Origin of the sequence: Paratractidigestivibacter sp. (genome assembly GCF_963660155.1) — a bacterium.
In the GTDB taxonomy this organism is placed as follows: domain Bacteria; phylum Actinomycetota; class Coriobacteriia; order Coriobacteriales; family Atopobiaceae; genus Paratractidigestivibacter.
The window spans coordinates 1-57,671 of sequence record NZ_CAVKWG010000006.1 but is presented as its reverse complement, the minus strand read 5'-3'; the positions used below and the strand labels follow the sequence as shown (position 1 = coordinate 57,671).

Here is a 57,671-nt window from a genome sequence, read left to right as displayed (position 1 = left end):
AGATGGGTATCCTGCACTGCGCCTCTGCCGCCCGCGCCGATCTTCCCGCCAAAATCGCCGACGCCTGCGCCCGCCTGTCCTAACGCTGCGCCGGCCCGCCCTATAAGGGTAGAATCGAAGCCGTGTAGCAAACCGACCTCCCGGCGCGCGCCGGGTGCGAACAAGGAGGAACCATGGACCGCTCCCAGATTCTGTCCAAGGTCATCGACATCGTCAACGACACTCTCGACATCGAGGACTCCGTGGAGCTCGACGAGAGCACCAACCTGAAGGACCTCGGCGCCGACTCCTTTGACCTCCTCGAGCTCGTGACCGCTCTCGAGGACGAGTTCGAGCTCACCATGGACGACGAGGCCGTCGAGAAGATTGCCACCATCGGCCAGGTCGTCGACGCCATCGAGAACGCCCAGTAGAGCTGAAGGGGACGTTTTTTGAAGATGAAGAGGCGCGTGGCCGCGGCCGAGGAGATCTGCGGCCACGTCTTTTCGGACAAGTCGCTCATGGAGCGAGCGCTCACCCACCCGTCCGCGGTGGAGGGCGCCCGCACCAAGCTTTCGTATGAGCGCCTGGAGTTCCTGGGCGACTCGGTCCTCGGCGCCATCGTAGCCACCGACGTCTACAACCGTTTCCCGTCCATGGACGAGGGGCAGCTCTCACAGCTCAAGATTGCGCTCGTCTCGGGTAACATGCTCTCGACCGTGGCGGACGGCCTCGGCTTCGCCGAGCTCATTGTGATGGGCGAATCCGAGAAGGGCACGGGCGCCCGCGGAATGCACTCGGCGCTCGAGAACGTCTACGAGGCTGTCGTCGGGGCCCTCTACCTCGACGCCGGCTACGACGCCACGCACGCCTTCGTCGAGCGCACACTGGGCCCGCACGCATCGGCCGACCTCGCCAAGAAGCCCATCAGCGCCAAGTCAAAACTTCAGGAGGTCACGCAGCGCGAGATGCACTGTGGGCCCACCTATAAGCTCGTGGGCGAGGAGGGCCCGGCCCATACGCCGACATTCACGTCCGTGGCTATGGTGGAGGGCCGCCGCATCGGTCGCGGTCAGGGTCCGTCTAAGAAAACCTCCGAGTCCGCCGCCGCCGCGGACGCTCTCGTCAACCTCGGGTACGCCGAAAAAGGCGAGTTCGAGGGTGAGGGCATGACCAACTAACGCCGACGCCCGCGCCGTCCCAACGCACACCCGAAAGGCACCCGCTTGTACCTGAAGTCGCTCACACTCAAGGGTTTCAAGTCCTTCGCGGACAAGACCCAGATGGCCTTCGATCCCGGCCTCAACGTGGTCGTGGGCCCGAACGGCTCCGGCAAGTCGAACGTGTCGGACGCTATTTTGTGGGTGCTCGGCGAGCAGAGCGCCAAGATGCTGCGCGGGCAGGCCATGGAAGACGTCATCTTCTCGGGCTCCTCGGCTCGCGGGGCCGTGGGTCTCGCAGAGGTCACGCTCGTGCTCGACAACTCCGACCACATGCTGCCCATCGATTTCTCCGAGGTCGCGGTCACGAGGCGCATGTATCGCTCCGGCGAGTCGGAGTACCTCATCAACAACTCGCCGTCGCGCCTGCGAGACGTCCAGGACATCCTGCACGACTCGGGACTCGGCAAGGACACGCATTCCATCATCAGCCAGGGCAAGCTCGACTCGGTTCTCTCCAGCCGCCCGGAGGAGCGCCGCAGCCTCATCGAGGAGGCGGCCGACATCTCCAAGCACCGCCGGCGCAAGGAGCGCTCCATACGCAAGCTCAAGAGCATGGACGAGAACCTCGCCCGCGCCAAGGTCGTCTCTCGCGAGATCGCGCGCCAACTGAAGCCGCTCGAGCGCCAGGTCGACAAGGCCAAGCGCGCCCATGACCTCTCTGAACGCCTGCAGGAGCTTACCGTGCAGCTCGCCGTCGACGACCTGCGGCGCCTTCAGGAGGAGTACAACCGCCTGGCCACCCGCGGGCACGAGGCCGAGGCGGCCGTCGAGCTCGCCCAGTACCGCCACGACGAGAAGTCCGCCGAGCTCGAGAAGCTCCAGAGCCTGCTCGAGCAGAAGGGCCTCTTCGTCGGCGACCTCGGCGAGCAGCGCCGCCGCATGCAGGACATCCTCGGCCGCATGGACTCCGACATGCGCCTTCTGGAGGAGAAGGGCAAGAACATGGTGTCGCGCCTCTCCGAGATGCGCACCCAGCTCTCCGCTATGGGCAAGCAGCGCGGCGAGGCCGCGGCCGAGCACGAGCGGCTGGCCGGCGAGCTCTCCGACCTGATGGTGCGAGAGCGCGACCTGAGGGCGAGCGTCGATGCGCTGCAGGAGAAGTCCCGCGAGGCCGCCCGCGCCCGCAAGGATTTGGAGGCCGAGGTCTCTCGCCTCGCGTCCCAGGAGCGCTCGGCCCGTGCCGAGGCCGACCGCGAGACGCTCGCCTACGCCAAGCTCGAGGACCAAATCGGCAACTCCGAGGTCGAGGACGAGATGTTCGCAGACCGCCTGGCGCAGCTCGCCGAGACCATCGCCAACTCCGAGGAGGCCATGACCGAGCGCGCCGAGCGCGAGGAGCGCCTGAAGGCGGAGCTCGAGGACGCGCGCGCCGAGGTGGCGAGCCTGGCCGAACAGATCAACTCCGGCAACAACGACCTGCAGGCCGCGCGTCGCGACGAGAAGGACGCCCGGGGCGTGCTCTCGTCGGCTGAGGCCACGCTGCAGGCCCTGCGCTCGGTCGACGCCGAGGTCGAGAAGGCGAGCCCTCTTGCCGCCAAGCTGGCCGAGGGCGCTTTCGCCAAGGACCGGGTCGAGTGCCGACTGGCCGACCTCATCGACGCCGACGCCGAGGTGGAGGGCCTGATCGAGCAGTTTTTGGGCGACGACCTCGCCGCGCTCGTCGTCGCGGACGCCGACGCCGCGGGGGCTGTCGCGGGTGAGGCCTGCGCGCTTGAGGGCGTCGGGGGGCGCGCGACCATCGTGGCGCGCGTCGCCAAACATGCCGCCAGCGACGGCCCCGACGCGCCCGGGGAGCCGCTGCTCGGCAGGCTGCGCGTGGTCGAGGAGGCCCGCGAGCTGCTCGAGGCCCTTCTCGGAGACGTGCGGCTGGTCGGCTCCGCCGGTGAGGCCGTGGCGGCGCACGAGAAGGCGCCGGCCTTCACCTACGTTACGCGGGGCGGCGTGGTCGTGATGCCCGACGGTCGCGTCCACGTCGGCAGTGCCCCCACGAACGAGTCCGGCGCCCTTGAGCGCAAGCGCCGAATCCGCGCGCTCGCCGAAGAGGCCCCGCGGCTCCGCGACGCGCTCACCGAGGCGGGGGAATCGGTGGCCGCCCTCGAGGCGACGCTCGCCGATGCCCGCGACAAGCACGCGCACGCAAAGGGCGAGGTCGCGCGCCTTCAGGGCGAGCTCACCTCCGTCGCCTCCGAGCGCGGGCGCTTGGAGAGCCAGCATGCCGGCGCCCTCTCGGAGCGCGCACAGGTCACGCACCGCCGCGAGGCCGCGCAGCAGAAGGCCGCCGATGCACGTCGCCACATCGAGCAGCACCGCGCGGCCGCCAAGCAGGCCAACGCCCTTGCCGACGAGGTCGCACGCGAGCTTAAGGAGAAAAACGACGCCCTCGAGCAGGCGCAGCGATCCTCCGGCAAGGCGAACCGCGAGCTCTCCGACGCCCGCCTGGAGCTCGCCATGGCCACCGAGCGCCGCGGAAACATCTCGTCGCGCGAGCGCGACTGCGCCCGCCACGTTGAGGACCTCGAGCGCCGCATCAAGGCCACCGAGGACTCGTCGCGCGCCCTCGGCATCGTTCGCCTGCGCGTGGACCCTCTCCACGACCGCTACGACGCCGTCCGCTCCCGTGCCCTCGGCTGGGCCGCGCGCCTGAAGGACCGCGCGAGCCTCGCCGAGGCGGACTCCGATTCCCTCAAGAAGACCATCGGCGAGGCCAAGGAGGCCGTGTCCGCGGCCGCGTCCGAGCTCGAGCGCGCCAAGGGCTCCGTCAACGAGGCCAAGATCGACATGGGCCGTCTCGAGGTGCAGGTGGAGGGCGCCATCAGCGCCATCACCGCCACGGGTGCCGTTCTCGACGAGGCGCTGCACGTTCCCGCTCCCGACGATCGCGACGCCGCCGAGCGCGAAGTCGCCGGCCTGAAGTCGCAGATCGAGGGCATCGGCCCCGTCAACGAGGTCGCCATGGACGAGTACCTGCGGCTCAAGGATCGCGCCGACTACATCGGCGAGCAGGTTGCCGACCTCGAGCGCGCGCGCTCCTCGCTCAAGAAGATCAACGCGGCCATCGACCGCAAGATGAAGAACCAGTTCCTCGTCGTCTTCGACAAGGTGAACCAGAACTTCTCCGAGATCTTCTCACTGCTCTTCCCGGGTGGCCAGGCGCACATCGAGATGACCGACCCCGAGAACCTCGCGGAGACCGGCATCGAGGTCGTCGCCCAGCCGCGCGGCAAGCGCCTCACCAAGATGATGCTCATGAGCGGCGGCGAGAAGTCGCTCACGGCGCTCGCCCTGCTCTTCGCGGTCTACAAGGTACGCACGGTGCCCTTCTACGTGTTCGACGAGGTCGAGGCTGCGCTCGACGACTCGAACCTCTCCAAGCTCCTCGACGCGATCGAGGCGCTCAAGGAGTCGACCCAGCTTATCGTCATCTCTCACCAGAGGCGCACGATGGAGCAGGCCGACGTCCTGTACGGCGTGAGCATGCAGGCCGACGGCGTGAGCCGCGTGGTCTCGCAGAGGCTCGACAAAACAACCGGAAAGGTGGTTGATGCATAATGGGATTTCTCGATAGCCTGAAGCGCGGCCTCGAGCGCTCGCGCGAGGCCTTGAATGAGGTCTTCTACATGGGCGGCGAGGTCGATGAGGACTTCTGGGAGGACCTCGAGGACTCGCTCGTCATGGCCGATATGGGCGGCGAGGTCGCCATGCGCGTGACCGACGACCTGCGCGACCTCGCGGCAAAGAAGAACCTCACGCGCGCGGGGCAGCTCAAGAGCGCCCTTGCAGAGCGCCTGGCCTCCGAGTTCGCCGCGACCGGTCGTGACCCTTTTACCGATTGCCCTTCCTGCGTGCTCTTCGTCGGCATCAACGGAGCCGGCAAGACGACCACGGTGGGCAAGCTCGCCGGCCGCGCCAAGGGCGAGGGCAGGCGCGTCGTCATCGGCGGCGCCGACACCTTCCGCGCAGCGGCCATCGAGCAGCTCCAGGTCTGGGGCGAGCGCGCGGGCGTCGACGTGATCACGCGTGAGCGCGGGGCCGACCCGGCGAGCGTCTGCTACGACGTCGTTGAGGAGGCTGAGCGCCGCGGCTGCGACCTCACCCTCATCGACACGGCCGGGCGCCTCCATACCTCAGCCGACCTCATGCGCGAGCTCGCCAAGGTGGTCAACGTTACCCGCAAGCGCTGCGAGGTGCCGGTGACGGTCGTGCTCGTGGTCGACGCCACGACGGGGCAAAACGGCCTCAACCAGGCCAAGGAGTTCAACGACGCCCTCGACCTTGACGGTTTGATCGTGACCAAGCTCGACGGCACCGCCAAGGGCGGCATCGCCCTGGCCATATCCAACCAGCTCCAGCTCCCCATCTACCGCATCGGTGTGGGCGAGTCCATCGACGACCTCCAATCCTTCGACGCGCTCGAGTTCTGTCGCGCGCTCGTGGGCGAAGGGATGTAGCACATGGCAGTGTTCAGCTCGCTTTCCGACCGTCTCCAGGACACCTTCGACAAGCTGCGCGGCAAGGGCCGGCTCACCGAGGACGACATCAACCTCGCCATGCGCGAGATCCGCATGGCGCTGCTCGAGGCCGACGTCAACTTCCGCGTGGTCAAGGGCTTCGTCGCCCGCTGCAAAGAGAAGTGCATGACGGCCGAGACCTTGGAGTCCCTGAATCCGTCGCAAAACGTCGTGCGCATCGTGCTCGACGAGCTCACCCAGCTGCTCGGCTCCACCGAAAGCAAGCTCGTCTTCGCGCAGAACCGCACGCCCAACGTGATCATGATGGTGGGCCTGCAGGGCTCCGGCAAGACGACTGCGTCGGCCAAGCTCGCCTACCTGCTCAAGTCCCAGGGCCACAGCCCGCTTCTGGCCGCCTGCGACACGCACCGACCGGCCGCCGCCGACCAGCTCGAGACCCTCGGCGCCGAGATCGGCGTGCGCGTCTACCGCGGCGACGGCAAGGATGCTGTGGCCGTGGCCACCGAGTCCGTCCGCGACGCCGTCGACCACCTGAACGACATCGTTATCGTGGACACCGCCGGCCGCCTGCAGATCGACGAGGAGATGATGCGGGAGGCCGTGGCCATCAAGCGGGCCGTGCGCCCCGACCAGATTCTTATGGTCGTCGACTCCATGACCGGCCAGGACATCGTCAACGTCGTCCAGACCTTCGCCGAGCGTGTGGACTTCGACGGCGTCATCATGTCCAAGCTCGACGGCGACGCCCGCGGCGGCGGCGCGCTCTCGGTCCGCGAGGTCACCGGCAAGCCGATCAAGTTCGTCTCGATGGGCGAGAAGCCCGACTCCCTCGAGGTCTTCCACCCCGACCGCATGGCCAAGCGAATTCTCGGCATGGGTGACGTGGTCGGCATCATCGAGCAGGCCCAGAAGCTCGCCGACGACCAGCAGGCCGCCGACGCCGAGCGCATGCTGCGCGAGGGCTTCACCATGGACGACCTGCTCTCGCAGATGCAGCAGATCCGCAAGATGGGCGGCCTGCAGAAGATCATCGGCATGATCCCCGGCATGGAGCGCGCCATGGCGCAGAACCCCGCCGCCAACGTCGACGACTCGCAGATGGCGCGCATCGAGGCCATCATCCGCTCCATGACCAAGGAAGAGCGCGCGAGGCCCAAGATCATCAACGGCCAGCGCAGAAAGCGCATCGCCGCTGGCTCCGGCCGCTCGGTGCAGGAGGTCAACCAGCTTATCAAGCAGTGGAGCGAGATGAACAAGATGATGTCCAAGATGCGCGGCATGACCGAGAACATGGGCGGCAAGGCCGGCAAGAAGAACCGCCGCGCCATGGCCAACATGATGCGCAACATGGGGCTCAAGTAAGCGGCGTTTTTGTCGAAGGTGAATTACGCCGAGGCAAAGCGGTTGGCATGCCAATTTAGCACCGGCGTTCCGACGATGCGGTAGCGCACCCGCTCATGCCGTGCCTGCCATTGGTGACAGGCACGGGCCGCCCGCAAATAAAACGGCCGGGAGAATACGCTTCTCCCGGCCGTTTCTTACTGCGCCTTTATGAGTTGGTGGGCTCGTTGGTGGCTGATGTCGAGCAGCTTGCCGATGTCGCGCAGCGTCAGGCCTTTGTCCCTGAGCGCCATGGCCGCCGCCTTTTGCTTTCCTTGGGCGAGTTGCTCGAGCTCCGCGGCCCTGCGCTTAAGCTCCACGGCTTCGGCGACCTCTGCCGGCAAGTCGTAGTCCACGTCGATCTCGATGCGCGGGTCCTGCGTCATTATCTCGATGAGGTCCTTCGCCATGGGCGCGATCTCCGCGATGGACCGCGCCTGGGTGGCCCGCTCGATCGACGGAACCTTGAGGCACCAGTATCCCTCGTCTGGGGTTGCTATGACCTTGTATCGGCTCACTTGGTCCACCAGTCCTTTCCCAATACACGCTCGTATTCTTTGCAAATCTCCTCGGCGGTTATCTCAAGGATCTCCGTGTGCCTTGGAATAGGGATAACCGTGTCGTCAAGGTGCCAGATGTCGTGGTTTGACCAGCTCCGGGCCTTTCTGAAGCTTACGCCTTGTTGTTTTGCCGCTTTGCGGATCTTCTTAGGGAGCTGTTTTGCCTTGGGCATCAGTGTACCAATCTGCCTGTCAATTTCAATAGACAAAGCTAGTCAATAGTGCTTGAATTCAATACCCGCTACTCGTCCTCCGCTCGCATGGAGCCGGCGTGGACGATGGCCAGGGCACAGAAGGCGAGAAGCCCGCCGAGGGCCGTGCAGACAAAGACCGGTAGCGCGGAGTCGCCCGTCTTGGGGACCGTGCCCGCGGGCGGGGTCTGAGCAGGGGGCTCCTCAGCCGGAGGAGTCTCGACAGGCGGGTTCTCCTTAAAGAAGAAGGCCTGGGCCGCATCGGCGATGTCGGCGTGGTCGGCGAGCTTCGCCTCGCCCGCATAGAGCTCCTCAAAAGCGACGACGGTCTTGCCGGCGAGCTTCGCGGCGTCGAGCTCGAAGGTCACCTTCGCCTCGCCGTCGGCGGACTCTGGCGTGAACTCGGCCTCTGCCTCGACCGCCTTGCCGTCGGTTGTCGTGAGGACGCCCGCGTCCGTGCCATCCGCCCCCTTTAGGTGGAGCGCTCCCTTGAGCTGGTAGGTCTTGCCCGGCAGGAGATTCCTAAAAGCCACGGTATCCGTGAGCGTGACGGGGCAAGGGTCGCCCGCGACCACCAGCTCCTTGGCGCCGGCGTAGTCGGTGAGGGTCGTCTCGATGACCGGGACGTGGATGCTCTGGGCTTCATCGTTGAGGTCGGCGTGTGAGCCGACGCGGGCGCCTGCCCGGTAAAGCTCCTCGAAGGCGACGAGGGTGCGTCCGGCGAGCTTGGTCGCGTCCACTGTGAACTCGAGCTCAACCTCGGTATCGGCGGCCTCGGCGGTAAACGAGAGGGACTTCTTTGCTACGACGCCCTCGTCGCTTCCGTCCTCACCGACCAGGTGCAGGCTTCCGCGGAGCTCATACTCGGCGCCTGCCTGGACATTCGTGATGGCCACGGTGTCGACGACCTTCTGGTCGGCAGCGGCGGCTATGTCGTGGTCGGCCGTCTGGGTGCCCGTTGCCGTGGTGGCGAGGGCCGGGAAGTCGACGGTCTGGGACTTATCCTCGATATCGGCGTGAACAGCATAGGTGACCTGCTCTTTTGAGACCTCCTCGAAAGCGACCACGTCGCGGCCGACAAGATGGGCGCCTGTGAACGTAAAGGTCAGCTCAACGGTGCCGCAGCCCTTCTCGGGCGTGAACTCGGACTCGGCGACGATCGGCTCGCCGGCGTCGTCGAGCGCGACGCCCTCGTCGGAGCCGTCCTCGCCCTTGAGGTGGAGGGTTCCTCGGACGGTGTAGGTTCGGCCGGGCTCCAGGTTCGTGTAGGTCACGGCATCTGTCAAGGTGATGGTCTCGGCGGTCGCGTCCGCCTCGTGGCCCGCGTTGCCAGAGAGCTCGGTCGAGATTTTGGGGATCCGGACGGTCTGCGCCTCGTCCGTCGCGTCGGCGTGCTCGCTCAGCAGGTCGTCGCCGTCGTAGACGCTCTCATAGGCGACGAGGCGGTGGCCGCCGAGCTTGCTCGCGTCGACCGTGAAGGTGACCTTTTGGTCCCCGACAGCGAGCTGAGGCGTGAACTCGATCTGCGCCTTGGCGACGACGCCTAGGTCGCGACCGTTCTCATCGAAGTCGTGGAGCTCGCCGACCAGGCGGTAAGCGTGGCCGCGCTCGAGTCCCTCGTAGCGCACGGTATCGGTGAGCTCGACCTCGGCCGCGGGGCAGACCTTCTCGCCGTCCGCGTAGGCCAAGGTGGTGGCGATGGCAGGCTCCTTGTCGTCGAACGTGCCGAGATGGTAGGTCTTCCCGTCGCGCGAGATGGTGAGCGTTGTGCTCACGAGGCGGTGCCCCTCGTTTGCCTTGCAGCGGAGCTCCTGGAGTTCGTAGGTGTCGTAGGGGAGGGCGCCGACCGAGTCGTTTGGCGCGCCGCCGCCGAACCAGGTGCCGCACACGACGAGTTTGGAGGAGTCGACGGTCTTGCCGTCGGATGACAAAGCCGCGTCGGCCGCATTGGTGTTGCTCGAATGGGCGGGCTCGGCGGAGTCGAAGCAGCCGTTCTCGTCGGTGACGAGCACGTGGCTCTCGCCGGTCGTCTTGGAGGTGAGCCTAAAGGCGACGTTCGCCATGCGGCGCTGGGTGTCCTCGTCGGCCTTGACGAACGAGAGGTTCGCGCGGATCACGCGGTTGCCCACCGTGGGCGCGTTGTAGGTCTCCACCTTCGCGGTCTCGCCGGCGGCCGTGATCTTGACGAGGCGTGGCGTCGGGTCGAGCACATAGCCCGTAGGCGCCTTGGTCTCTCGGATAACCACGCAGCCGAGCGGAAGCTCGCGGCCGAGCCTGCCCGTGCCGTCGTCGCCGGTCGTGACCGTATAAGTTTGGGACGGGTTCTCGGGAAGGTTGTCGAGCCCGTAGTCGCCGGCGTAGTAGTCGACGCGGAACTCGGCGTTGGCCAGGGTCGCCGCGCCCTTAGGCTCGGCCTTGCCGCTCTCGGCGTCCGTTTTTTTGACGGCCACCTCCACCGTGCAGGTCTGGGGCACGTCGCTCACGTCGACGGACTTTACTGTACCTGCGGGAACCTCCACGGGGCGCACCTCGGTGTCGCGGGCAAAGCCCGGTGCGGCCTTGTCCTCTCGCAGGAAATAGGAGCCGCGGATGATGCCCTCTGCCTTGGCGTTGCCGTTGCGGTCGCAACGCAGCGTGATCACGAGGTTCTTGCAGCCCTCATCCGAATACAGGCCGTATTCCGCGCCTTCGAGCGAATAACAGCCGTTGTTAGCGCTGACCTGCGCGTTCGAGGAGCTCTTGTGGAGCTCCAGGCCGCCCGTGAGCTCCTCGGACCAGAAATAGGCGAGCTGTTGGTCGCCGTTGGTTTTTGAATAAAGATACCCATACCCGATCTTCGAGGCGCTTTTTTCTCGCACGTAGGAAGCGATTTCAGCACACAGGTGGCGATAGTCCCTATGCACGTAATCGAGTTTCGATGCCATTCCATCGAGATTGAGGCCTGCGAGTTGGTATGCCCATACGTAACTTTGGGCCACTATGTAGGCGGCGTCTCCATTGAACCTTTCGTAGGCATAGTCATAAATCAACGCCGCCTCGGTTACTGCCTGCTGGCTCCAGGTGATCTCAAAAATTTCGCCGCCTTCGACACGTCGGGTTGTCTGGTTCAGGAGGTCCTTAACGTAAGCGGTTCCGTCGCCTCGGTCGATGCCCCGCTCAAGGCAAACGATCGGCCGGCTATTAGTTGAATCGACGTGGATATAGATGCTGCTGCCCAAGCTGCCTGAGGTTGTAACAACATCCACGACGTCGCCGATACTCGTCGCAAAGGCGGTTTGAGCCTCTGGCGCACATCCGGTCAGGATCCCCAACCATTGCGAGACTATGAGCAGTATGCACGACAGGACTGCTTCGGCCTTGAACCTTAAGGTTCCCATGGCCGTTGAACCGCAGCTGAATGGCTGCAGATTCCCCTTGTGTTTTTTCAGTTTCATAAGCGCTCCCTTCTGGATTGAGTGGCGCCTCTAGGGGCGCGGGGTCTCAAATCTACGGGGACACGGGGCTCATCGGCCCGCGTTTGGAGCGCGAGGTAAAATTGTCTTACGGAATTCTTACAGCAGTCTTCCCGGTTTTCAACAATGCACGGGTGAGCTCTTTGTGTAAGACGCCGGTTAGAATTCTTCGCGCGCGCGTCGGCCGCCGTTTGCGGCCGTAGACCCGCCGCCCAGGGAAAAAACTGCACGCAGCGTCCATATCCGAGGAATTCTTGCCGAGGGCGTGCGCATAAAGGTGCGCGCCCCTGCTGTTGAAAACTGAAAAGGCGCGCAATTGGCTATTTGAGCTGCGGTTTATTTAATTGTGAACAACCACGGTGTCGCCCACGCGACACAGATTCCAGAGTTCTGCAGCTTTATCGACCGGCAGGTTCACGCAGCCGTGGCTGCCGTTGCCGCAATAAATCGTGCCTCCGAAGCTCGAGCGCCAGCTGGCGTCGTGCAGGGCGTAGGAGTTGCCGATGAAAGGCATCCAGTAATCCACGTAGCTGATGTACTCGGGCTCGCCCGTGGAGGCGTCGATCTCTCCACGGAGCTCGACGTTGTCGCTCGCGCGGTTGGAGTTCATGGTGTAGACGCCGGTCGGGGTGGCGTGATCCTCGGTGGTATCGCCGGTGACGACGTCGCTCTCCCAGATGAGGCTGCCGGAATCGTCATACATGCGGGCGTGCTGCTCGCTGAGGTCGATGTCGATGTAGCGCTTACCCCAATCTTGGCCGCCGAGGACCCAGGTCTCGCCCTTGGACAGGGTGGGTATCTCGATGATCGTTTTCTGGCCGCCCTCGAGGGCCGAGATGATCTTATCGGCGGTGCTCGCGCCGTCGATGTTCCAGCCGTACTCCCCGCCTGCGACCGTGAAGGTCTGCCCATCGGCGCGCGTGTAGGTGCGGGAGGTGCCCACGGTGTCGCATGCCTTGGAGAGGTCCCCCTTGCACCATGCGGTCACCGCGGCGGAGTCGATCTCGATACCGAGGTCGTTGCCGACCTTGAGCCAAGAGGCAATCTGGTCGGCGCCGATCTCGGCCACGGTCGTGCCGGCGAGGGTGAGCGTTGGCGCGGCTGAGAGGCAGGAATTGGCCTTGACGACGAAGGAGGAGAAATCGTAGCCGGTGTTCATGCAGTCGTCGCCCAGTTCGACCGTGGTCTGCAGGGCATCAAGGGCGGAGCAGACCTTTGCCGCGGCCGCGTCGCCGTCGAGGCTGCTCGTGTCGCCGTCGATCTGGAGGACGAAGGCCTTGCTCGCAGAGTCATAGGTGACGGTGGCCTCCTTGGCGGTCTTCTCAGCGGTTGAGCGGCTCTGCTCCACGAAGGGGGCGAGCGCCGAGACGACCTTGTCGCTGTCGTACTTAATGGTCTTCTGCAACGTGTAGCTGCGGGAGCCTGAGATCTCGAGGGGCCATTGCCAGGCGCTCGTGCGCGACATGACGTTCGCTGCATAGGCTTCGCCGTCGTAGCCGAGGGAGAGGTCGGAGGCAGTGAGGTTGAGGTCCACGCCGTCGCCCGTCACCGAGATGACGTAGTCGGCGACCTGGGACTCGATGGAGGCGGCGACCTCTGACTTGGTCATGCCCGAGACGTCGGCCCCGTCGACCATGGTGTTGGGCAGGCAGTGCTCATTGAAGTAATAGACGCCGCCGCCGTAGGCCGCGGCGAGAAGGGCCACGAGCACGACGGGGATGAGCCAGAGCTTCCGGTAACGGCGCTTGGGCCGCCCCTTCGCCTCATACGCGCCCTCAGCGGGGACCGGCGCATCCTGCAAAGGCCCGTCCTCGGCGGGGGGCGTGGAGAACTCATCCGGGACGATCGAGGCGAACCTGTCGTCGGCGCCGATCGCGTCGATGGGGTCGGCGGTGGACGTGGAAGCCTCGGTCGCGGGATTTTCCTGCGGTTTCTCGTCGAGGCGCGCGATGCGCGCGGCCATGGAAAGGCGGGTCTTCTCCGCCTCGGTGTTCTGATTGTCGGGGTTCATTAACTCGGCCTCTGATTCGATGTAAGGTGTGGGGGGCCGGGGGTACCGGCGCAGCTTGCTCATGGTACCTCAGCGGCCGGACAACTATTATGCCGCTTGGCCGTTAAACAAGAAATGAGGGAAGTTCCATGCAGGCTGTAAGGCTCGACGACATCTCGGACCCGCGACTCGACGTCTTTGCGCGGCTGACCGAGCATCAGCTGAGGTGCGACCTCGACCCGGCGCGCGGCATCTTGATAGCGGAGTCCCCGCTGGTCGTTTGCGTGGCGCTCGACGCCGGGGTGGTCCCGCTGTCGTTTCTCGTCGACGAGCGGCACCTGGGTTCGTGCGCCGAGCTGCTCGAGCGGGCGGCGCAGGTCGCGGCCGAGGCCGGCGCGGATAAGCCCGAGGCGTTCGTCTTACCACACGACGTGGCCGAATGCCTCACGGGCTACAAAGTGACGCGCGGGTTTCTCTGCGCGATGAGGCGGCCGGCCGCGCGCGGCGTGGCGGAGGTGGTCGCCGGCGCCCGGCATGTGGCGGTCCTCGAGGACCTGGTCGACGTGTCCAACGTGGGCGCGCTCTTCCGCAGCGCCGCCGCTCTCGGGGCCGATGCCGTCGTGCTCTCCCCGCGATGCGCCGATCCCTTCTGCCGCCGCGCCGCGCGCGTATCGATGGGAACGGTGTTCCAGGTGCCGTGGGCGCGCGCCGAGGCGCCGTCTTGGCCGGGCGCGACCTTTGACCTTCTGCGCGAGAAGGGTTTCTCAGTGCTCGCGATGGCGCTCGCCGAAGATGCCGTTGCCATCGACGACCCGTCGCTTTCCCACGCGGACAAGCGGGCGCTGCTCTTCGGCAGCGAGGGCTACGGCCTTACGCGCGCGGCCCTCGACGCGGCCGATCGCAGCGTGATCATCCCGATGTCCAACGGCGTGGACTCGCTGAACGTGGCCGCCTCGAGCGCCGTGGCTTTCTGGCAGCTCTTCCGCTGAGCTCGCAAAGAAGAAGCCCCGTGCCGTCCGTCCGTACCGGGACTGCGCGGGGCTTTCTTGGTGTTTGTGACCTGCGGAGGGTTGCTACTGCTGGGAGGCCGGGGCGGGCATCGCGGGCGCGAAGCCGTCGTTGCGGGTGAGGATGTTCATGAACTCGTCGCCCGTGATGGTCTCCTTCTTCTGCAGGTAGTGCGCGATCTCGTGCAACTTGAAGCGGTTGGCCTGCAGGAGCTTGAGCGCCGTCTGGTGGCCCTCCTCGACGAGCTGGCGCACCTCGGCGTCGATTTCCTGCGCGGTGCCCTCCGAGCACGTGAGCTCGGAGCCGCCACCCAGGTAGCGGTTGCGCTGCTGGCCGAGGGCCACCATGCCGAACTTGTCGGACATGCCGTACTGGGTGACCATGGCGCGGGCGATGGCGGTGGCCTTCTCGATGTCGTTGGAGGCGCCGGTCGTCATCTCGCCGAAGATGAGCTCCTCGGCCGCGCGGCCGCCGCAGAGCACGGCGATCTTGTTCTTGGCCCCCTCGCGCGTGGTGAGGAAGTGCTCGTCCTCCTCGACCTGCATGGTGAAGCCGAGGGCGCCCGAGGTGCGTGGCACGATGGTGATCTTGGAGACGGGAGCCGAGCCCTTCTGCATGGCCGCCACGATGGCGTGGCCGGTCTCGTGGTAAGAGACGACGTCCTTCTCGTGCTCGGAGAGGACCGTGGACTTCTTCTTCTCGCCGGCGATGACCACGTCGACGGACTCGGCGAGGTCCTCCTGGGTCACGCGGCGACGGCCGAGGCGCACCGCTCGCAGGGCAGCCTCGTTGATGATGTTTGCGAGGTCCGCACCTGAGGCGCCGGGCGTCGATCGGGCGATGAAGTCGAGGTCGATACCGGGCTCCATCTTGACGTCGTTGGCGTGGATCTTGAGGATGGCCACGCGGCCGGCGAGGTCGGGGAGCTCGACGGGGATACGGCGGTCGAAGCGACCGGGACGAAGAAGGGCCTGGTCAAGGGACTCGGGGCGGTTCGTCGCGGCGAGGACCACGATGCCCTTCTGGTTGTCGAAGCCGTCCATCTCGGAGAGGAGCTGGTTCAAGGTCTGCTCGCGCTCATCGTTGGAGTTGAGCGAGCCGTCGCGCTTCTTGCCCACGGCATCGATCTCGTCGATGAAGACGATGCAGGGGGCCTTCTCCTTGGCCTGCTTGAAGAGGTCGCGAACCTTGGCGGCGCCGCGCCCGACGAACATCTCGACGAACTCGGAGCCGGCGATCTGGAAGAACGGCACGCCGGCCTCGCCGGCCACCGCCTTGGCTAGCAGCGTCTTGCCCGTGCCCGGAGGGCCGACGAGCAGTGCGCCGCGCGGGCAGCGGGCGCCGATCTCGTTGTACTTCTCGGGGCTCTTGAGGAAGCTGACGATCTCCTCGAGGGACTCCTTGGCCTCGTCCTGGCCCGCGACGTCGGTGAACTTGACGCCCGTCTCCTCGCCCTTGACCTCCTTGACGTTGGACTTGCCGAGGCCGCCCCCCATGCCGAAGCCGCCGCCGAAGTTCATCGAGGGGCCGTCGTCGCCCATGGCCTTCTTCATGCGGCGGTTGAGCAGCCAGCCGATGAGCAGGAAGAAGATGATGGGCAGGCCGTAGGAGAGCAGCAGGTAGAACCACATTTCGCTCGAGCTGTCGGCAATCTTGCCGACCATCTGAACCTTGTGCTCCTCGAGCTTCTCGTTGAGCCCGTCGCCCGACCCGAAGATGATCGTCGAGTAGGTCATCTGGTTGTCGCCTGAGCCTGTGGTGAAGTAGAGCGTGGCGTCGCCCTGGGTCTTCTGGACCTGGGTGACCTCGTCTTTGTCGACCATCGTGAGGAAGTCGCTGTAGCTGACCTCCTGGGTCTGCGAGCTCGAGAGCGCCGGGTACATCGTCTGGCTCACCACGAGGTAGACCACGATCGCGATGAGGATGTACAGCAGCATGTTCCGTCGCCGCTTGTTCTCGTCCATGTTCATGTAAGGGGACCTTTCATCGATCCGGTTTGCACACGAAGACAGTCTTACCCAAAAGCGGCTACTTCGTGCGCGCCTTCTCGGGAAGAACGCCGCTGCGGTATGCGTCGAGGAGCTGGCGCAGGTCGGCGATCTGCTCGCGGATCTGGTCGCCGGCGTCGGTGTCGCCCACCGTGAGGGCGCGCGGCCAGCGGCGGAAACGGTCGTCCTCGCTCATGATGTCGGCGTTGAGGTCGAGCACGTCCTTGATGCTCGCGAAGGGGCGATGCGCCTTGATGCGCATGCCGTGCGGGTCAGCGATCAGGGTGTAGCCGGCGATGCCCGTGGTCTTGTGATAGGCCTGGCAGAATCCGCCGTCGATGACGACGAGCATGCCGCCCGCCTTGACGGGGCTCTCGCCCTCGGATGCGTGGACCGGCGTGTGTCCGTTGATGATGGCGCCGCCCGCGTCGCAGCCGAACTCCTCGAGGATCATGCGGCAGGTCTCGGGGTCGTCGTTGTGGGAGTAGTAGGGGTCGCGAGGCTCGTCCCAGGTGGACTTGTCGGTCAGGTAGGTGCGTTCGAAGGTCTTCATGACGCGGCCCGAGAGCGGGGAGAGCCGCCCGCACCACAAGTACCACATCCAGTCGAGCGAGACCTGATCGTGCTCGTGCCACGCGCGGCGGGCGAGCTGGTCGGCGTAGTCGTAGTAGGCCTTGCCCTCGAGCATTTGGCCCTGGTGGTTAACGGGGCAGAACTCGCCCTCCTCGGTCATCGGGACGCAGGCGTGGAAGAGAACGTTGCCGTTGTGGACGAGGTAGGCGCTGCCGTGTTCGTAGAGGAAACCGACGTGGGCGCGCAGCTTCTCGGAGTGGCGGACGGCGCTCATGAGGTTGTCCATGACGCGCGCCTCGCCCTCGCTCAGCTCGTAGGGGTTCGCGGGGTCCAGGGTGGGGAAGTCGCGGGTGCGCATCTGGTGGGTCTGGCCGTCGATGACGACGGTGCCCTTGGCGGTGTCGACGTGCTCGAGCAACAAGCGGTCCTCCATCTGCCAGTTGGGGTGGCGACGGATCGTCTGGCCCTCGAGCTTGAAGAGGATGACCGAGATTGCCTTCTCAACGGGGTCCATGCCGTCCTGGGCGCGGTAGGTCTGCTCGGCGAATACCGTGAGCTCGCGCAGGCTCACGCCGTAGGCGCTTTCGAGGATCTTCAGGCTGTCGTAGTGGACGTTGTTGCGGATCACGGCGGCCAGGCACGCGGCCGAGCCGGACGCGGCGCCCATCCACACGATGTCGTGGTTGCCCCACTGGATATCGATGGAGTGGTAGGCCATGAGGCGGTCGAGGATGCGGTCGGCGCGCGGCCCGCGGTCGAAGATGTCGCCGACGAGGTGCAGATGATCGACGGCGAGCCGCTTGATGAGCGCGGCGAGCGAGCAGATGAAGTCGTCGGCGCTGCCCGTGCCGATGATCGAGGAGATGATGCCCTGGTGGTAGGCCAGGCGCGCCTCACGCTCGTCGGAGGAGGTGTGGAGCAGCTCGTCGATGATGTAGGAGAACTCGACTGGTATGGCCTTGCGGACCTTCGAGCGCGTGTAGGTGCCCGAGAGGTGGCGGGCCAGGCGCACGAGGCGCATGAGCGTGATGGCGTACCACTCCGACGTGACGCGGCCCTCCTCGCGAAGGCGGCGCAGCTTCAAGGTGGGGTAGTAGATGAGGGTGCAGAGGTCGGCCTGCTCCTCTCGCGTGAGCTGGAATTCGAAGGTCGACTGCACGCGCTCGCGGATGACGCCTGAGCAGTTGTTCAGGATGTGCTCGAAGGCCTGGTACTCGCCGTGCACGTCTGAGACGAAGTGCTCGGTGCCCTTGGGTAGGTTGAGGATGGCCTCGAGGTTGATGATCTCGGTGTAGGCCGACTGGGTGGTCGGGAACTTCTCGGAGAGGAGCTCGAGGTACTTGTCGCTCGCGGTGCGCGAGGTTTTCATGGTGTCCATTTGGTCCTTTCGACAGGGCGGGGCCGGTCGTACTCCTGCATTCGAGGGTTTTGCGTCGCCGCTTTGGGCCGGATGACGCATAACTCCCGAATCGAGGATGGTTTCATCCTGGAATCGGAGGTTTTGCGTGATGGCGGAAAAATCATGGGTGCAAAACCCTCAAAACGAGGAGATGCCAATGCGTATGAAGCACACCTTAGCCTCTCGGACGGCCTATTCCTGCGCGTTTTCGACCAGTGGGCGGCGCGAGCGGGCGCCCGCGCTACTTTGTGGTGAAGCTGAAGGTCGAGAAATCCATCGACATGAGCTCATAATGGAGGGCCTGTCGCCGTGCCCGGGATCTTCCGGCCTGTTCGCGGTCAAGATGCGCCCCGACCTCCCCGAGGTCGCGCCTGATCTTTTGGGCGAGGTCCTCCATGTACTCGAAGTTCGAGAGGAGCACGCTGTTCAGGCGATACTCCGCCATGCCGCAGGCCGCGAACTCGTTGTTCCTCCTGGCGTCTTGGGTTTGTCTTTTGGGAGTGAGGTGCAGCGCGCCGTCGTACTCGATGGCCGCGTGGCGCTCGCCGTCGCGCGACGCTAGCAAGATATCCGGCTTCCTCACGTGGCGAACACCGCTTTCGCCAAGGGCGTCGAGCTCCAGGGAACGGTTCATGGACTCGATCGTGAGGCCGTGCCCGCCGAGGCGCGGCGGCAGCGAGAGCATTAGGGCTATGCGCGTCTCCTGCGGCGAGGCGGAGCCTGCCGGGGCGAGGCGCAGGAGCCTGCGGACCTTCGTGCTCCCGCGCACCGACCCGAGCAGATCAAGGTGGTCCAGGGTGCGCCTGGGCGTCGTGGCCGGCATATTTCTTTGGGTAAGGGTCTTGCCTCGGTTGCTCAGGGCGTAGAGCGAGAAGAGCTCGCTGAGCAAGACGATGAGCCCAAGGTCGGTGAGCGACGGCGCCATCTGCACCGCAAGCTGCTCGGGAGAGGCGCAATAGAGCCCGGCTCCGAGTTTGATTACCGATCCATAGGGGTGCCTCGCGCTCCACGAATGGCAGGTGCAGAACGAGTTGTCCGTCCTTGCCGCGGCTCTGTCAACAAGGACGTGCGCGGGTTCGCGAAGGTCCGCTAGCTCGGGAAAGCGGCGCCGCGCCTCTTCGATGTCGCAACGCTCCGGCGCCCGCTCGGGCACGGCGTGGATGTCGCGCGAGCCGTGCTCAAGGGCTCCCCGCATCCCGGGCAGCCGCAGCACCTCAAGGGCCGTTGTATGTGAGAAGAGGATGTCCATGACAAAAAGCGTAGCGAAATTCACATAAAGGGTGCCGCTGAACTGCGAGATCTTGTCATTTCGTCTTACCGCGAGCTAACCGAATCCTTACCAGTTTTCATCAATGACGATGTCTCGCGGCTGCGTAAGGCATCGGTAGGAAACGTGCGCTGGGGAGGCTCGTGCCGTTCACCGGTATGTGGCGACCGTCCGGCCGGGCTTCTCCATGCTCCCGACACAAACCACGAGGGCACTTAGAGGGCGATATCGCGTGGCGTCGTCCTGGTTATGAGGGTTTTGCGCCGCCGATTTTGTGACCGCGACGCAAAACCCCGAATACCAGGGGTTTTGCGTCCTCGATTTGAGGATTTTGCGTCTTGGCTCCAAAAACGAGGGCGCAAAACCCTCAAATCGAGGGGAGGAGAGCGGCAACCGAGCCGCCAAGCGCCTCGGTTGTGGACATGTTCTGCACAACTGGTCTTTGATTTGCAATACCACCTTGACGCGCTACACTTAACAGGTATTCGAAATCAGATACCAGTTGCGTTCCAACGGCCCATTGGGCACCAGGGCGCATATAACGACGGAAGGAGCCAACCACATGTGCGGAATCATTGGCTTTACTGGTAGGAGCCAGGCTAAGGACATTCTCGTCGAGGGCCTGACCCGCATGGAGTACCGCGGCTACGACTCGGCGGGCGTCGCGCTCGAGGTCGCGGGCGCCGACGGCGAGGCCCGCCTCGACGTCATCCGCCGCGTCGGCAAGGTCGCAGGCCTCGCTTCGGAGCTCGAGGGCTACAAGGACGAGTCGACCTGCGGCATCGGCCACACCCGCTGGGCCACCCACGGCCGACCCTCCACCGCCAACGCCCACCCGCACACGAGCTGCGACGGCCGCATCGCCGTCGTCCACAACGGCATCGTCGAGAACTTCGCCGAGCTCCGCGAGGAGCTCCAGGACCGCGGCCACGAGTTCAAGAGCGACACCGATACCGAGGTCTTCGCCCATCTCATCGAGGAGGCTTACGGCTGCGAGGGCGATCTCATGGCCGCCGTCCGTGAGGCGGTCTCGCAGGTCGCGGGCGCCTATGGCCTCGCCGCCGTGTGCGCCGACGAGCCCGGGACCATCGCCGTGGCCCGCAAGGACTCGCCGATCATCATCGGCATGGGCGAGATGGGCGCCTACGTGGCCTCCGACGTCATCGCCCTCATCGACGCCACGCGCGACGTCGTCGTGCTCGCCGACGATCAGTTCGCCAAGCTCACGCCCGAGGGCATCGAGTACACCGATTCCGAGGGCCGCGCCATCCAGCCCGAGGTCACCCACGTCGACTGGGACCTCGACATGGCCGAGAAGGGCGGCTACCCCGACTTCATGCTCAAGGAGATTCACGAGCAGCCCCGCGTCGTGCGCGACACCCTCGTCGGTCGCATGAGCGCCAACGGCGAGCTTGACATCGACGAGCTGGGCCTCTCGCTGCAGGAGCTCAACGACATCGACCGCGTCTACGTCATCGCTTGCGGCACCTCTTACCACGCGGGCCTCGTGGCCAAGAACGTCATCGAGGGCTGGGCTCGCATCCCCTGCGAGGTCGAGGCCGCCAGCGAGTTCCGCTACCGCGACCCGATCATCACCCCCTCGACGCTCGTCGTCGCCGTGTCGCAGTCCGGCGAGACGGCCGATACCCTGGCCGCCATTCGCGATGCGCGCATCAAGGGCGCCAAGGTCTTCGGCATCACGAACGTCGTGGGCAGCCCCGTGGCCCGCGAGTCCGACGGCGTCATCTACACCAAGGCCAACAAAGAGATCGCCGTCGCCTCCACCAAGAGCTTCATCGGCCAGATTGTTTCGCTGATGCTGCTCGCCCTGCTGCTCGCCCAGGTCAAGTACCGCCTCTCCACCAAGACCGCTCGCATGTTCTTCCGCGAGCTGGGCGACACGGCCGAGCAGATCCAGCGCATCCTCGACGAGTCCAGCGACTCCATCCACGAGGCCGCAGAGGCCGTGGCGCCGGCCCACTCGGCCCTCTTCGTCGGCCGCGGCATGGGCGCTGCTATCGCCTACGAGGGTGCGCTCAAGCTCAAGGAGGTCAGTTACCTGCACGCCGAGGCCTACGCAGCCGGTGAGATGAAGCACGGCCCCATCGCGCTGATCGAGCCGGGTTTCCCGGTCATCGCCGTGGCCACCAAGAGCCCCACCTACGATAAGGTGGTGAGCAACCTCATGGAGTGCCGCGCCCGCGGCGCCGTCGTCGTCACCGTGGCCACCGAGGGCGACGAGGAAATCAAGAAGATTGCTGACCACGTCATCTATATCCCGCAGGTGCGCGACTGCTTCAGCCCTATCACCGCGTCCGTGCCCCTGCAGCTGCTCGCCCGCGAGGCCGCGCTACTGCGCGGCTGCGACGTCGACCAGCCCCGCAACCTCGCCAAGTCGGTAACTGTGGAGTAGGGGGCGAATTCCCTCTTTACGGCCAAGGCGCCCCTGCGCGATGACACTCACGCGGGGGCGCCGTCCCTTTTGCGGGAGTTTGAGCGCCGCCTGCCGTTTTGCCACACGTGTCCTCCACATAACCAATCAAACTGTAAGTGATTCAGACAATAAGTTTGGTTATCTTGGCGCAAAGACGCCGAGACCCCGCGCGCGGGTGGCGCGGGAGCGACGAAAGGAGAGCGCCCATGGCCGACGCAACGTCAACCACCATCGATGAGAGGAGCGCGGAGCTCACCAAGCTCGACGGCAACCCGTCGCTCGGCCTCGCATTCCCGCAGGCGCTGCAGCACGTGCTCGCCATGCTCGTCGGAAACATCACCCCGCCGATGCTCATCGCGGCGGCGCTCAACCTATCGGCGGCCGACCAGTCGATGCTCATGCAATCGGCCATGATCATCGGCGGCATCACCACCCTGCTGCAGCTCTACCCTGTCTTCGGCTTCGGCATGGGCCTGCCCTCCGTCATGGGCGTCGCCTTCGCCTACATGCCCATCCTCATGCTCATCGGCACCCAGTACGGCATTGCCGCCATCTTCGGATCGCAGCTCGTGGCCGGCTTCGTCTCCATCTTCATCGGCATGTTCATGGAGAAGATCCGCCGTTTCTTCCCGCCCATCGTGAGCGGTACCGTCGTCGTGTCCATCGGACTCTCGCTTTACGAGACGGCTATCAATTACATGGGCGGCGGCAGCGCCGCTAAGGCGGCCGGCACCTTCGGCTCGCCCGAGTTCTGGATCCTCGCCCTCGCCACGCTCGTCGTCACCCTGGCGTGCAGCCTCTTCGGCAAGGGCTACCTCAAGGTATCCGGCATGATCGTCGGCATCGCCGTCGGCTACGCCATCGCCCTGTTCATGGGCGGCATCGTGAGCTTCGACAACTTCGCCAACGCCGCTTGGTTCTCGGTGCCCATGCCCCTGCACTTCGGCCTCGAGTTCCATCCCGACGCCATAGTCCTCATGATCCTCATGTACGTTGTCCAGGCCGTCCAGACCATCGGCGACGTCTCGTCGACCGCCAAGGGCGGCTTCGGCCGCGAGGCCACCGACAAGGAGCTCGGCGGAGCCATCAAGGGCCAGAGCATCTGCGGCATGCTGGGCGCCCTCATCGGCGGCATGCCGACCGACCCCTATAGCCAAAACGTCGGCCTCATCTGCACCACCAAGGTCGTGGCCAAGCGCGTGTTCCGCATCGTCGCCATCGTCATGATCGTCGCCGGCATCTGCCCGAAGTTCTGCATGCTCATGGCCACCATCCCGCAGCCGGTCCTCGGCGGGGCCACGGTCACCGTGTTCGCCGCCATCACGCTGTCGGGCATCGAGCTCCTCTGCGAGCAGCCCTTCACGTATCGCAACAAGATGATCGTGGGCATCTCGCTGGCCCTGGGCATCGGCATCGGCGCCGTGCCCGAGATCTTGCAGTTCCTGCCCGAGATCGTTCAGAACATCTTCGGCAGCTCGCTCGTCGTCTCGTTCATCGTCGTGTTCCTGCTGAACATCATCGTTCCGGAGACCGAGGCCGACCGCGCACCCGAGGAGGACTAGCCCCTTCGGCGGCCGCACAGCCCCCCCACGAAGCCCCGCCAGTGAAAGGCTTATTTCGCTGGCGGGGCTTTTCTTGGTGAGCGGAGAGGCGCCGCCGAAGGACACCGCAGGCCGCTTTCTTGTGGCTGCTTGGTGTGCCCGGCGGCGCTCATCGGGCGATAATGGCCCGCTCAAGCTGCTCAGGGGTACCCATAGTTGCCGCTTTGTTTCATAATGTGCCGGAACTTAAACGGCGCCTCCGCGCCGCCTATGAAGAACCGAAAGGACACGTATATGAAGTCGATCATCCCCGCCGCCGGCCTCGGCACGCGTTTTCTCCCCGGCACCAAGGTCACGCCCAAGGAGATGTTGCCTGTCCTGGACAAGCCCGTCATCCAGTACGTTGTGGAGGAGGCCCTGGCGCCCGAGGAGGTCGACGAGTGCATTATCGTGAGCTCCCAGGCCAAGCCCCAGATCATGAGCTACTTCACGCGCGACCTCGCCCTTGAGGATGAGCTGCGCTCCCGCGACAAGCCCGCCTACGCCGAGGCCATCGCCGAGGCCGGCAGCCTACCCGTCGACTTCTGCTTCCAGAGCGAGCCGCGCGGCCTTGGCCACGCCATCCGCTGTGCCTCCTACGCCACCGGCGACGAGCCGTTCTTCGTGCTTCTCGGCGACTACATGGTCCCCGACAAGAAGATCCTGCCGCGCATGATGGAGGTCTCCAAGGCCCACGGCAGCTGCTCCGTGATCGCGGTCGCACCGTGCCCGGAGGACGAGGTCTCGCGTTACGGCATCATCGCCGGCAAGCAGGTGGGCTCCATCGCCGAGTTCCCCGAGGCCGGCGAGAACGACGAGGGCGCCGTCTGGAAGCTCACCGGCATGGTGGAGAAGCCCAAGGCCGCTCTTGCCCCCAGCCGCCTCTTTATCGTGGGCCGCTACTTGCTCTCCCCGCGCGTGATGGAGCTGCTCAAGGACCAGAAGCCCGGTGCCGGCAACGAGATCCAGCTGACCGACGCCATGGAGCGCTGCCTTGCCGAGGAGGAGTTCTACGCCCTGGTCATCGACCCCAAGGAGGGCTACGACACGGGCACCGTTGCCGGCTGGATCGCCACCAACGCCCGCATGGCCGCCGCCGACGAGCGCTTCGCCTCCGCCTTCAACGAGGCCATGGCCGACTAGGCTCGCCCAATCAACCAAAGAACGCGCCCGCCGACAACCGCCGACGGGCGCGTTTCTTTGCGGACGGGTGTTTTTGCCCCGCCTAGCCCCAGTAGCCCTTGTGGACCTCGCAGGCCTCCTCGACGAGCTCGGGGAAGGGGCCTGCGACCTCGATCTGCTTCTGGCTGGAGCCGAAAATCTCGCGGCACGGCGTGTCGAGCGTCGGGTTCTGCTCGGAGTCTCCGGTCTGCGCGAGGATGTCGCGCTCGCTCATGGCGTAGACGACGCGCCCGACGTTTGCCCAATAAATGGCGCCCGAGCACATCGCGCACGGCTCGCCTGTGGTGTAGATGGTGCATTGCCACAGGTAGTCGTGGTCGAAGCGGTGGCTTGCCTCCTCCATGAGCGACGCCTCGGCGTGGCCTGTGCAGATGTGCTCGGAGATTTCGCGGTTCTTCTGCTCGAGCACGACCTCCTTGTGCTCGTTCACCAGGATGGCGCCGAAGGGGGTGTTACCGTTCTCGCGGCTCCTCCTCGACACCTCGATGGCGCGGCGCAGAAACGCCACGTCCTCCTCGTGCGTAAACGTTGCCCTGCGCTTCTCGTCCCAGCTCGACATATGCTCTCCATTCGCTCGTGGCGGGCCAACTCGGCGAAAAAAAGCGCGAGGCTGGCAAGGGGCGGCTTGCTCGTCTCGCGCTTCTTGGCCGGCCGCGCCGCGCGTACCTCGTGCACGCGGCCCTGTGATGGATTGCGACCTGCTCTAATTCGCTTTTCTTGCCGACCTTACCACGTGCGGCCCTGTTCGTGCTACCATCTGAGGCCATAGGCGATGACGGGGAGAGTACCCGGGGGCGCGCGGTCAGAAGAGAGCGGGGATGGTGGGATCTCGCGGCCGCGTCCCGGAGAAGATCACCCCCGAGCCGCGGCCCCAAAGCGAAGGGAGCGAGGGCGGGCGCCCGAAGCTTCTTCGCAAGTAGGCGTCGCCGGAGTGGCCGCCGTCACAGGCCAGCCGAGTAAGGCGAAGTCATTCGCTCGCTGGGTGGTTGAAGCAAAGTGTGCATGTGAGCGCTTTGTCCCAGCAAGACGGGACGGGCGCTTTTTTGGTGCCCAGGAAGGAGTCACGAGAGTGGCGAACGAGTACAAGAAGACGACGAACCTCCCGCAGACGGGCTTCCCGATGCGCGCAAGCTTGGCGCAGAACGAGCCCAAGCGCCTGGCCTCGTGGGAGGACGAGGGCGTCTACGAGCAGATGCTCAAGAAGAACGAGGGCCACAAGAAGTTCGTCCTGCACGACGGCCCCCCGTACGCCAACGGCCCCATCCACCTCGGCCACGCGCAGAACAAGATCTCAAAGGACATCATCAACCGCTTCAAGTCCATGCAGGGCTACCAAACCCCTTACGTCCCCGGCTGGGACTGCCACGGCCAGCCCATCGAGCACAAGGTGGAGACCATCCTCGGCACCGAGAAGTTCAACGAGCTTCCCACCGAGAAGGTCCGCGAGCTCTGCCGCAAGATGGCCGTCGAGCAGGTCGACACCCAGCGCCAGGGCTTCAAGCGCCTGGGCGTTTTGGGCGAGTGGGACAACCCCTACCTCACCTACGTGAACGACTACGATGCCACCGACATCGAGATCTTCAAGGCTATCTTCGACCGCGGCGCAATCTATCGCGGCCGCAAGCCCGTTCACTGGTGCTCGCACTGCCACACGGCGCTCGCCGAGGCCGAGATCGAGTACGGCGACGAGGTCAGCCCCGCCATCTTCGTGCGCTTCGAGATGACCACGGTGCCGGCCGGCCTCGAGGCCTGGGAGGGCAAGCTCTGGGTCGACATCTGGACCACCACTCCCTGGACGCTTCCGGCCGACGACGCCGTCATCCTGCACCCCGAGGCCTCCTACGTGGCCGTCATCCACGACGGCCAGGCCGAGATCATGGCCGAGGCCCTCGTCGAGAAGGACTGCGCCAAGTTCGGCTATGAGGACGTGGAGCTCGTGCGCGGCGCCGACGGCGAGCCCTGGCGCATGACGGGCACCGAGCTTTGCCACAACAAGTACAAGCAGCCGATTTTCGGCGACCAGGGCGAGGAGGGCGAGTTCATCTACGCCGACTACGTCACCCTGGACGACGGCACCGGCATCGTCCACACCGCCCCCGGCCACGGCGTCGACGACTACTTGGCCGGCATGAAGTTCGGCATCCCCGTGGTCATGCCCGTCGACGACGACGGCCGCTTCTTCAAGGGCGACGTCATGGGCACCGGCGGCCCGTGGTCCGGCATGGAGGTCAACGAGGCCAACCCCAAAATCATCGAGTGGCTGCGCGAGCGTGGCACGCTGATCCTGCACGAGGACATCAACCACAGCTACCCGCACTGCTGGCGCTGCAAGGAGCCGGTCATCTTCCGCGCCACGAGCCAGTGGTTCGTCTCGATGGACAAGCCGCTCGCCGATGGCAAGTCGCTTCGCGAGGAGGCCACGGCCGAGCTCAACAAGGTCGCCTTCTACCCGGCCCACGCCATCAAGCGCATCGGCTCCATGGTCGAGGGCCGTCCCGACTGGTGTATCTCCCGCCAGCGCAACTGGGGCGTGCCGATTCCGGCCTACACCTGCCAAGACTGCGGCGAGGTCGTCATGAACGACGCCACGCTGGACGCCGTCATCGAGCTCTTCCGCACCAAGGGCTCCGACTGCTGGTTCACCGACGACCCGGCCTCCTACCTGGGCGACGCCTGCACCTGCGAGAAGTGCGGCGGCCACAACCTCAAGGCCAACAAGGACATCCTGGACGTCTGGTGGGACTCCGGCGTCTCCCACACCGCCGTCTGCCGTCACCGCGACAACCTTGCCTTCCCGGCCGACATGTACCTCGAGGGTTCCGACCAGCACCGTGGCTGGTTCATGAGCTCGCTCATGACCTCCGTGGGCGCCTACGGCGTTGCCCCCTACAAGTCCGTGGTCTCCCAGGGCTTCACCCTTGACGGCCAGGGCCGCAAGATGTCCAAGTCGCTCGGCAACGTCATCGACCCCAACAAGGTCTGCGACGAGCGCGGCGCCGACGTGCTTCGCCTGTGGCTCGCCTCCGTCGACACCTCCAACGACGTTCCCTGCGACGGCGACATCCTCGGCCACGTCGGCGAGGCCTACCGCAAGATCCGCAACACCCTGCGGTTCCTTTTGGGCGAGATCGAGGGCCAGTTTGACCCTGCGGCCGACGCCGTCGAGCTCTCCGAGCTCACCGCCTACGACCAGCTGGCGCTTGCCCGCATGTGCAAGGTCCACCAGACCGTGACCGACGCCTACAACGGCTACCGCTTCAACGTGGTCTACCGCAACCTCTACGACTACGTGACCGAGCTCTCCAACGGCTACCTCAACGCCACCAAGGACCGCGTCTACTGCGGCGAGAAGGACGGCGCCGAGCGCAGGAGCGCCCTTACCGTCTGGGCCCAGATCCTCACCATGCTCGTCCACGACCTGCAGCCGATTCTGGTCTTTACCTGCGACGAGATCATGGAGTTCCTGCCCGCCTCCATGCGCGACGGCCAGGAGCGCGCCGCCCTTCTCGACTGGTACCAGGCCCCCTGGACGGCCGACGGGTGCGCCGAGAAGCTCGCCGCCTACGAGCACATGACCGCCGCCCGCGACGCCTTCACCAAGGCGTTCGAGGAGGCCAAGGCAGCCGGCAGCGTCACCGAGAAGACAAGCCAGGGCGCTCGAGCCGAGCTCACCCTGACCGCCGAGGCGGCCGCCGCGCTTTCCGGCGTCGACCTCGCCGAGGTTTTCGTTTGCTCCGCGGTCGAGGTCTCCGAGGGCGCCGAGCTCTCCTGTGCCGTGGCCCCCGCCGACGGCGAGAAGTGCCCGCGCTGCTGGAACTTCCGCACCCTCGGCGCCGACGGCCTGTGCTGCCGCTGCCACGACGCCGTGGCCGCCCACCAGGAGTAACGTGGGCGCCTCGCTCAAAACAACGAACGTCGCCCGCCGCCTCGGCACCTTCGCCGGGGCGGCGGCCCTCGTGGTCTCGCTCGACCAGCTCGTCAAGGCCTGGGCGCGCGCCGCGCTTGCCGTGGGCGAGCCCGAGACCCTCATCCCGCACGTGATGGACTTGAGCCTCGTGTACAACACGGGCGCGGCCTTCTCGATGGGGGAGGGAAAAGGCCTTCTCTTTGTGGCCATCGCAGCCGTGATCACCGTTGGCTGCGCCGTGCTCTGCTGGCGAGAGGAAACAATTCCGGTGCCCCTGGCCGTCTCGCTGGGGTGCGTGGCGGGTGGTGGCATCGGCAACGCCATCGACCGCATCGTCGCAGGTAAAGTGACGGATTTTTTCGCCACGACCTTTATGGACTTCGCCGTTTTCAACGTAGCCGACATCTTCATCACCTGCGGCGTCGCGGTCGCGTTCATCCTCTGGACCCGCTGGGATCGCGCCCGCGAGGCCGCCGACGCCGCCGAGGCCTGACATGTCGGCGCGCATCGTGAACCTTTTGGTTGGCCCCGAGTCCGATGGGATGCGGCTCGACGCGTTTCTTGCCGCGGCCGAGGGCATGCCTTCGCGCTCTGCGTGCGCGAAGCTCGTGGAGTCGGGCGCCGTGCTCATCAACACCTGCCCCACCACCTCGAAGTCCGAGAAGGTCCTGCTCGGCGACCGCGTGAGCGCCGAGGTCGAGGACGCCTCCGACGACGCGTCCGGGCCGCTTGCGCCCAACCCCTACATCAATCTCGACATCCGCTTCGAGGACGACCACCTCATCGTGCTCTCCAAGCAGGCGGGACTCGTCTGCCACCCGAGCCCGGGCCACATCGACGACACCCTGGCCAACGCTCTCGTCGCCCATTGCGGCTACGCCCATCTCGGCATGCTGCAGGGAGAGGAGCGCCCCGGCATCGTGCACCGCCTCGATATGGACACCTCGGGCCTTATGGTGGCCGCCAAGGACGACGAGACCCAGAAGGCCCTGCAGGACCTCATCCGCATGCGCGTCCTCGACCGACGCTACGTCACCCTCGTGCGGGGCTACGTGGCCCGCGACGAGGACACCGTCATCACCGGCATCGCCCGCTCTACCCGCGACCGCCTGCGCATGGCCGTGACCGACGCGCCCGGCGCGCGCGAGGCCATCACCACCTATCGCGTGCTCGAGCGCTTCGAGTGCGGCCGGCGAGACGAGGGTTACAGCCTCCTCGAGTGCCACCTCTATACGGGTCGCACCCACCAGATCCGCGTGCACATGCGCCACATTGGCCACCAGCTCGTGGGCGACCAGCTCTACGGCCGCGGCGACGACCGTGTGAACCTCGGCCTGCGCCGCCAGTTCCTGCACTCCTGGAGTATCGGCTTCGACCACCCCGTCACTGGCGAGAGGATCGAGCGCTCAGACCACCTGCCCGACGACCTTCTCGCTATACTAGAAGGGCTTAAAGAACGCTCGATGGGGCGCACCGCGGCGGGCAAGGACATCTGCCCGCGGCTCGGCGCCTCGTACTAGACCGTACAAGCGGGGGAGAACCCTATGATGCAGTTCAACAGGCTCGGGCTCACGCCGATCGTCATCTTCAACATGATCATCTGGCTGTTCTTCACGCTGGCCTACTTCTACCAGATCGTCTATATCATTCGCGTGGCCATCAAGGGTATGGTGCGCCTGCCCGAGGCCAAGAAGAACCATCGCTACGCGTTCTTTATCGCGGCCCACAACGAGGAGCCGGTCATTGGCAACCTCGTGCGCTCCTGCCTTACGCAGGACTACCCGCGCGAGCTCGTCGATTGCTTCGTCATCTGCGACGCCTGCACCGACAACACCCATGCCGAGGCTGAGGCCGCCGGCGCCATCGTCTGGGACCGCAACGACCTCGCTCGCAAGGGCAAGAGCTGGGTCATGGACTACGGCTTCGACCGCATCCTCAACGAGTACGGCGACAAGTACGAAGCTTTCATCGTCATGGACGCCGACAACATCATCGCGCCCGACTACCTCAAGGTCATGAACCAGGCCTTCGACGCCGGCTACCTCGTGTGCACGAGCTACCGCAACTCCAAGAACTTCGACTCCAGCTGGGTGAGCTCGGCCTACGCCACGTGGTTTTTGCGCGAGGCCAAGTTCCTCAACAACGCCCGCATGATGTTGGGTACCTCTTGTGCCATCTCCGGTTCCGGCTGGATGGTTTCGGAGAGGATCGTTCGAGGCATGCATGGCTGGGACTTCCACACCTTGACCGAGGACATCCAGTTCTCCACCTTCTGCTGCGCGCACAACATCCAGATCGGCTTTGCGCCGGCGGAGTTCTTCGATGAGCAGCCCCTTACCTTCAAGGCGTCCTGGACGCAGCGCATGCGCTGGACCAAGGGCTTCTACCAGGTGTTCTTCTCATACGGGCGAGACCTCGTCAAGGGCATCGGCAAGCGGCAGTTCGCTTCTTACGACATGCTGATGACCATCGCGCCGGGCATGATCCTTACGCTGCTGTCGTTCTTTATCAACGCCGTTTACCTTATCGTGGGAACGCTCTCGCACGGCTTCATCGCCACCGACGCCGAGCTCTCGATGTGCGTAGGCTCGCTCATCATGACCTTCGCGTCAATGTACATCGTGTTCTTCATCCTGGCCGTCATCACGACCGTTTCTGAGCGCAAGCACATCCATGCAAAGAAGAAGTGGCGCATCTTCACGAACCTCTTCACGTTCCCGTTTTTCATGATGACCTACATCCCCATCACCGTCGCCGCCCTGTTTAAAAAGGTCGAGTGGGTGCCGACCAAGCACGACATCGCGGTGGACTTCAGCGACGTTGTCGCGGGTGGGTCTGAGTAACGAGCGGGTTGGCGAGAAGCGCCCCTGCCTTACCTCAGTGCTCAAACAGCTTCGGAAGGGCCCGCTTCGGCGGGCCCTTTCTGCAGAACTGTGCCTGAGGCAAGGGAGGGGCGCTTCTCGCTCACGTGCTTGTGGCGTGCCTACGGCTACGGGTCGCTGAAGGCTATCGCGACCTCGCGCTCGGAAGCTCGGCGGCAGGGCTGTTTGATCTGTGCTGTCTTGTGGTTAGGCACCCTCACCAAAATGCTGGTCAGTGGGCTATTTGTGACGTTGGCCGAATAGTTGTTGCGGATGATACAATATCGCGCAATGTCGCGAATCGGGACCTGCGCGCTGCAGGCGAAAGGGGATTGACCACATGGCAACGTTCTTCGAGGGCGAGTCGCACACCTTTTCTGAGTACCTGCTCGTACCCGGCTATTCCTCGGCGGAGAACATCCCCGCCAACGTGTCGCTCAAGACCCCGCTCGTCAAGTACAAGCGCGGCGAGGAGTGTGCCATTACCCTGAACGTGCCCATGGTCTCTGCCATCATGCAGTCCGTCTCTGGTCCCAAGCTCGCCATCGCGCTTGCTCAGGAGGGTGGCGTCTCCTTTATCTACGGTTCGCAGACCGCCGAGTCCGAGGCGGCCATGATCCGCGAGGTAAAGGCTTACAAAGCTGGCTTCGTCGTCTCTGACTCCACCCTCACCCCCGACATGACGCTGGCCGAGGTCCTTGAGCTTCTCGATAAGACCGGCCACTCCACCATGCCCGTGACCGAGGACGGCACCGCCCACGGCAAGTTTTGCGGCATCGTGACTTCTCGCGACTACCGCGTCTCCCGCGATTCGCGCGACCGCAAGGTCTCCGAGTTCATGACCCCGGCCGAGAGCGTCGTGACCGCCCCAGACGGCACCTCCCTCAAGGTGGCCAACGACATCATTTGGGAGCACAAGCTGAACGCGCTGCCCATCGTCGACGCCGACGGCAACCTCGTCTCGCTCGTCTTCCGCAAGGACTACGACTCCCACAAGTCCCGCCCGAACGAGCTCCTCGACAGCTCCAAACGCTACATCGTGGGCGCCGGCATCAACACTCGCGACTACGCCGAGCGCGTTCCGCTGCTGCTCGAGGCGGGCGCGGACGTGCTCTGCATCGACTCTTCCGAGGGCTTCTCCGAGTGGCAGAAGCTGACCATCGAGTGGATTCGCGCTCACTACGGCGACTCCGTTAAGGTGGGCGCAGGCAACGTGGTCGACGCCGACGGCTTCCGCTTTCTCGCCGATTGCGGCGCCGACTTCGTCAAGGTGGGCATCGGCGGCGGCTCCATCTGCATCACCCGCGAGACCAAGGGTATCGGCCGCGGCCAGGCTACGGCCCTCATCGACGTCTGCCGCGCCCGTGACGAGTACTTCGAGGAGACCGGCGTCTACGTGCCCGTCTGCTCCGACGGCGGCATTGTCTACGACTACCACATGACGCTCGCGCTTGCCATGGGCGCGGACTTCATGATGCTCGGCCGTTACTTCGCTCGCTTCGACGAGTCCCCGACCGAGCGCGTCAACGTCGGCGGCCAGTACATGAAGGAGTACTGGGGCGAGGGCTCAGCGCGCGCCCGCAACTGGCAGCGCTACGACCTCGGCGGCGCGGCCAAGCTCTCCTTCGTCGAGGGCGTCGACTCCTACGTTCCTTACGCCGGTACCCTGCACGACGGCGTCTCCGGTACGCTCTATAAGGTGAAGTCCACGATGTGCAACTGCGGCGCGAACTCAATATCTGAGCTGCAGGAGAAGGCGCGCCTCACGCTCGTGTCCTCCGTCTCCATCGTCGAGGGCGGCGCGCACGACGTCGTGGTCAAGGACCAGAACCACCAGTCCACGACCTACCGCTAGGGCGCATAGCGCGGGGTTCCGTGCTTTTGTCGCATAGGATGGCAAGAAGGCCGGCCTGCAATTCGGGGACGAGGACAGCACTTTGCGGACAGAGGGCTGTCCTCTGTCCGCAAATCGCTGGCGCGTTCTTGTGGGTGGGTGCTGGTTGTCCGACCTGCCACGGGCGACAGTCATCGGTGGCGGGCCTAGAGCTTGAACTGCCTGCCGGTCGTCCTGTACCACAGGCAAAGCTCGCCTGCGGGCATAGGCTTGGCGAAGTGGAAGCCCTGAAGGCGGTCCGCGCCGTAGTCGATGGCGGCCAGCGCTTGATCGCGGGACTCGATTCCCTCGGCCACGACCTTCTCGCCGACCTTGTGGAAGAAGGGGATGAGAGTGCTCACCATGAGGCTTGAGTTCTTGTCGCTGCAGATGCCGTCGATGAGGCTCTTATCGAGCTTGACGTAGGTGAAGGGCATCGAGACAGTGCTCGAGAGGTTGGAGTAGCCGGTGCCGAAGTCGTCCATCATGAACTCGAAGCCGCGCCCGCGCATCTCCTCCATGACGCTCGCGACCAGGGCTCCGTTCTCCGTCACGGTACGCTCGGTGATCTCCAGCTTGATTTGCGACGGATCGACGTCGTGCTCGTCAAGAAGCGCAGCGAGTCGCTCGGTTACCCCCGTCTGCAGCAGCTGGCGCGCCGTGAGGTTCACCGAGACGTAGCGAAGCTCCGGGATCGCGCCCGACTGAAGAAGATCGCATGCGCCGTGTATAACGATCCAAGTGAGGTCGTCGATGACGTCGCTCTGCTCGGCGAGGGGCACGAAGTCTCCCGGCGACACGAGCCTGCCCTTCTCGTCGCGCATGCGGATCAGCGCTTCGGCCGTCTCGAAGCGGCCGTTCTCGGCGCAATAGAGGGGTTGGAACCAAGTCTCGAAGCGGTTCTGCTGCATGGCGGTCTGCATGCTGAGCAGAATACGCTTCTGCTTGGCGTAGCGCTCGGCCATCTGGTCGTCGAAACGCAGCACCTCGGCGTTCTCGCGCTTGGCCACGCCGAGCGAGAACTCGAGGCGGTTCACCACGTTCTCCGGGCCCCATTGCTTGCCGAGGTGGCGCATCTCGACGATGACGGCGTTGAGTCTCACCGCGTGGTCTTTGTCGACGCTCCAAGGCTTACGCATCGCCGAGACGATTCTGTCGAGGCGCCTATCTTGCTCGGCCGCATCAGTGTGGGGAAGAAGCACAATGAATTCGTCTCCGTCGAATCGATAGGCGAAACCGCCGCGCGAGAGCTCCTCGAGCTTGCGGGCCACCTGGAAAAGCACGATGTCGCCGCCCGCGTGCCCGTAGACGCGGTTGATCTCCGAGAAGTTTCTGAGACCCACGAGCATGACCTGGTAGTCCTGCTTGGCTTCGATGCGCGCGGCGAGCTCGGCGGTGAAGCTTGAGCGGTTGCCGAGCTCGGTTAAGGAGTCGACCTCGATCCGCACGCTCTGGAAGTTCATGAAGATGATGAGGATGATCACGGCGGCGAAGGTGCCGTTGAGCAGCTGCTCGGGGTATATGCGCTGGAAGATGAGCAGCAGCGCGACGATTATGGGAACGCAGCGGACGATCTTTCTCATCGACAGGCTCACGCTCTTGCGGTGCAGCAGGTAGCAGGAGACGATCAGGATGATCTCGGCCACCGGCAGCGCGTAGACGATACGGTTGAGGGGCCCGCGGAGATAGTCTCCGGACGCGTCGAAATGGAAGAGCCATCCGGTCCAGGGGTTCGTGGCGATCAAGGCCGCGTAAATCGCGCCCAAGGCGGCGACGGTGTAGCCCGCCATTTTCGCGCCTTGCTTGTCGTGCACGAACTCGTACTCTCGCATGAGCAGGTAGACCGTGATGACCAAGGTCATGGCCACGCTCGAGACGAAGTAGAGCGTGTTGATCGCGACGTTGATGGGCAGCGGCACGTTCGCGTGCATATCGTCGACCCAGATCGTGAGTATGTTCAAGACGATAGAGGACGTGGTCAAGATGAGGCACGACCAGAACAGCCTTCTGCGGGGTGTGGTTATCTGGCGCTTGTCGTAGTAGAAGTAAATGACCACCGCGATGAAGATCAGCGCAAGATACTCGGATATGAGTGTCCAGTCGAACAAAAGGGTACCTTTCGAAAAATAAAACGGCTTAAGCTTAATTTTAAGGCCGTCCGCGGCATGCGAGGGCGCCGATTGCCGCGGGGCCAAGACTTAGGGCGGTCCGGACCTTGCGCACGAAGCCACGCTTCCCACGGATAAGTGTTCGAAATATATTAGCGCGATTTCGTGCGCGTTAACCGACGTGTGTCTTGTTTCGAAGGCGTATCTCCGGCGTTTTCTCTTCGTCTCAATGTACCGTTCGCCCCAAAAATCCCATCGCTCACAGAGTATTGTCCTCTCGTCGATTAAAGAGAGGACTGAACACATGGCAGACATGATCGAGATTCGCGACCTCAACAAGTACTTCGGCGACGTCCACGTGCTCAAGGACGTGAACCTCAGCGTCGCCGAGGGCGAGAAGGTCGTCATCATCGGGCCCTCCGGCTCCGGTAAGTCGACACTCATCCGCTGCGTCGATTACCTCGAGGAGCCCACGAGCGGCACCATCACCATCGACGGCATCGAGCTCAACAAGAAAAACCACCTGGAGATGGCCCGCAAGTACTCCTCTATGGTCTTCCAGCAGTTCAACCTGTACCCCAACATGACGGTGCTCGCAAACCTGACCCTGGCCCCCATCAAGCTCCAGAAGAAGAGCAAGGAAGAGGCCAACCAGATCGCCATGGCCGCGCTCAAGCGAGTCGGCATGGCCCACAAGGCCGGCGAGTACCCGCAGAACCTCTCCGGTGGCCAGCAGCAGCGCGTGGCCATCGCCCGCGCCCTCTGTACCAAGCAGCCGATCATCCTGTTCGACGAGCCCACCTCCGCCCTTGACCCCGAGATGGTCCAGGAGGTTCTCGACGTCATGATCGAGCTCGCGCAGGAGAACATCACGATGATCTGCGTCACCCACGAGATGGGCTTTGCCCGCCAGGTCGCCGACCGCGTCGTCTTCATGGAGGACGGCCGCATCCTTGAGGTCGGCACGCCCGAACACTTCTTCGAGAACCCCGAGAACGACCGTTGCCGCGACTTCCTCTCGAAGATCCTGCACTAGGCGGTGGGCGCATGAGAAACACGATTTCGAGCATCTCCCGCAGGGACTTCCTCGCGCTTCTCGGCGCGGGCGCGCTCGCCGCGGGCGCGGCATCCACGGCGGGCTGTGGCTCCTCCGCCGGCTCCGCATCCGCTGCCGGCGACTCCGGCTCCAAGCTCGCGGCCATCAAGGCTCGCGGCCACATGAATGCCGGCGTCAAGAAGGACGTCCCCGGCTACGGTTACCTCGACACCGCCACCGGCGAGTTCCAGGGCATGGAGATCGACCTGTGCCACCAGATTGCCGCTGAGGTCTTCGGCGTCTCTTACGAGGAGGCGAAGGCCGAAAAACTGGTCGAGTTTACCGACGTGACGCCTAAGACGCGCGGCCCCCTTATCGACAACGACCAGCTCGATATGGTCGTCGCGACCTACACCATCACCGAGACCCGCAAGAAGAGCTGGGACTTCTCCACGCCCTACCGCACCGACTACGTGGGCCTCATGGTCAAGAAGCGCTCCGGGTTCACCTCCATCAACGACCTTGACGGCAAGGTCATCGGGGTCTCGCAGGGCGCTACTACCCAAGGCCTCATCGAGCAGATGATCGCCGACGAGGGCTTTACCTGCACACCGGAGTTCCGCGCCTTCAGCGGCTACCCCATCATCAAGAGCTCGCTCGACGCCGGCAACATCGACGTCTTCGCCATGGACCGTTCCACGCTCGCGGGCTACATGAACGACACCGTCGAGCTCTTGCAGCCCGAGGTCAAGTTCGGCGAGCAGGGCTACGGCGTCGCCACAAAGAAGGGCTGCGACCTTTCCGCGGTGGTCGACAAGGTGGTCCAGGATCGGCTCGCCGACGGTTGGCTCGACGAAGAGGTCTCGACCTGGGGCCTCGTGTAGGCGCCCGCGGCCAGGAAAGGTAACAATATGCTCGAAGGATTGTTCGACGCCGAGCGTTGGTCGGCTACATTCAGCAACATGGGGCCCTTCTGGGAGGGCTTCGCGGTGACGCTCGAGGTCGTGGCGGCGGGTCTTCTGCTGTCGCTCGTGCTGGGCACACTGCTCGGCGTCTTTTCGACCACCCGCTCGCGTGCCCTGCGCGCCATTAGCCGCGTTTACGTCGAGTTCTACCAGAACACGCCGCTTCCCGTGCAGGTGCTCTTTATGTACATGGCGGGCCCGCAGTTCCTGCAGGCCGTGACCGGCGCCGATCAGCCCGTGCGCATCGCGCCGTTCGTGCTAGGCTTCCTCGGCGTGGGCCTGTACCACGCGGCCTACATCTCCGAGGTCATCCGCACGGGCATCGAGGCGGTGCCCAAGGGGCAGATGGAGGCGGCCCAGAGCCAGGGCTTCACTCGCGTGCAGTCCTACGCCTACGTCATCTTGCCGCAGACGTTCAAGATTATCTTGCCCCCGCTGTGCAACCAGGCGCTGAACCTCGTCAAGAATACCTCGGTGCTCGCGCTCGTGGCCGGCGGCGACCTGATGTATCGCTCCGACAACTTCGTGTCGCTCTACGGCTATCTGCAGGGTTACATCGTCTGCTGCCTCATGTACTTCATCATCTGCTTCCCGCTTGCCCTGCTCGTGCAGTGGTTCGAGAAGCGCTCCAAGGACCGTCCGCGCGCCAAAGACCTTCCCGAGGTCGAGCTGCTCGCCGCAGAGGAGGCTTAAGGCATGGAAATTTTCTCCGCAACTAACCTGCTCTACATCTGGGGCGGCTTCGTCAAGACCATCGAGATCTCGGCGCTCTCCATCTTCTTCTCGCTGATCTTCGGCACCATCCTCGCGCTGATCAAGGCCTATGTCTCCAGGCCTTTGCGTCTTATTGCCAGCGCCTACATCGAGCTTTTCCGCTGCACGCCCAACCTGCTGTGGATCCTCTTCATCTACTTCACCGTGCAGGGCCTGGACATCGTGATCTCAACCATCGCCTTCACGCTCTTTACCTCGGCGGTTATGGCCGAGATCGTGCGCGGCGGCCTGAACGCCGTGCCTAAGGGGCAGTTCGAGGCGGCGCGCAGCCAGGGCTTCGGCTTCTTCCAGACGATGGGCTACATCATCTTGCCGCAGACCTTCAAGAGCATCATCCCGGCGCTCTTCTCGCAGTGCACGACGGTGATCAAGGACTCGTCGTACCTCTCGGGCATCAACGTGGCCGAGCTCATGTACACCTCCAACGTCGTCATGGCGCACGCCCTCGAGCTCTCGCAGGTCCTCATGGTCTACGGGCTCATCTTCGCGATGTACTTCGCGCTTAACTTCGGGATCTCGATGCTCGTCCGAATGTACCAGCGCAGCGTCGTCGCCGCGTAGTAATCTAGGGGCGGGCGAGGGGATAGTCTCTTGCCCGGTCGTTCTCAACCAGTGGAGGTCGCCATGTCCATCGACACCGATTCCGTCTCGCCGGATACCGATACATACCCCGTCGTCATCACCATCGCCCGTGACTTCGGTGCAGAGGGCCACGAAATCGGCAAGATGCTCTCGCTGGAGCTTGGCATCCCGTTCTACGATAACGAGCTGCTGGTACGGGCATCGGAGCGCGCTGGTTCCTCCGTGTCAGATGCCGCCGCCTATGACGAGCAGTGCGCGGCCGAGCTCTTCGCGTTCTTGCCCGACGCGGTGGATGCGCGCTCCGCGGGCGACAAACTCTTTGCCCACGTGGTCGAGGTCGTCCAGGAGCTGGGGTGCAAATCCTGCATCATCGAGGGGCGCCTCTCCGACTACATCCTGCGCGACAACCCCAACCAGATATCCGTGCTGGTCACGGCCCCGCTCGAGGCCCGCATCGAGATCGTTCGCCGCAAGCGCGGTTGGGACGAGAAGCGTGCCAAGAAGCTTGTCAAGAAGATGCAGCGTGGCCGCGAGCTCTTCTATGAGCGCTACTCGAAGGGCAAGTGCGGCCTGCACGACCACAAGGACCTTATCGTGAACCGCGCCCGCTTCGGGCGCCAAGGGTGCGTGGACATCATCGCCGCAGCGTACCGCGCGAAGGTCGCGGCCGTCGAGCGCGCCGCCTCCGAGGGCGCGTCAGCGGCAGAGGCCGCCGAGTAGGGCACGTCGTCGCCACCGCTTCGACGGGCGTTCGGCTTGGCACAAAATCCGCTCCTTTCGGGGTCGTATTTGTGCGCGGCCGTACGCTCGGCGTTTATTGTCGGTGAGAAAGGCCCCTCGGGCTGTGGAGGGTTCCGGTTGCGGCGTTAGTTGCGGGCGCCGCAGGCTGCGCAGGCGGCGGGGGTCGCGGCGAGGCCGCCGCGCGCGGTTTCGCGAAGAGAGGCGGGCAGGGCGTGGCCCACCTCGCTCATGGCATGGACGACCTGGTCGAAGGGCACGAGGCTTCTCACGCCCGAAAGCGCGAGCTGTGCCGACGAGAAGGCCGCGGCGACGCCGATGGCGTTGCGGACCTGGCAGGGGACCTCGACGAGACCGCCCACGGGGTCGCAGACGAGGCCCAGCAGGTTCGATATGGTAAGCGAGCTCGCGGTGAGGGCCTGCTCGGGCGTGGCCCCCATGAGCTGCGCGCAGGCCGCGGCCGCCATGGCAGCGGCGCTTCCGACCTCGGCCTGGCAGCCTCCCTCGGCACCCGCGACGCAGGCGCCGGTCTGGATGTTGAGCCCGATGGCGGCCGCGCAATAGAGCGCCTCGGCCACGGCATCGTCGTCGGCGCCCAGGTGATCGGCCAGGGCGAGCACGCATCCGGGTACGACGCCCGCCGAGCCCGCCGTCGGCGCGGCAACGATGACGCCCATGGCGGCCGATCGCTCGAGCACGGCCATCGCGCGCGCAACGGCGTCGGTCTGCACGTCACCCATAAGCGCCGCCGCGAGCTGAGGCGCATTGGTCTTGACGGCGGTTGCCTCACCGCCGATGAAGCCTCCGAGCGAGCGCGTCGGGTGCTCGATGGGCGCTGTCGTCTCGTCGCGCATGGTCTCTATCACGCGCTTCATGACCGAGGCCGCGGCGTCCTTGCCGATGAGCATCTCCTCGCGCGTGCGCATGACGCCGCCGATGGAGAGGCCCAGTTCGGCGCAAGCGCCCAGCATCTGCTCGCCGTCGTCGAAGAGCTCCTCGGCCGATACGCCCGGCCCCACGACGGCGCCCGCTCCGGAAAGCGATATGAACGTCGCGAAGTCAACGTGCTCGAGGCCGCGGGCCATGTCGAGCACGCTCTCGGCGGGCGCGCCGTCCGTCTCGAACACAGTGTAGGCCTGTCCGCCCTCCTCGGTTCGGTAGGTGCGGCAAAAAGCGATGTTCACCTGCGCATATGCGAGCAGGTTTGCCAGCGCGGCGAGCACACCAGGCACGTCTCGGTGCGCGACGAAGAGCGTCGTGTAGCGCCCCGTCACGTCGACGCCCACACCGTTGATGCGGCTGATGCGGACCTTTCCGCCGCCGAGGCTCTCGCCGCGCACGGTGGTCACGGTGCCGGAGTCGCTCTTCATCTGGATGTCCACGGTGTTCGGGTGCATGGTGGCGTCGTCGCCGGCTGCGACGAACCCGTAGTCGAGCCCCGCCTCCGCAGCCAGCGCGAACGCGTCGCGGATGCGCTCGTCGTAGGTTGAAAGGCCGAGGATGCCCGCCACCAGCGCGCGGTCGGTTCCGTGGCCTTTGTGCGTGTGCGCGAAGCTGTTCCAGAGCGAGAAGCGCACGCTCGCGACGCGCCCGTCGACGAGCGACGCCGCGACCTGGGCGCAGCGCAGCGCGCCCGCGGTATGCGAGGACGATGGGCCCACCATGATGGGGCCCAGGACCTCGAATGCCGAGGTGGTTGCCAGTGTCTGGGGCTTAGAAGCCATCACGTGTCCTCTCTATCTAAACGGCAATTCGAGAATAGCGCAACGTCGTTGCGAGGACTCTGACTAGCCCTCTAAGCGTTCTTTATGTAGACTTCTTGAGTCTTGCAAACCCAAGTAGAGGAGGACCAAATGGATCTTATGGAGCTCCTCAAGCTCCTGGGCATCGTCATCGTCGTTGTTGGCTTTGCCCTCAAGCTTGACTCCATCCTCATCATCATGGCGGCGGCAATCGTCACCGCCGTGGTGTCCGGCATGGACCCGATGACCTTCTTGTCCACCATGGGCAAGAGCTTCGTCTCCAACCGTTCCATGCTCATCTTCGTGATGACGTTCGTGATCACGGGCACCCTGGAGCGCAACGGCCTTAAACAGGCCGCCGCGGCCCTGATGTCCAAGTTCAAGGGCGCCACCGCGGGAATCGTGCTTGCCGCCTATGGCGTCTTCCGCGTGATCTTCGCGGCCTTCAACGTGGGCTTCGGCGGCGTCGCCGGCTTCGTGCGCCCCGTTATCATGCCGATGGCCCAGGCTGCGGTAGAAGAGGACGGCCGGCCCATCGCCGACGAGCAGCTCGAGGCCATCAAGGGCATGGCCGCCGGCATGGAGAACGTCACCTGGTTCTTTGGCCAGGTGCTCTTCGTAGGTGGCTCTGGCGGCCTTCTCGTTCAGTCCACGCTGGCTGAGCTCGGCTACACCGTCGAGCTGATCGACATCGCCGCCGTTGAGGTGCCCGTCGCCATCATCTCCACGCTTGTCGCCATCGTGTACTACATCATCGTCGACAAGCGCCTGACCGCCAAGTACCACGCTCCCGTGGCCGCACAGAACGGGGGTGAGAAGTAATGGATGCCTTCATCACTTACTTCACCAGCGCCGACGTCACGCTTTCCAACAAGCTTCTGGAGGTCGTCTACATCATCATCGGCCTGGTCTGCATCTACACCGGCGCGATCAACGCCAAAGACAAGACAAACGAGAAGCGCCCCGGCACCGCCGCGTTCTGGTGCATCCTCGGCGCCCTTCTCGTTTTGGGCAAGTGGATTCCCGAGTGGGTCGCCGGCCTTCTGTTGGTTGCCATGTGCGTTGCCCCCATTATCAAGCAGGTCGGCAAGGGTAAGGGCGGCACCCCCACCGCCGAGGAGATGCAGGGCAACTTCGAGAAGATCGGCATGAAGATCTTCATCCCGTCACTGGCCATCGGCGGCTTTGCCCTGATCTTTGCCCTGTTCACAAAGATCAGCTCTCTTGTAGGCCTGACCTTCGGCGTCGTCGTGGGCGGCGTTCTGCTCATGGTGTTCAACAAGTCCAACAACCCCAAGGTGTTCCTCGGCGACTGCCGTCGCATGCTCGACACCGTGGGCCCGCTGTCCATGCTGCCGACCCTTCTCGCCGGCCTGGGCTCCGTCTTCACCGCCGCCGGCGTCGGAACCGTCATCTCCAACCTGGTGAGCGGCATCATCCCCGACGGCAACGCCGTCATCGGCATCATCGTCTACGCCATTGGCATGGCCATCTTCACCATGATCATGGGCAACGCCTACGGCGCCATCACCGTCATGACCGTGGGTATCGGCGCGCCGTTCGTCCTGGCCCTTGGCGCCAACCCGACCATCATCGGTTCGCTGGCGCTCACCTGCGGCTTCTGCGGCACCCTGATGACCCCGATGGCCGCAAACTTCAATATCGTGCCTGTGGCGATTCTCGACATGAAAGACGAGTACGGTGTCATCAAGAAGCAGGTCCCCATCGCCCTCATCATGCTCGTGGTGCAGATCTGCTACATGATCTTCTTCGGCCTGTAGGGCTTATCCTTACGCCAAACGTCGCGTACTTCTCGCCGCTGTGCGGATAGAATTGCACTGACGCAATTTGGGGGGCGTCTCGCCGGCCGGCGTGGCGCCCCTTTCCTTTTGAGAGGAGCTTCCCATGAAGATTCTTGTCACTGGCTTCCAGCCGTTTGGCGGCGAGTCCGTCAACCCCGCCTACGAGGCCGTCCGTCGCCTGCCTGCCCAGATCGCGGGCGCCGACATCGCCACCGTGGAGATCCCCGTGGTCTACAAGAAGGGCCCCGCCGCCGTGGAGGCCGCCATCGACGCCGAGAAGCCCGACATGGTGCTGTGCGTGGGCCAGGCCGGTGGCCGCGCCCAGATCACGCCTGAGTTCGTGGGCATCAACTACGCCAACTTCCGCATCCCCGACAACGAGGGCTTCCAGCCGCTGGCCACCAAGCTCGAGGACGACGGCCCGGACGCCTACTTTGCCACCATCCCGGTGCAGGCCATGGCCGACGCCGCCCAGCAGGCGGGCATTCCCGCCGCCGTCTCCTACACCGCGGGCACCTACTGCTGCAACGAGGTCCTCTACAGCCTGCTGTACGCCCTCGACCACCGTCACCCGGGCGTGCGCGGCGGCTTCGTGCACGTGCCGTACCTGGACTCCCAGGCCGCCAACCTCAAGGCCGGCACCCCGTCCATGAGCCTCGAGCGTATTACCGAGGGCCTGACCCTGATGATCGCCGCCATGGTCGAGCACGAGGGCGAGGACATCGTCTCCGCCTCCGCCGGCACCGAGGACTAGGTTCGGCGTGGCGGTCAAGCTTGACGTCACCGTGGCACCCCTTGAGCGCGACCGCGTGTTCAAGGGGTGCTCGCTTGTGACTTGTGACGAGAAGGTCTTCTCGGACGCCTCCACGCTGGCGCGCGAGTTCGCGGCGGTGAAGAACGACGTCGCGGGCCGCGTGATGCCCGTGGTGACGGCTGTCTGCGCGGGAAACGCCGGCGATGACGGCACGTATCGCTACTTCATGGGCGACGAGGTTGAGAAGCGCGGCGGTAACAAGGGCCTGGAGGAGCTTCTCGTGCCCGCGGGGACGCTTGTGGCCGTGGTGCCCGTGAAGTTCCACATGGAGGCCTCGGCGGCCCTCCGCGCGGCTCAGGTCCGCCAGGCGTTCTACGATGGCTGGCTGCCAGGCAGCTGCTACGAGTGCGCCTCTGATGAGCTCGGCTTCGCGGATGTTGAGCTTTATCACTACCGAAAGCGGCGGTTTCGCCGGGCCAAGAAGATGGTCCTGAACCTGATGTTCGTGCTGCGGGAGAAGACGGGGGCGTAATTAGCGGCGGCCTCAAGTGCCCTAGCCCAGGTGGTGCTCCGGGACGACGCAGAACATGATTGCGGGCTCGGAGTCGCTGAGGTTTCGCATGGCATGTGCGTGGCCCTCGGGGCAGTAGTGGCACTGGCCTGAGAGGCAGATTTCCTCCTCATCGTCGTAGGTCAGGGCGATAGCGCCCGAAATCACGTAGATGACCTCGGCGTTCCTCTCGTGGGTGTGCAGGCCGCTCGTGCAGCCGGGCTCCACCTTGCCCAAGATAATCTTGCACTTGCCGTCGTCGTGCATCTTGGCGTCGAAGTGTCCCTCTCCGCCTTTAAAGTTGAGGATGCTGACGTACTCCTCGGAATCGAAATCAAAGATCATGGCGCGTCCTTTCGCTTGCGTGGACAAAGGGACAGTCCCTTTGTCCAGAACTCTAGTGACTGGTGCAGGTGCGAATAAACCGCTCGTAGATGTCTACGAGCTCCTCGGAGAAGAACTCCGTGCCGCCGTGGTCGGCGCCCTCCACGAGGACGAGCTGCGAGGCGTGGCCGAGCTCGAGGAGCCTCTCGTGGAGCTCTGCCGAGAGCTCGCAGTTGACCATGCGGTCTTTGGTGCCGTGGACGATAAGCGCGGGCGGAAGCGGGGTCTCTTCGTCGATTTGCTCGGTAAACGAGCCAATGCGCCGCAGCTCAGGGTGTTTGCGGAGGTCGACGCCGCCCATGAGCTTGCCCTCGGGGCTCTCGGCGGTGAGGTTGTTCTCGGTTGTGGGGTAGCCGTCTTCGTGCATGAGGCTCACGGCGCCGTACCAGTCGATGACTCCGCGCACATTCGCAGGGAGAAGCTCGCCCTTCTCGTCCGGCGTGATGCAGGCGAACATGGCCGTGTGGCCGCCGGAGGAGTTGCCGCCGAGCACGATCTTCTTGGCCGCGACGTCGTATTCCTTGGCGTGGGCGATCATGAAGCGCACGGCGGCGAGCGCGTCTTCGACCTGCGCGGGGTGGGAAGCCATGGAGGAGTCGCGGTACTCGACGACGGCCACGACGACGCCGCGGCGCGCGAGTTGGGCGAGTTGCGGCAGGTCGCGTGTGCATTTTTGCTTCTGCCAGGCCGACCCCTGGACGTAGACGAGGCAGGGGAAGGATGCTGCGCGAATCTTTGCCCCCATGGCCTTGATGGCTTGGCGGGCGCGGGTCAGCTCGCGGTTCGCGGGGAGAAGGATCTGCAGGTGGAGCTCGACGTCGCCGCGCGTCGCGTATGCGACGTCGCGCAGGATCTCGACGCCCATCTCCTCGCCGGTCGTGGGCACGCGCCGCGACTCGGCGATCTCGCGGCAAAACTCCGGGAACGCCTCGTAAGACCAGTCCTTGACTTCCATTTCTGCCTCCAAATAGAAAACCTGCAAAAGGGACTGTCCCTTTTGCAGGTCGCGTTGCTCTTGGGTGGTCTGCTAGAGGGCTATGGTGCGGGCGCGGTCGAGGCGCGCCATGCAGTCGGCGCGGCCGACAAGTGCCATCGTCTCGCCGAGGGGCGGGGAAACCATGTTGCCGCACTCGGCCACGCGCACGGCCTGGAAGACCACGCGCTTCTTGAGGTCGAGGGCCTCGGGCAGCGGCTCCAGCGCAGCGTCGATTGCCTCGGGCGTCCAGTCGTCTGCGGCCACGGCGTCAAGGGCGGCGCGGGCGGCGTCGAGAATGGCGCCCATGCCCTCCTTGGCGAGGCCCTTCTCGACGGACTTCTCGTCGTAGACCAGGGTCTCGGCGGTGGCGAAGACGGGCGCCGCGACGGTTGCGACGTCGGCTGGGAACTTGGTGCGCGGCTTCACGATGGCCGCGAGCGCGTCGACCCAGGCCTCGTCGTAGTCGACGTTGCCCTCGATGAGGCCGGCCTCGTGGAGCTCGGGCACCATGATCTGGTCAGCGAAATCAGCGTCGGAGAGCGTGCGGATATACTCGGCCTGGATCCAGTCGAGCTTCTTTGGGTCGAAGGTTGCCGGGTTCTTGGAGACGTGGTCGAGGCTGAACTTGCTGGCCAGGACGTCGCGCGGCACGATGGTCGTCTCGCCGTCGAGCGACCAGCCGAGAAGCGCCAGGTAGTTGACGAAGGCGTCGGAGAGGTAGCCGGCGTCGCGATACTCCTCGACGTTGGTGGCGCCGTGGCGCTTGGAGAGCTTCTTGCCGTCTGCGCCCAGGATCATGGAGATGTGGGCGAAGGTGGGGACGGGGGCGCCCAGGGCCTCGTAGACCATGACCTGGCGCGGGGTGTTGGAGAGGTGGTCGTCGCCGCGGATGACGTGGGTGATACCCATCATGGCGTCGTCCACCACGGTGGCGAAGTTGTAGGTGGGGGTGCCGTCCGTGCGGAAGATGACGAAGTCGTCGAGCTCGCGGGCGTTGAAGGTCACGTCGCCGTGGACGGCGTCGTGAATGATCACGTCGCCGCGGTCCTCGGGCACCTTGATGCGCAGGACGTAGGGCTCGCCGGCCTCGATGCGGGCGCGGGCCTCGTCGGCGGGGATGTTACGGCAGTTGCGCTGGTAGCCCTGGAAGGGGTCCTTGCGCTCTTGGGCCGCGGCGCGGTCGGCGGCCAGGCGTTCGGCGGAGCAGAAGCAGGGGTAGGCGCGGCCCTCGTCCCAGAGCTTCTGGGCGGCCTTCTTGTAGATGTCCAGGCGCTCGGTCTGCGAGTAGGGGCCGAAGTCGCCGCCGACCTCGGGACCCTCGTCCCAGTCAAGGCCCAGCCAGCGCATGGCGCGCAAGATGATCTGGGTGTTCTCGTCGGTGGAGCGGGTGGGGTCGGTGTCGTCGATGCGCAGGATGAAGGTGCCGCCGTTGGCGCGGGCGAAGGCCCAGTTGTAGATGGCGGTGCGGGCGCCGCCCACGTGGAGCTTGCCGGTGGGGGAGGGCGCAAAGCGCACGCGGACTTGCTTGTCTGACATGGGGTCTCCTCAGGTCAGGGGGTTTCGTTTCACAGATACCTTTAGTATAGCGGCGAGAAGCCCCGCGCGGCGCGTAGCTTACGCGGCCTGCACGCGCTCAAGAAATGCGAGGGCGTTTTTGTGGCAGAGCTTCTCGGCAAGGTCGTGCCCGAAGTGCGCGACGAGGCGCTCCTGGAAGGCGGGGATGTGGTCGGCGCCGTCAAGGAAAACCGGGACGTCCGCGCCGTCGAGGTCGCCGCCAAGGGCAATGGCGTCCTCGCCGCCGAGGTCGAGCCAATGCTCGAGGTGTGAGACGACCTGCTCAAACGTAACGTCCTTGCTCTTCTCTCCCCAAGCGCCGTCCGTTATGAAGCCGCCGCAGTAGTTGAGGCCGGTGACGCCGCCGGCGGCCATGATCGCGCGGAACTGGTCGTCGGTAAGGTTGCGCGGGTGTCCGCAGACGGCGCGGGAGTTTGAGTGGCTGGCACAGAAGGGCCGCGTGGCGCGAGCGGACACGTCCGCGAAGCACTCGTCGTTCAGGTGGCTCACGTCTATGGCCACGCGGCAGCGCTCGAGCTCGGCGAGCGCGGCGGCCCCGGTCGCGCTCATGTGCTCGCTCGTGTCATGGCCGCTCGCGAGCGGGCCTCCCGCGTTCCACGAGAGAGACGCCATTTGAAGCCCCTCGGCCGCGAGCTTCTCGACGAGACCGAGATCCTCGGCAAAGAGACGCGCGTTCTCGATGGTGCGGATGGCGCAGACGCCGCCGGCATCGAGGGTACCTCTGGCGTCCTCGGCGCTTTTTGCCAGCGTGACCTGCGGGTTATTTGCGAGCTGATTCTGGAAGCACCCCCATACGTGCTCCTGGAACTCCACGGCCTGGGCAGGCGTGAGCTCGTCGGGGATAAAGCACGCGAAGCACTGGGCCCACGGGACGTCGCCGATTTTCTCGAGCGAGACGTGGCAGTGGTTCTTCGCGAGGTCCCGCGCCGCCGGCGGGTTCTCCGCATCCCAACGGTAGTAATAGTCGCGTCCGAGCGCTGCCCTGAGCTCGGCGCTCGCCGAATGCCAAGCCAAGCGCACCGCCGTGTCGCAGTGCATATCAACCACAGGAATGCTCACAGCCCCAACCCCTTCGTTGTCCTTGATTGCTCCTCAATCATAGCCCCGCCGTCCGCCTGCGCCTCGTCGAGGTGGTACCACCTCGGCAAGAAATCCCTCGAGGTGGCGCACTGGCTCTGCCACTTCGCCTCGAGGTGGCACCCCGAGTACCACCTCGAGGCTTCGGCGGTGCCCTCGCTGCGCCGAATATGCCAAGGCGGCGCCGACTAGCGTAGCCTCGCGTCTCTCACCCACGCCTGCATATCGATCTCTTCGAGTTCATGCCAAAGGGCCATTCGGCGCTCCCGCTCAAGGTCGGAACGCCATCTTGTGGTTTCATGGCTGGGAAGACCGAGCTCGCTTCGAATCTGCGACATCAGCGCATCCATGTAGTCGATGTTGTCGTAGTGCTCTTTATAGATCTCGTAAGGACTGAATCCATTGGCTATGAGCTCATTGCGTCGCACAGTGTCGCATATCACCTGGCTTTGGTGGTGCGCGCCCATGTAATCGAGGCAGACTCCTCGCTTCTTGGAACTGCCGACTCCTAGGAAAAGAAGGTCCGGCTTGCGTATGCGCAGTTCCTTGATGCTTTCCGAGAGCCTCCCGATTCCAACTGGATCGTTAAGGATGACATTGCCAAGACCGTACCCGCCTTGTGAGCAGGGGATGGTTGTCCGAAGGTATAGTTTTGCCTCCATTGGTGACGCCGCGTTGATCGGGGCTATCTTCAGTGCCCGGCGAACAGCGCCGACGCCACGGGCCCCAGGCATTTTGCCGAGAAGCTCTTGGAGATCCTGGGTGGACAAGATCGGTTTGGTGCGAGGGTTCATATCGGCTTCGCGGTCTGGGGAAATCGCATAGAGGCCCAAGAGCTCGGACAGGAGCATCAGAAGCTCAAGCTTCGGAAGCTTCGATGCGAGTTGTACGGCCACGAGGCCCGGTGAAACGCAGCGAACCCCGGGGCCGAGCTCGATCACGCTACCTGGTGGTAAGGGAATTTCCCTTATGTGCGGGCAAACTGTGCTTGATCGGTGATGAGCGTTATGGCTCGCCACAAGAATCCCGATGGGTTTCCGGATTTGGGCCAGTTGAGGGCATGCGGTCGCCGTGGCCTCTACTTCCTCCGGCGACGGCATGCGAGCGGGAATATCCGTAGGGCAGAGCTTCGCCGTCGCGAGGTGTCGGGCAAAGTATGGTTGCCGCGCGACCTCAAGTGCGGCGCTATGTGATACAAGGATGTCCATGCCGTGATGGTAGGGAAGAGAGACGCATCAGATTCTCGACACCCTCCACGGTTTCTTACCGAATTCTTACAGAATTCTAACCGACCTTTCAACAATCCGCAGCTAACCCCGTGTGTAAGACAAAGCTAACACTCACCAGTCGTCTCAATCATTTCCACAACCTCCCGAGGTGGTACCCCCTCAACCTGCGATACCCTCCCGCCCGCAGGGCGCGGCACCCTCGCCACCCGCGATGCCCTCCCACCTGTAAGGCGCGGTGCCGCAGGCACTCGCGCCCCCCAACAAAGACGCCCTGAGATTCCGAAGGAATCTCAGGGCGACACATCTCTCCCTCACTGCCCCCGCACCCCGCGCGAGCATGCCCAGCACGTCGCCCTCGCATGCGGAAGGCCCCGCGTTTCTTGTCAGGCGATTTCGCGCAGCGAGCGAGCGAAGCGAGCGCTGAGCCAGACAAGAAACGCGGGGCCTTCCGCATGCGAGGGCATCAGCCCCCTTTACATGATCTTCGTGGACTCCAACCTCTCCTCGACCCATTCGTTCAGCCTGATTACCGGCGTGCGGAGCACGAGACCCAGCAAAAGCGCCGGCACAAGGTAGACGAGCAGCGTCGCGAGCTCGGCCCAGAAGTCGCCGTTGTAGATGCCGAACATGGCCGCGCGCATCGCGTTCTCGGCGTGGACGAACGGAAGGAACGGGTACACGGTCTGGAAGAAGCCTTCGGGCAGCATCTGGACAGGGAAGGTGCCGCCCGAGCCAGCCACTTGGATGACCATGAGCACGACGGCGATGGCCTTGCCCACATCGCCGAAGCTCGCCGTCAGCGCGTAGATGATGTTCACGAAAACGAGCGATGCGGTGAGGCCCGCGAGCACGAAGAGCCACGGGTGCGCGCACTGGACGCCGAGGTAGAATAGGTCGCCGCCCATAATGAGCAGGGTCTGCATGAACCCGACCGCCACGAAGAAGGCGATGCGCCCAAGGTAGGACTGATGCGGCCTGCAGCCGGTCTCCTCGATTCGCTTCTCACTCGGGTTGCACTTGACGAGGGCCGCGAGGACGACGCCGCCGATCCAAATGGCGAGCGTTGTGTAGAAGGGTGTCATGGCGCTGCCGTTGTTCTCGGTCGCGTAGACGGCGTTGCGGTCCATCTCGACGGGGGAGGAGATGAAGGAGGCGAGCGAGCTCGCGCCGCTCGAGAGAATCGTGCGTACCTCGTCCATGTCACCGGAATTGAGGGCGCTCGAGAGGCGGCTCGTCAGGTAGGAGATGTCGGTCGCGGAGTCGGAGAGCTTGGAGCCGGCCTTGGAGAGGCCTTCCTGGGCGCTGGCCACGGAGCTCGCGGCGTCGCTCGCGGCTCCCGAGACGGAATCGAGCGCGGACTGGATGGCGCCCTTGATGGTGTCCGCGCTGTTCGCGCAGCCGTCGATGGTCGAGGCGAGTCCGGAGAGCGAGGACTTGACGTCGCTTTCGAACTGGCCCTGAACATCGGAGATGCTGCTTTTGGCGGAGTCGATGAGGCCCTCGAGCTCGCTCTTGGCTTCCTCGACGGTCTTCTTGCCGTCGCGCAGGTCGGAGGCGGTCGACGAAAGGTGGCTCGAGAGGTCGTTCAGGCTCTGGATGTGCGAGGAGATGGTGTTCTGGAGCTCGGTGATGGTTGCGATGGAGTCCTGCAGGGCGTTGCTCGCCTTAAAGAGGACTCGGTACTTGGCGCGGGCGGCCACGAGCCCCGGTTCGATCGAGTTCCAGCCGTCCTCGGCGGCGTCGATCTGCGCCTTCACGCTGTCGACCTGGGGGTCGATAGCGTCCTTGGCGCTCTGCTCGGCGGTGCGGACGCCCTCGAGCTTCTCGTTGACCTCGCCGAGCTTAGCCGCGTTCTCGTCGACCGAACCCTTGACCTCCTCGAGGGCGGAGGCGAGCTTCTCGGTCTGCTTGCCGGCCCCGTCGAAGGCCTTCTGCAAGGACGACCTCACGCCGTCGAGGCTGGAAGCGCTGGACTGGATGGCGGTGTTCACGGCGTCGGTCGCGCCGGACAGGGAGTCGCCCACGCTGCGCACGTTGCTCGCCGTGTCGCGCAGGCCGTTGCCCACGTCCAGTGTCGACGAGAGCGAGGTTGTGCTCGTGCTCCCCGCGTCTTCGAGTGCGCTCCTCACGGTGCTGAGTGTCTCGCCGAAGCTCGTCACCCTGTCGCCGGCGTCGCCGAGGCTCTCGGCCGCGCCGTCGAGGGCGCGGCTCAGCTTGATTGCGAACTCGGAGAACCCGTCGTCGTCGAGGTAGTCGGTAAGGTCCTCCAGAACGCCCGCGCCCACGCTCGTCACCGACTCGGCGAAGGACGAGTCGATGTCCTGCTGCACCGCGGTCGAGGCCTTGTTCGTGACGATGGACGCGATGGCGTTGGCCTTCTCGTTCTGGTAGAAGAGCACCTGCGGCTTCTTGGCGGAGTCGGAAAGGACGCTGAGCATGTCGGTGGTGAAGCTCTCGGGGAAGACGATGGCCGCGTAGTACTCGCCGCTGCGTACGCCCTCGACGGCCTCGTCCTCGGACACGAAGGTGTAGCCGATGGAGGTCGACTCGCGCAGGCTCGCCTCCATGCGCTGGCCCATGTTGAGCTCGATGGGAAGAAGCTCGCCCGTGTAGCCGGCGTCGCAGTTGGCAACGGCGACCTTGAGGTTCTTGGTGTTGCCGTAGGGGTCCCAGGAGCCGGCGATGTTGAACCAGGCGTAGAACGAGGGCACGACGACCATGCCCACGCAGACGACGAGGCTGATCACGTTGGCGAAGACGTGCTTGGCGTCAAGCTTGATGAAGTTGAGAATCTTGCGCATCACTGATTGCCTCCCTTCGAGTCCTTAAAGTGCGCGGCGCGTCTGACCCGCGTCTTGTTCGATTCGTCCGCGTGAGAAGCACTGATCGTCGGTAGGGTCGTCGTCACGTCGGAGTCGGCGATGACGCCCGCGAGCTTGGCCGCCGCGCCGCGCTCTATGCGCATCTTCTCGATGGGCGCGAACGCGAGAAGCTCGCCCTTGAGCTCGTCGTCGAGCATGTCGTAGAGCTCCTCGGGGGTCTTGTCGGCCAGGCTCGTCTTGCTCTCCACGCGGTCGTGCAGATACTCGACCACGATGAGGAACGTGCAGATGGCCACGAGCGAGATAATCCAGAGGATGAGCATCGCGAATTTGGCCTCGGTGGCGAACATGAGCGCGAGGAGGACCAGCGGCACGACGATGAGCGCCACGAACCCTCGGCGCACGAGCACCGGGTACTTGAGCTCGAAGGACGCGGCCGAGGCAATGAACGTCTCCTTGTAGCTCTGAGAATCCATCAGGGCCTTGACGATGGTGGTCAAGCGGAAGTGGGTCTCGAGGCCCGTGCGCTCGGTGATCATCATGTCGGTCTCGCCGAGCTTGCGGTCGAAGAGGGTGTTGATGTTCAGCAGGTGACGACGGGCCGCCACGCCGATGAGCAGGGCGGGGACGAGGAAGAGCAGCAGCGTGAGAAGGTTCATGGCGTAGTAGTTGCCATAGAAGCCGGCGATGGCCTCGCGCATGGCGTTGATGCCGTAGGTGAAGGGCAGCCAGGGGTTCAACGCCTGGAAGAAGACCGGCTGCATCTCGATGGGATAGGTACCCGAGGCGCCCGGAATCTGCAACACGACGAGAAGGACGCAGAGCGCCTTGCCGATGTGCTTGAAGGCGATGGAGAGCGAATAGATGAAGAAAACGTAGACGAAGCTCTGGACCATGCCCGCGAAGACGAAGGCCACAGGCGAGAGACACTGGATGCCCAAGACGATGTCGCCCACGCAGCAGATGATGGCCTGCACCTGGCCGATGATGTTGAGCAGCAGCCAGCGGCCGAAGAAGCCTTGCCACGGCTTGAAGTCGCCGATGCCTTCGTCGTCGCTCTCGAGCTTAAAGATGGCGACGAGCACGAAGCCGCCGACCCACAGGGCGAGGTTCGTGTAGAAGGGCGCGACGCCGCTGCCGTAGTTCTTGACGGCATAGACGGACTGGTCGACGAGCTCGGCGGGGGAGCCCAGGAAGCTGCCGACGCTCTCGGAGTCGAGCCCGAGGATGCGGCTCACGGCGGCGTAGCTCTCCACCGACTCGACGGCGGCCACGTCGGAGGAGATGCTGCCGACCTTTTCGCTCACCGAGCGCACGGAGTCGGCGGCCGACGTCAGGGTGGTGCCCGCGCCCTCGATCAGGCCGTCGAGCTGGTCGAGCGAGGAGGACGCCTGCGAGAGCATTGGGGAGATGGACTTGATCACGCCCGCGAGCTGCGCCCCGTTTGAGGCGAAGCCGTCGAGCGAGCTTGAGAGGGCCGGCAAAGTGGTGGAGCTGAGGCTGGTCTGTAGGTCGTTCAGGGAAGACGAGCCGTTCTGGATGGCGGAGTTGGCGTTGCTTACGAGCTCGGAGACGGTGTCGTTCGTGCTCTTGAGGGCAGCCGAGGTGTTCTTCAGCGTATCGACCTTGCTCTGCGTGTAGTCGATGACGCTCTGGACCTTGGAGATGGCGGAGTCGATGCCGGAAAGCAGGTAGGATTTCGATGACACGGAGTCGTCGAGCCCGTCGACGGCCAGGCGCACGCGCTCAAGGGAGGTGCGGCAGTCGGCCAAGGTGTTGCCCTGCAGCGCGTCGAGGGCGCTGATGGCGCCGTCGAGCTGGCCCTGCGCCCAGCCGACCTCGCCCGTGATCTGGCCGATGGAGTAGCTCACCTTGGACGAGATGCCCGAGAGCGACGTGCTGCCGGTGGAGAGGGCCGACTGAAGGCTGCCGGCGAGCGACGAAGCCTTCGTGCGGGTGCCGCTCAGGCTGTCGAGCGAGGCCTGCAGGCTCGATGCGATGTCGTCGGTGGAGCCGCCCACGGTGGAGAGGCTCTCCTTGGCGGTCACGATGGCCGAGCGCGCCGAGTCGAGGGCGCCCTGGTTGGAGGAGAGGTCGTCGGCCAGGTCGGAGAGCGAGCCGGAGGCGTCGGCGAGGTTCGTCGAGACCGAGTCACGCGCGCCGTTCACGTTGTCGGCGGTCTTGCCCATGAAGGTCTGCAGCTTGTTCACGACCTTGGTGCCCGCGAGCTCGACGAACTTGTTGGCGATCTGGTTCTCGATGGTCGTGGAGCCGGTGTCGGTCACCTTGGGCGCCACGGCGTTGGCCTTCTCGTTGACGTAGTAGGCGATGTGGGCCTTGTCGGTGTTTCCGTCGAGGACGTCCGCGAGGCTCGAGGTGAAGTCGGTGGGCACGACGAACGCCGCGTAATAGGTGCCCGCGCGCACGCCCTCGACGGCCTCGTCCTCGTCGTCGACGAACTTCCAGCCGAGCTGGGTGTTCTGCTCGAGCTCCTCGCGGATCATGTCGCCGGCGTTCGTGTAGCCCATGTTGGACACGTCGGCGCCCTCGTCCTCGATGACGACGGCGATCGGCACGGTGGAGGTGTTCTCGTAGGGGTCCCAGTTGGCGAGGATGTTGAACCACGCGTAGAGGGAGGGGATGATGGCGACGCCGATGGTGATGATGAGGGCGACGGGGTTCACGACCAGCCGCTTTAGGTCGCGAAAAAAAATCTGCCAAACCTTGCGCACATTGCCTCGTTTCAAATCCTGTTAAAAATGCACAGCCTAATGTATATCCTTCGGCTCCGGATTTGAACCGGATGTGTTCAGCTTTTTTGAATTGAACTCAAAAATTACGGAGCAAACCGTTCACATGGTAGAATGCATGGCCGAGATACCTGCGAGAGGAACCTGAATGGGCATTTTGAACGACGGCCGCATGGCCGCCGACATCGAGAAGGGCGTGAGGCGCGTGCGCGCGGCGAAGGCGGACCTCGCCGGGGCCGCGGGCAAGCTGCGCTCCGACACGAAGACCCGCAAGAGCGCCGCGACCCGCGAGAAGATCATGCTCGCGGCCACAGAGCTCATTGTCGAGCACAACGGCACCGACTTCCAGATGAGCGAGGTCAGTGCCCGTTGCAACATGTCCAAAGGCTCGCTTTACTATTATTTCTCCGACAAAGAAGCGCTGGTGGAGGCTATCTCCGACCGCGAGGTCGAGGAGCTCATCTCGCAGATCGAGACCGTGGTCGCCAACGCATCTTCCGCTGTTGCGTCGATCACGGGAATCGCCGGCGTGCTCTCCAGCAGCCTGCGCCCGAGGAGCCCCCTGACCCTTGCCGTCACGCGGGAGCTGCTCAACTCAAAGCAGTCGGTGCTGCCTTCCGTGGAAGGGCGCCTCAACCGCCTCATCTCCATCTTCGAGGCGCAGATCGATCGAGCGAAGGCCGAGGGGCTCGCGCGGCCCGAGGTCAATTCGCGCCTGGGCGCCATCTCCATAACCGGCGCGTTCACCTTCGCGATCTTCGAGGACCGCCCCGACGACGAGCTCCAGGACTCCGAGACCTTCTCGCGCGAGCTCATCCACCTCATCATCTGCGGCGTCGGCACCAAGAAGGCGCGCCGCGAGTTTGGGGTAGAAGAGGGCTAGCCTCATGGCCGTCGCCTGGCGACGGCTCCAACATTTGCGTTAAGGCCGAGTGCCTGACCTGCTCGGCTGGCAGTGACTGCACACAGAAAGGAAGCGCATAGCATGTCACAAAAGAACTACCTGTTTACCTCCGAGAGCGTTACCGAAGGGCACCCCGACAAGATCTGCGACCAGGTGAGCGATGCCGTTCTGGACGCGATCCTTGCCAAGGAGGCGGAGCTTGAGGCCCGAGGGTTCGTCTCGGCCGATGGCGTGGCCGCCAAAGTGGACAACGTCCGCTGCGCCTGCGAGACCTTCGTGACGACCGGCACCGTGATCGTGGCCGGCGAGGTCCGCACCGAGGCGTACGTCGACGTCCAGAAGATCGCGAGAGACACCATCCGCCGCATCGGCTACGACCGCGCGAAGTACGGCTTCGACTGCGATACCTGCGGCGTCATGAACCTCATCCACGAGCAGAGCGCCGACATCGCCGCCGGCGTGGACGAGTCCTTCGATACGCAGGCCGGCCGAACGACCGACCCCATCGACGCGGTGGGCGCGGGCGACCAGGGCATGATGTTCGGCTACGCCACCGACGAGACCGACGTGCTCATGCCGATGCCCCACTACCTGGCGAGCCGCATGGCCGAGCGCCTGACCGAGGTCCGTAAGGCCGGTGTGGTGGACTATCTGCGCCCCGACGGCAAGACCCAGGTGACCGTTCGCTACGAGGACGACAAGCCCGTCGAGGTCACGGCCGTGGTCGTGTCCACGCAGCACTCCGACGCCGTCGAGAGCATGGACGCCGTTAAGGCCGACATGACCGAGCATGTCATCGCGCCGGTGCTCGACGCCGCGGGCATCAAGTGGGACGAGGCCGACATCTACGTGAACCCGACCGGCCGCTTCGTCGTGGGCGGCCCTATGGGCGACACCGGCCTCACCGGCCGCAAGATCATCGTTGACACCTACGGTGGCATGGGCCGCCACGGCGGCGGCGCCTTTTCCGGCAAGGATTGCACGAAGGTCGACCGCTCGGCCGCCTACGCTGCGCGCTGGGTCGCCAAGAACGTCGTGGCCGCGGGCCTCGCGCACAAGTGCGAGATTGAGCTCGCCTACGCCATCGGCGTCTCTCACCCGCTGTCCGTCATGGTCGATACCTTCGGGACCGGCGCGGTGGATGACCGCGTGATCGAGGCCGCCGTGGAGCGCGTCTTCGACTTGCGCCCGGGCGCCATTATCCGCGACCTCGACCTGCGCCGGCCCATCTACGAGAAGACCGCAGCCTACGGCCACTTCGGCCGCGAGCTGCCCGAGTTCACCTGGGAGCGTCGCGACCGCGTCGACGAGCTGCGCGCCGCCGTGGCCGAGCTCACAGCGTAGCGCTCCGGTTTTCTTCCCGGCGCCAAGAAAAGCCGCCGGCTTGGTCCCGGTCCGGCCCGCGCGCCAAGAAAAGCCGCCGGCTTGGTCCCGGTCCGGCCCGCGCGCCAAGAAAAGCCGCCGGCTTGGTCCCGGTCCGGCCCGCGCGCCAAGAAAAGCCGCCGGCTTGGTCCCGGTCCGGCCCGCGCGCCAAGAAAAGCCGCCGGCTTGGTCCCGGTCCGGCCCGCGCGCCAAGAAAAGCCGCCG

Annotated in this window: 42 protein-coding genes (1 of these 42 running past the window's edge); 26 read left to right on the top strand and 16 right to left on the bottom strand. The window is 64.7% G+C overall.

What is annotated here, in order from left to right; all coding sequences use genetic code 11:
* The 6 genes from plsX to ffh all read left to right on the top strand — a co-directional run.
* On the top strand, positions 1 to 83 hold the end of the coding sequence (gene plsX, locus U5709_RS00570; RefSeq protein WP_321972089.1) for a phosphate acyltransferase PlsX. It extends 907 nt beyond the left edge of the window; the window shows 83 of its 990 coding nt (coding positions 908–990); the start codon falls outside the window, past its left edge; the stop codon is at positions 81 to 83.
* 90 nt (positions 84 to 173) lie between these two features.
* Positions 174 to 413, top strand: a complete 240-nt coding sequence (locus U5709_RS00565; RefSeq protein ID WP_321972088.1) for an acyl carrier protein — start codon at positions 174 to 176, stop codon at positions 411 to 413.
* 18 nt (positions 414 to 431) lie between these two features.
* Positions 432 to 1,160 (top strand): ribonuclease III, encoded by a 729-nt coding sequence (gene rnc / locus U5709_RS00560; RefSeq protein WP_321972087.1) that lies wholly within the window; start codon positions 432 to 434, stop codon positions 1,158 to 1,160.
* A gap of 45 nt (positions 1,161 to 1,205) precedes the next feature.
* Positions 1,206 to 4,751, top strand: a complete 3,546-nt coding sequence (gene smc, locus U5709_RS00555) for a chromosome segregation protein SMC (protein ID WP_321972086.1) — start codon at positions 1,206 to 1,208, stop codon at positions 4,749 to 4,751.
* Positions 4,751 to 5,650 (top strand): signal recognition particle-docking protein FtsY, encoded by a 900-nt coding sequence (gene ftsY / locus U5709_RS00550; protein ID WP_321972085.1) that lies wholly within the window; start codon positions 4,751 to 4,753, stop codon positions 5,648 to 5,650. The genes smc and ftsY overlap by 1 nt, the downstream gene beginning before the upstream one ends.
* Before the next feature lie 9 nt (positions 5,651 to 5,659).
* Positions 5,660 to 7,033, top strand: coding sequence for a signal recognition particle protein (gene ffh / locus U5709_RS00545; RefSeq protein WP_321972541.1), 1,374 nt, complete (start codon positions 5,660 to 5,662; stop codon positions 7,031 to 7,033).
* A 176-nt stretch (positions 7,034 to 7,209) separates the two neighbouring features.
* Here the strand turns inward: ffh and U5709_RS00540 are convergent, their stop codons facing one another.
* From U5709_RS00540 to U5709_RS00530, 3 genes are all read right to left on the bottom strand, one after another.
* The gene (locus U5709_RS00540; protein ID WP_321972529.1) at positions 7,210 to 7,569 is read right to left on the bottom strand and encodes a hypothetical protein; all 360 of its coding nucleotides are present in this window, start codon (positions 7,567 to 7,569) and stop codon (positions 7,210 to 7,212) included.
* A 283-nt stretch (positions 7,570 to 7,852) separates the two neighbouring features.
* Entirely contained in the window at positions 7,853 to 10,726 is a 2,874-nt protein-coding gene (locus U5709_RS00535; protein ID WP_321972528.1) for a VaFE repeat-containing surface-anchored protein, read from the bottom strand.
* Between the two features lie 868 nt (positions 10,727 to 11,594).
* Positions 11,595 to 13,265 carry a L,D-transpeptidase family protein gene (locus tag U5709_RS00530; RefSeq protein WP_321972527.1) on the bottom strand — a complete coding sequence of 557 codons (1,671 nt, stop codon included), beginning with the start codon at positions 13,263 to 13,265 and terminating at the stop codon, positions 11,595 to 11,597.
* A gap of 128 nt (positions 13,266 to 13,393) precedes the next feature.
* On the opposite strand from U5709_RS00530, the gene U5709_RS00525 reads away from it, so the two are divergent.
* Complete coding sequence (locus U5709_RS00525; RefSeq protein WP_321972080.1) at positions 13,394 to 14,233, top strand: RNA methyltransferase; 840 nt, start codon at positions 13,394 to 13,396, stop codon at positions 14,231 to 14,233.
* Between the two features lie 84 nt (positions 14,234 to 14,317).
* On the opposite strand, the gene ftsH is transcribed toward U5709_RS00525, so the two are convergent.
* From ftsH to U5709_RS00510, 3 genes are all read right to left on the bottom strand, one after another.
* A complete protein-coding gene (gene ftsH / locus U5709_RS00520) occupies positions 14,318 to 16,222 on the bottom strand; it encodes an ATP-dependent zinc metalloprotease FtsH (protein ID WP_321972079.1) in 1,905 nt (634 codons plus the stop codon).
* 58 nt (positions 16,223 to 16,280) lie between these two features.
* Positions 16,281 to 18,191, bottom strand: a complete 1,911-nt coding sequence (locus U5709_RS00515; protein WP_321972078.1) for a fructose-1,6-bisphosphatase — start codon at positions 18,189 to 18,191, stop codon at positions 16,281 to 16,283.
* A gap of 262 nt (positions 18,192 to 18,453) precedes the next feature.
* Positions 18,454 to 19,485: a hypothetical protein gene (locus U5709_RS00510; protein WP_321972526.1), complete on the bottom strand. Its 1,032-nt coding sequence runs from the start codon at positions 19,483 to 19,485 to the stop codon at positions 18,454 to 18,456.
* A gap of 556 nt (positions 19,486 to 20,041) precedes the next feature.
* On the opposite strand from U5709_RS00510, the gene glmS reads away from it, so the two are divergent.
* The 3 genes from glmS to U5709_RS00495 all read left to right on the top strand — a co-directional run bounded on the left by glmS (position 20,042) and on the right by U5709_RS00495 (position 24,636).
* Positions 20,042 to 21,892 carry a glutamine--fructose-6-phosphate transaminase (isomerizing) gene (gene glmS, locus U5709_RS00505; RefSeq protein ID WP_321972076.1) on the top strand — a complete coding sequence of 617 codons (1,851 nt, stop codon included), beginning with the start codon at positions 20,042 to 20,044 and terminating at the stop codon, positions 21,890 to 21,892.
* 227 nt (positions 21,893 to 22,119) lie between these two features.
* Positions 22,120 to 23,475: a nucleobase:cation symporter-2 family protein gene (locus U5709_RS00500; RefSeq protein WP_321972075.1), complete on the top strand. Its 1,356-nt coding sequence runs from the start codon at positions 22,120 to 22,122 to the stop codon at positions 23,473 to 23,475.
* Positions 23,476 to 23,748: 273 nt separating this feature from the next.
* Entirely contained in the window at positions 23,749 to 24,636 is an 888-nt protein-coding gene (locus U5709_RS00495; RefSeq protein ID WP_321972074.1) for a UTP--glucose-1-phosphate uridylyltransferase, read from the top strand.
* Between the two features lie 82 nt (positions 24,637 to 24,718).
* Here the strand turns inward: U5709_RS00495 and U5709_RS00490 are convergent, their stop codons facing one another.
* A complete protein-coding gene (locus U5709_RS00490; protein ID WP_321972073.1) occupies positions 24,719 to 25,234 on the bottom strand; it encodes a nucleoside deaminase in 516 nt (171 codons plus the stop codon).
* 510 nt (positions 25,235 to 25,744) lie between these two features.
* On the opposite strand from U5709_RS00490, the gene ileS reads away from it, so the two are divergent.
* The 5 genes from ileS (at position 25,745) to U5709_RS00465 (ending at position 33,298) form a co-directional block, all read left to right on the top strand.
* Complete coding sequence (gene ileS, locus U5709_RS00485; RefSeq protein ID WP_321972072.1) at positions 25,745 to 28,561, top strand: isoleucine--tRNA ligase; 2,817 nt, start codon at positions 25,745 to 25,747, stop codon at positions 28,559 to 28,561.
* Between the two features lies 1 nt (position 28,562).
* The gene (lspA, locus tag U5709_RS00480; protein ID WP_321972525.1) at positions 28,563 to 29,075 is read left to right on the top strand and encodes a signal peptidase II; all 513 of its coding nucleotides are present in this window, start codon (positions 28,563 to 28,565) and stop codon (positions 29,073 to 29,075) included.
* A gap of 1 nt (position 29,076) precedes the next feature.
* On the top strand, positions 29,077 to 30,102 hold the full coding sequence (locus U5709_RS00475) for an RluA family pseudouridine synthase (protein ID WP_321972070.1): 1,026 nt from the start codon (positions 29,077 to 29,079) through the stop codon (positions 30,100 to 30,102).
* Between the two features lie 27 nt (positions 30,103 to 30,129).
* Positions 30,130 to 31,425: a glycosyltransferase family 2 protein gene (locus U5709_RS00470; protein WP_321972175.1), complete on the top strand. Its 1,296-nt coding sequence runs from the start codon at positions 30,130 to 30,132 to the stop codon at positions 31,423 to 31,425.
* 358 nt (positions 31,426 to 31,783) lie between these two features.
* A complete protein-coding gene (locus tag U5709_RS00465; protein WP_321972069.1) occupies positions 31,784 to 33,298 on the top strand; it encodes an IMP dehydrogenase in 1,515 nt (504 codons plus the stop codon).
* 185 nt (positions 33,299 to 33,483) lie between these two features.
* Here U5709_RS00465 and U5709_RS00460 read toward each other — a convergent pair whose 3' ends face one another.
* The gene (locus U5709_RS00460) at positions 33,484 to 35,424 is read right to left on the bottom strand and encodes a phosphodiesterase (protein WP_321972068.1); all 1,941 of its coding nucleotides are present in this window, start codon (positions 35,422 to 35,424) and stop codon (positions 33,484 to 33,486) included.
* A 304-nt stretch (positions 35,425 to 35,728) separates the two neighbouring features.
* On the opposite strand from U5709_RS00460, the gene U5709_RS00455 reads away from it, so the two are divergent.
* The 5 genes from U5709_RS00455 (at position 35,729) to U5709_RS00435 (ending at position 39,501) form a co-directional block, all read left to right on the top strand.
* Complete coding sequence (locus U5709_RS00455) at positions 35,729 to 36,460, top strand: amino acid ABC transporter ATP-binding protein (RefSeq protein WP_321972067.1); 732 nt, start codon at positions 35,729 to 35,731, stop codon at positions 36,458 to 36,460.
* A gap of 11 nt (positions 36,461 to 36,471) precedes the next feature.
* Positions 36,472 to 37,344, top strand: a complete 873-nt coding sequence (locus tag U5709_RS00450; protein WP_321972066.1) for a transporter substrate-binding domain-containing protein — start codon at positions 36,472 to 36,474, stop codon at positions 37,342 to 37,344.
* A 27-nt stretch (positions 37,345 to 37,371) separates the two neighbouring features.
* On the top strand, positions 37,372 to 38,118 hold the full coding sequence (locus U5709_RS00445; RefSeq protein ID WP_321972065.1) for an amino acid ABC transporter permease: 747 nt from the start codon (positions 37,372 to 37,374) through the stop codon (positions 38,116 to 38,118).
* A 3-nt stretch (positions 38,119 to 38,121) separates the two neighbouring features.
* On the top strand, positions 38,122 to 38,760 hold the full coding sequence (locus tag U5709_RS00440; RefSeq protein WP_321972064.1) for an amino acid ABC transporter permease: 639 nt from the start codon (positions 38,122 to 38,124) through the stop codon (positions 38,758 to 38,760).
* Between the two features lie 63 nt (positions 38,761 to 38,823).
* A complete protein-coding gene (locus U5709_RS00435) occupies positions 38,824 to 39,501 on the top strand; it encodes a cytidylate kinase-like family protein (RefSeq protein WP_321972063.1) in 678 nt (225 codons plus the stop codon).
* 146 nt (positions 39,502 to 39,647) lie between these two features.
* Here the strand turns inward: U5709_RS00435 and sdaAA are convergent, their stop codons facing one another.
* Entirely contained in the window at positions 39,648 to 41,243 is a 1,596-nt protein-coding gene (sdaAA, locus tag U5709_RS00430; RefSeq protein WP_321972062.1) for an L-serine ammonia-lyase, iron-sulfur-dependent, subunit alpha, read from the bottom strand.
* 129 nt (positions 41,244 to 41,372) lie between these two features.
* On the opposite strand from sdaAA, the gene U5709_RS00425 reads away from it, so the two are divergent.
* From U5709_RS00425 to U5709_RS00410, 4 genes are all read left to right on the top strand, one after another.
* Positions 41,373 to 42,083 carry a DUF969 domain-containing protein gene (locus U5709_RS00425; protein WP_415860331.1) on the top strand — a complete coding sequence of 237 codons (711 nt, stop codon included), beginning with the start codon at positions 41,373 to 41,375 and terminating at the stop codon, positions 42,081 to 42,083.
* Positions 42,083 to 43,042, top strand: a complete 960-nt coding sequence (locus U5709_RS00420) for a DUF979 domain-containing protein (RefSeq protein ID WP_321972061.1) — start codon at positions 42,083 to 42,085, stop codon at positions 43,040 to 43,042. Before U5709_RS00425 ends, U5709_RS00420 begins: the two co-directional genes overlap by 1 nt.
* 124 nt (positions 43,043 to 43,166) lie before the next feature.
* Positions 43,167 to 43,817: a pyroglutamyl-peptidase I gene (gene pcp, locus U5709_RS00415; RefSeq protein ID WP_321972060.1), complete on the top strand. Its 651-nt coding sequence runs from the start codon at positions 43,167 to 43,169 to the stop codon at positions 43,815 to 43,817.
* Between the two features lie 7 nt (positions 43,818 to 43,824).
* Entirely contained in the window at positions 43,825 to 44,349 is a 525-nt protein-coding gene (locus U5709_RS00410) for a hypothetical protein (RefSeq protein WP_321972059.1), read from the top strand.
* 21 nt (positions 44,350 to 44,370) lie between these two features.
* Here U5709_RS00410 and U5709_RS00405 read toward each other — a convergent pair whose 3' ends face one another.
* The 7 genes from U5709_RS00405 to U5709_RS00375 all read right to left on the bottom strand — a co-directional run bounded on the left by U5709_RS00405 (position 44,371) and on the right by U5709_RS00375 (position 55,162).
* Positions 44,371 to 44,712 (bottom strand): cupin domain-containing protein, encoded by a 342-nt coding sequence (locus tag U5709_RS00405; RefSeq protein ID WP_321972058.1) that lies wholly within the window; start codon positions 44,710 to 44,712, stop codon positions 44,371 to 44,373.
* Positions 44,713 to 44,764: 52 nt separating this feature from the next.
* Positions 44,765 to 45,706, bottom strand: a complete 942-nt coding sequence (locus tag U5709_RS00400) for an alpha/beta hydrolase (protein ID WP_321972524.1) — start codon at positions 45,704 to 45,706, stop codon at positions 44,765 to 44,767.
* Positions 45,707 to 45,778: 72 nt separating this feature from the next.
* Positions 45,779 to 47,263: a glutamate--tRNA ligase gene (gltX, locus tag U5709_RS00395; protein WP_321972523.1), complete on the bottom strand. Its 1,485-nt coding sequence runs from the start codon at positions 47,261 to 47,263 to the stop codon at positions 45,779 to 45,781.
* 78 nt (positions 47,264 to 47,341) lie between these two features.
* Positions 47,342 to 48,361 carry a dipeptidase gene (locus U5709_RS00390; RefSeq protein WP_321972522.1) on the bottom strand — a complete coding sequence of 340 codons (1,020 nt, stop codon included), beginning with the start codon at positions 48,359 to 48,361 and terminating at the stop codon, positions 47,342 to 47,344.
* A gap of 206 nt (positions 48,362 to 48,567) precedes the next feature.
* Positions 48,568 to 49,320 carry a hypothetical protein gene (locus tag U5709_RS00385; RefSeq protein WP_321972521.1) on the bottom strand — a complete coding sequence of 251 codons (753 nt, stop codon included), beginning with the start codon at positions 49,318 to 49,320 and terminating at the stop codon, positions 48,568 to 48,570.
* Between the two features lie 761 nt (positions 49,321 to 50,081).
* Positions 50,082 to 52,409 (bottom strand): YhgE/Pip domain-containing protein, encoded by a 2,328-nt coding sequence (locus tag U5709_RS00380; protein WP_321972540.1) that lies wholly within the window; start codon positions 52,407 to 52,409, stop codon positions 50,082 to 50,084.
* On the bottom strand, positions 52,409 to 55,162 hold the full coding sequence (locus U5709_RS00375) for a YhgE/Pip domain-containing protein (RefSeq protein ID WP_321972520.1): 2,754 nt from the start codon (positions 55,160 to 55,162) through the stop codon (positions 52,409 to 52,411). The genes U5709_RS00380 and U5709_RS00375 overlap by 1 nt, the downstream gene beginning before the upstream one ends.
* Positions 55,163 to 55,328: 166 nt before the next feature.
* On the opposite strand from U5709_RS00375, the gene U5709_RS00370 reads away from it, so the two are divergent.
* Both U5709_RS00370 and metK read left to right on the top strand, forming a co-directional pair.
* Complete coding sequence (locus U5709_RS00370) at positions 55,329 to 56,063, top strand: TetR/AcrR family transcriptional regulator (protein ID WP_321972052.1); 735 nt, start codon at positions 55,329 to 55,331, stop codon at positions 56,061 to 56,063.
* 102 nt (positions 56,064 to 56,165) lie between these two features.
* Positions 56,166 to 57,428, top strand: a complete 1,263-nt coding sequence (gene metK, locus U5709_RS00365; protein ID WP_321972519.1) for a methionine adenosyltransferase — start codon at positions 56,166 to 56,168, stop codon at positions 57,426 to 57,428.
* The last annotated feature ends 243 nt before the right edge of the window (positions 57,429 to 57,671 follow it).

Coding starts and splice junctions, on each gene's coding strand:
- pcp (WP_321972060.1), top strand. CDS start 43,167: ATGAAGATTCTTGTCACTGGCTTCCAGCCGTTTGGCGGCGAGTCCGTC.
- U5709_RS00470 (WP_321972175.1), top strand. CDS start 30,130: ATGCAGTTCAACAGGCTCGGGCTCACGCCGATCGTCATCTTCAACATG.
- U5709_RS00455 (WP_321972067.1), top strand. CDS start 35,729: ATGGCAGACATGATCGAGATTCGCGACCTCAACAAGTACTTCGGCGAC.
- U5709_RS00420 (WP_321972061.1), top strand. CDS start 42,083: ATGGATGCCTTCATCACTTACTTCACCAGCGCCGACGTCACGCTTTCC.
- glmS (WP_321972076.1), top strand. CDS start 20,042: ATGTGCGGAATCATTGGCTTTACTGGTAGGAGCCAGGCTAAGGACATT.
- U5709_RS00450 (WP_321972066.1), top strand. CDS start 36,472: ATGAGAAACACGATTTCGAGCATCTCCCGCAGGGACTTCCTCGCGCTT.
- U5709_RS00435 (WP_321972063.1), top strand. CDS start 38,824: ATGTCCATCGACACCGATTCCGTCTCGCCGGATACCGATACATACCCC.
- U5709_RS00425 (WP_415860331.1), top strand. CDS start 41,373: ATGGATCTTATGGAGCTCCTCAAGCTCCTGGGCATCGTCATCGTCGTT.
- U5709_RS00465 (WP_321972069.1), top strand. CDS start 31,784: ATGGCAACGTTCTTCGAGGGCGAGTCGCACACCTTTTCTGAGTACCTG.
- ftsY (WP_321972085.1), top strand. CDS start 4,751: ATGGGATTTCTCGATAGCCTGAAGCGCGGCCTCGAGCGCTCGCGCGAG.
- U5709_RS00445 (WP_321972065.1), top strand. CDS start 37,372: ATGCTCGAAGGATTGTTCGACGCCGAGCGTTGGTCGGCTACATTCAGC.
- sdaAA (WP_321972062.1), bottom strand. CDS start 41,243: ATGGCTTCTAAGCCCCAGACACTGGCAACCACCTCGGCATTCGAGGTC.
- U5709_RS00440 (WP_321972064.1), top strand. CDS start 38,122: ATGGAAATTTTCTCCGCAACTAACCTGCTCTACATCTGGGGCGGCTTC.
- ftsH (WP_321972079.1), bottom strand. CDS start 16,222: ATGAACATGGACGAGAACAAGCGGCGACGGAACATGCTGCTGTACATC.
- U5709_RS00500 (WP_321972075.1), top strand. CDS start 22,120: ATGGCCGACGCAACGTCAACCACCATCGATGAGAGGAGCGCGGAGCTC.
- U5709_RS00475 (WP_321972070.1), top strand. CDS start 29,077: ATGTCGGCGCGCATCGTGAACCTTTTGGTTGGCCCCGAGTCCGATGGG.
- U5709_RS00565 (WP_321972088.1), top strand. CDS start 174: ATGGACCGCTCCCAGATTCTGTCCAAGGTCATCGACATCGTCAACGAC.
- gltX (WP_321972523.1), bottom strand. CDS start 47,263: ATGTCAGACAAGCAAGTCCGCGTGCGCTTTGCGCCCTCCCCCACCGGC.
- U5709_RS00515 (WP_321972078.1), bottom strand. CDS start 18,191: ATGGACACCATGAAAACCTCGCGCACCGCGAGCGACAAGTACCTCGAG.
- U5709_RS00535 (WP_321972528.1), bottom strand. CDS start 10,726: ATGGCATCGAAACTCGATTACGTGCATAGGGACTATCGCCACCTGTGT.
- U5709_RS00490 (WP_321972073.1), bottom strand. CDS start 25,234: ATGTCGAGCTGGGACGAGAAGCGCAGGGCAACGTTTACGCACGAGGAG.
- U5709_RS00525 (WP_321972080.1), top strand. CDS start 13,394: ATGCAGGCTGTAAGGCTCGACGACATCTCGGACCCGCGACTCGACGTC.
- U5709_RS00400 (WP_321972524.1), bottom strand. CDS start 45,706: ATGGAAGTCAAGGACTGGTCTTACGAGGCGTTCCCGGAGTTTTGCCGC.
- U5709_RS00380 (WP_321972540.1), bottom strand. CDS start 52,409: ATGCGCAAGATTCTCAACTTCATCAAGCTTGACGCCAAGCACGTCTTC.
- U5709_RS00530 (WP_321972527.1), bottom strand. CDS start 13,265: ATGAACCCCGACAATCAGAACACCGAGGCGGAGAAGACCCGCCTTTCC.
- U5709_RS00370 (WP_321972052.1), top strand. CDS start 55,329: ATGGGCATTTTGAACGACGGCCGCATGGCCGCCGACATCGAGAAGGGC.
- U5709_RS00405 (WP_321972058.1), bottom strand. CDS start 44,712: ATGATCTTTGATTTCGATTCCGAGGAGTACGTCAGCATCCTCAACTTT.
- U5709_RS00495 (WP_321972074.1), top strand. CDS start 23,749: ATGAAGTCGATCATCCCCGCCGCCGGCCTCGGCACGCGTTTTCTCCCC.
- metK (WP_321972519.1), top strand. CDS start 56,166: ATGTCACAAAAGAACTACCTGTTTACCTCCGAGAGCGTTACCGAAGGG.